Below are 56,659 nucleotides of genomic sequence, written 5' to 3' on the forward strand. Positions count from 1 at the left end.
CGGCGACGGCGTCGTCACCGGCTACGGCACCGTCGACGGCCGGCCGGTCTGCGTCTTCAGCCAGGACGTCACCGTCTTCGGCGGCAGCCTCGGCGAGGTCTACGGCGAGAAGATCGTCAAGGTCATGGACCTGGCGATCAAGACCGGCCGCCCGATCGTCGGCATCAACGAAGGCGGCGGCGCGCGCATCCAGGAAGGCGTCGTCTCGCTCGGCCTCTACGGCGAGATCTTCCGCCGCAACGTGCAGGCCTCCGGCGTCATCCCGCAGATCTCGCTGATCATGGGCGCGAACGCGGGCGGCCACGTCTACTCCCCCGCGCTCACCGACTTCGTCGTGATGGTCGACGAGACCTCGCAGATGTTCATCACCGGCCCGGACGTCGTCAAGACGGTCACCGGCGAAGACGTCAGCTTCGAGGAGCTCGGCGGCGGCCGCACGCACAACACGAAGTCCGGCGTCGCGCACTACCTCGGCAACGACGACGAAGACGCCATCGCCTACGTCAAGGAACTGCTCTCCTACCTGCCGCAGAACAACCTCTCCGACGCGCCGGTGTTCGAACCATCGGACGCGCCGGCCGGCTTCTTCGACGACGTCACCGACGCCGACCGTGAGCTCGACACGCTCATCCCCGACTCGCCGAACACCCCGTACGACATGCACGAGGTCATCAACCGCGTGGTCGACGACGGCGACTTCCTCGAGGTCCACGAACTGTTCGCGCCGAACATCATCGTCGGCTTCGGCCGCGTCGACGGGCAGAGCGTCGGCGTCGTCGCCAACCAGCCGACGCAGTTCGCGGGCTGCCTCGACATCGACGCGTCCGAGAAGGCCGCGCGGTTCGTCCGCACCTGCGACGCGTTCAACATCCCGGTGCTCACCTTCGTCGACGTCCCGGGTTTCCTCCCCGGCACCGACCAGGAGTGGAACGGCATCATCCGCCGCGGCGCGAAGCTGATCTTCGCCTACGCGGAGGCCACGGTCCCGCTGGTCACGATCATCACGCGCAAGGCGTACGGCGGCGCGTACGACGTCATGGGTTCCAAGCACCTCGGCGCCGACATCAACCTCGCGTGGCCGACAGCGCAGGTCGCGGTGATGGGTGCCCAGGGCGCGGCGAACATCGTCCACCGCAAGACCCTCGCCAACGCGGCCAACGAAGGTCGCGACGTGGACGCCCTTCGCGCCGAGCTGATCCAGGAGTACGAGGACACGCTGCTCAACCCGTACGCGGCGGCCGAGCGTGGGTACGTCGACTCGGTGATCGTCCCGGCGCACACCCGCGGGCACGTCGCGCGGGCGCTTTCGTTGCTGCGCAACAAGCGTGAGTCGCTGCCGCCCAAGAAGCACGGGAACATCCCGCTGTGAGCGACGCCGAGAAGCCGCTGCTGCGGGTGGTCCGCGGAAACCCGAGCGACGCCGAGCTGGCGGCGCTGACGGCGGTCGTCGCCGCGGCGTCGGCCGCGAAGGCGCCGGAGAAGCCGAAGCCGCGTACGTCGTGGTGGGGCGATCACGCTGCTTCGCTGCGTAAGCCGCTTCACCCCGGCGAAGGTGCTTGGCGCGCTTCGGGCTTCCCCGGCTGAGGCTTCAACTGACGGTGACCGCGGCGTCGTCCACGACGAAGGACGTCTGCAGCTGTGAGCCCTCGACACCGCTGAAGCTGAGCGTCACGGACTGACCCGCGTACGCGGACAGCGAGAAGCTCCGCTGCTGATACCCGCTGGCCGCGTTCGCGTTGCTGTACGTCGCCAACGTCGTGCTGCCGGCCTTCACCGTCAGCTTGTCGTACGCGGTCGTGCCCGTCTCGGCGGTGTCGACGTGCAGCCAGAACGAGAACGTGTACGCCGAACACCCGCTCGGCAGCGTCACGGTCTGGCTCAGCGTGTCCGTGTGCGCGGCGCCGTACCCGTCGAGCCACGCGCTCCACGTCCCGGTGCGCGCGGGCTCGTCGGTGCCGTGCTGGCCGATCACGCTGGCCGACGCCGTCCACGCCGTCGCGCCCGACTCGAAGCCCGGGTTCGCGAGCCGCTGTCCGGCGGTGCAGCCGCCCGGCGGCGGGGTGGTCGTGCCGTCGCCGGCGAGCCACGCCGTGGCGTTGAGGCCGAGTGCCGCGTTGTCGGCCGTCGAATCGGTCCAGCCGTTGTAGAGGGTGTTGCCGGACTGGCCGGTGCCGTCGTCGATCGTCGAGCTGTCACCCCAGATCGCCACCCGTCCCGAGCCGAACGCGCTGGTGACGAAGAAGGCGTTCGAGTTCCCCGGCGACGCCGTGCTCAGGTACGCGAGGCCCTTCACCGCGGGGTTGTCCGCCGGCTTGAGGGTGAAGGTCGTGCCGTTGGCGATCAGGCTGTGCTTCACCGTGCCGAAGGCGCCGTTGAGCACGGGGTTCGCCGGGTCGCTGATGGCCACCGGGTGGTCGCTGGTGATGTTCTTGAGGTCGACCGAGAACCCGAACGGATCGGTGTTGTCGACGCCGTTGTTCGTCAGCAGGTCGTTGATGATCTTCGGGGAGTCCCAGCCGTCGTTGTTGCGGTCGCTGCCCGTGTGGTCCGAGATGAGGAACAGGCCGCCGCCGTTCTGGACGAACTTCAGCACCGCGGTCTTTTCGGACGCGCTCAGCACGACGTTCGGCTCGGGCAGGACGAACTCGTCGAAGTTCTGGAGGTCGAGCGCGCCCCCGGTGCCGTAGGTGATGGTGTTGCCCGCGGGGAGCGTCTTCAGGCTGTACTGCCCGGTCTTCTGCAGCGCGACACCCCACGCCGAGAGCGCGCCGGTCCAGTCCGTTTCCTTCTGCGGTGCGGAGTTCTGCGCGGTCGGGTCGGGCTGGGACGTGCTGACGATCCAGTCGGCGTTGCCCGCCGTCTCGGCCTTCGAGTTGTCGAAGAGGACGCGGTGGACGGTCGCCGCGTGCGCCGGAACGGCGAGCAGGCCGGCGGCGAGCGTCGCGACGGCGAGGGGGATGAGACGCTTCATGGTGCTCCTCGGTGAAAAGGGGACCTGGGGCGACATCACTGTGACGAGCGAAATGAAGGTCCCCCCGACGACGAACGGGACCTGCCGGTGAACTTCCGGCAACGTACCTCCGCCACGGCCCGACGAAAGTCGGGTTCAGACCACGTCCAGGAACACCGTCGGCACTTCGTTCTCGCGCACGACCCGGCCGAGCAGCGCGGCCAGCCGGTCGCGGTCCGGGCCGCTCCAGCCCGCGGCCAGGTCGTCGACCCGCCGGCAGGTCGCCGCGTAGAAGTCCGCCGCGAGGTCGCGGCCCTCGTCGGTCAGCACGACCCGCACCGCGCGGCGGTCGTCCGGGTCGGGCTCGCGGCGGACGAGCCCGCGCCGGACCGCGCGGTCGACCAGGCCGGTCAGGCTGGACTTCTCGAGGCCGAGCGTCGCGCCGAGGTCGCCCATGCCGTACGGCCGGCCCATGAGCACGCACAGGAGCTGCCCCTGCGGCACGGTCAGCCCGTACTCGCGCGCCGACTCGGCGTAGACGGCGTTCACGAGGAACGACGCCCGCACGAGCCCGGCCACGACACCGAGGTCCTCCCCGTGTTTGCCCATCGCACCAGCCTACTTCGCAACGGCTTCCCGCACGGCGGGCACGATCTCCCCCGCCCAGCGCGCGGCGGACGTCTCGTCGGGCGTGCTGCCGCCCGGGCCGAAAAGGACGAACCCGGCGGCGCCGTGCTCCAACACCGCGCCGGTCAGCTCCTCGATCCACTGGTCCGGGGAGCCGCCGATCCAGCGTCCGTCGTCGGCGCGGGTGGCGCGCAACGGCGCTTCGGTGATCCGGCCGGGGAAGTTGTAGACGGTGACGACGTCGGCGGGATCGCGTCCGGCGTCGGCCGCGGCCTCGTCGATCACCGGGCGCGAGGTGCGGTAGCGCTCGCTGAGCCAGTCGGCGGCCTGGCCGGGCATCCACCCGTCGGCGACCCGCCCGGTGACAGCGAGCGACTTCGGCCCGACGGACCCGGTCCACACCGGCGGCATTTCCGCGGCGGCCGGCTCGAGGTCCGTGACCTGGTAGAACTCGCCGTCGAACGTGACGGGTTCGCCGCCTCCGCCGAGCAGCTTGACGAGCCGGATGCCTTCTTCGAAGGCGCGGACAGCCTGGCCGGGAGTCAGCTTGGTGAACCCGAGCCGCGCGATGTCGTCCCAGAGCCCGCCGACGCCCATCCCGAGCACGATCCGGCCGCCGGTGAGCGCGGAGAGGCTCGTGATGGTGCGCGCGAGCATCGACGCCGGGCGCGTCGGCAGGTTGGTGACGCTGACCAGGCCGGAAATCCGTTCGGTGCGCCCGAGCAGGACCCCGATCTCGGCGTACGCGTCGAGCCGGTCGGCGTGGTAGGGGTGATCGGAGACGGTGAGCAGGTCGAGCCCCGCGCGATCGACCTGGACGGCGAGGTCCAGGGTCTCGGGAACGGCGGCGACCGCCGTGGACACCCCGATGCCGAAGTGCGTCATGATTCCTCCAGAGATAGTTCGTGTTACGAACCGACTATACATAGTTCTTAGTACGAACTACTACGTTTTCGCCAGGTCGGCACGGTCTTTCGCAGCGTGCACGGACGGTCACCGGATTGACCGTGGACCGGGCCATGGTCAGCGCCGTATAGTCCACGTGGAATAAACGACATGGACTCATCCGGAGGGACCAACGATCATGGCCTCGGCCAAGCTGACCCCGCTCGGCATCGCCGTGCTGGAGCTGCTCCACGAGAAGCCCATGCACCCGTACGAGATGGCTCAGCTCATGCGCGAGCGGTACGTCGACACGCGGGTCAACGTGAAGGCGGGATCGCTCTACCACACCGTGGAACGCCTGCAGCGCAACGGTTTGATCGAGGTCGTGGAAACCCAGCGTGACGGCAGGCGGCCCGAACGGACCGTCTACGGCATGACCCAGGCGGGGCTGGACGAGTTCAACCAGCGCGGCCGGGAACTGCTGGGGGACCTCACGAAGGAGTTTCCCGCGTACCTGTCCGGGCTCGCCGTCATCGACGAGCTGGGCAAGGAAGCGTCCCTGCTCGAGCTCGGCCACCGCGTCACGCGGCTGCGCGCAGGCGTGGCCGCCGACCAGGCCGTCCTCGACCACCTCGCCGGGGACGGGACGCCGCCGATCTACTGGCTGGACTGGCAGTACCAGTGCGACCACCGCAAGTTCGAGCTCGCGTGGACCGAACGGCTCCTCGAAGACCTGACGTCCGGGCGGATCCCGTTCCAGGACAGCCACGCCAAACCGCGACTGAGCCTCATCACCAGGGAAGACGACGATGAACGCAAGACAAGCTAACCCGTGGGCCGCGCTGGGCGCGCTGTGCCTCGGCTTCTTCATGATCCTGCTCGACACGACGATCGTGTCGATCGCGATCCCGACCATGCTGACCAAGCTGAACGCCGGACTGAACTCGGTCGTCTGGGTGATCAGCGTCTACCTGCTGACCTACGCCGTGCCGATGCTGTTCACCAGCCGGCTCGGCGACCGCTTCGGCCCGAAGCGGGTGTTCCTCGCCGGGCTGGTCGTGTTCACCGGCGCGTCGCTGTGGTGCGGCCTGTCCGGCAACGTGGAGATGCTGATCGCGGCGCGGGCCGTGCAGGGGCTCGGTGCCGCGCTGATGACGCCGCAGACGCTGGCGTTCATCACGCACCTGTTCCCGCCGTCCAAGCGCGGCCCGGCGATGGGCATGTGGGGCGGCGTCGCCGGCCTGGCGACGATCACCGGCCCGCTGCTCGGCGGCGTGCTCGTCGACCACTTCGGCTGGGAGTGGATATTCTACGTCAACGTGCCGATCGGCGTGATCGCGATCGTCATGACGCTGCTGCTGGTGCCGGACTGGCAGCCGAAGAACTCGCACTCGTTCGACGTGCTCGGCATCCTGCTCTCGAGCGCGGCGTTGTTCTGCATCGTCTTCGGTGTCCAAAACGGACAGCAGTACGACTGGGGCACGGCGTTCGGCGGGATCACGGTGTTCGAGATCATCGGCGCCGGTGTGCTGCTGCTGGTCGGGTTCGTGGTGTGGCAGCGGGTCAACAAGCGTGAGCCGCTGCTGCCGCTGCAGGTGTTCGCCAACCGCAACTTCTCGGCGGGCACGCTCACGGCGACGACGGTCGGCTTCGCGATGACCGGCATGTTCCTGCCGCTGGTGATCTACATCCAGTCGGTGCTCGGGCTGACCCCGACGCTGGCGGGCCTGCTGACCGCCCCGATGTCGCTGCTGTCGGGCCTGGTGGCGCCGTTCGTCGGGAACCTGTCCGACAAGGTGAACGGCAAGTACCTGGTGATGTTCGGGCTGACCGCGCTGGCGGCCGGGCTGGGAATCGTCGCGCTGCAGGCTTCGCCGTCCAGCAGCCCGTGGAGCTTCATCCCGGCACTGCTGCTGTGCGGGCTCGGGATCGGCTGCATCTTCTCGCCGATGAGCAACATGACGATGGGTTCGGTGGAGCCCCGGCTGGCCGGGACGGCGTCGGGGATCTTCAACACCTCCCGCCAGGTCGGCGGCGTGCTCGGGTCCGCGGCGATCGGCGTGCTGCTGCAGGCCCGGGTGAGTTCGTCGATCGCTTCCGAAGCGACGACCGCGGCTTCGCAGCTGCCGGAGCAGTACCGGGCGCCGTTCGCGGAAGGGATCGCGAAGGCCGCGGCGAACACCGGCGAGTTCGGGTCGGCCGGTGGGCCGTCGCCCATTCCGGGATTGCCCGCCGAGATCGCCGCCCAGGCCGGGAAGCTGGCTTCGGGAGCGGTCCACAGTGGACTGACGGACGCCGCCCGCGAGACGATGCTGCTGCCGATGGTCGTCCTGCTGCTGGGCGTGATCTCGGCGTCGGTGATGCGGCGGGTCAAGCCGCGCCGGGAAGCCCCGGCGCCGGCGCCCGAGGCCGCCGCGGCCTGAAACCGTGCGAGCCTCCGGTGTCGGGTACCGGAGGCTCGCACGGACCGCGGGAGCGGTGGTTCTAGTGGCGTCGGTAGGACAGGCCGTACCCGTACGGGAACAACGCCTGCTGCCCGTCACCGACGTTGATCGGTTCCTGCGCGGAACTCTTCGGCCAGGTGAAGCTCAGCTTCCCGGTCGGGTTGTAGTCGCCGTACAGCACGTCCGCGACGCCGGCGCCCTCCGAACCCGGCAGCCAAGCCGCCACCAGCCCGTCGATCGACGGCAGCTGCGCCGAAATGTCCAACGGCCGCCCGGAAACCGTCACCACGACCAGCGGCACGCCCGAGGCCTTCAACTTGCCGATGAGGGCGACGTCTTCGGCGTCGAGGCCGAGTCCGTTCGGCCGGTCTCCCTGCCCTTCGGCGTACGGCGTTTCGCCCACCACGGCGACTGCGACCTTGAAGCTGGAGTCGATTCCGTCACCCGCACGGTCATAGGTCACCTCCGTGCCCTTCCCGGCATCGGAGCGGATGCCGTCGAGGATCGTCGTGCCGGGGATGACCCGCTCGCCGCTCTGGCCCTGCCAGGTCAGCGTCCAGCCACCCGCCTGGTTGCCCATGTCGTTCGCGTTCTTCCCGGCCACGAAGATCTTGTTGTTCCGCTTCGCGAGCGGCAGTACGTCGTGGGAGTTCTTCAGCAGCACCTGCGACTCGCGCACCGCCTGCCGCGCCACCGCGCGGTGGGCCGCACTGCCGAAGTCCTTCTGCAGCGAGCGATCCGTGTACGGGTGCTCGAACAGGCCCAGCTCGAACTTCTTCGTCAGGATGCGCCGGTTGGCGTCGTCGATGCGCGACATCGGGACGTGTCCGTTTTGGACTTCGGCGCGCAGCGTGTCGATGAACTTCTGGTAGTCGTAGGGGACCATCACCATGTCGATCCCGGCGTTGACGGCCTGGCTGACCTCGGCCGCGGTGAACCCGGGCTGGCCGTCGATCTGGTTGATGCCGTCCCAGTCCGAGATCACGTAGCCCGAGAAGTGCAGCTCGCCCTTCAGCAGGTCGGTGATCAGGAACTTGTTGCCGTGGTCCTTGACGCCGTTCCAGCTGTTGTAGCTGATCATCACCGAGCCGACGCCGTGGTCGACCGCGGCGCGGAACGGCGGCAGGTGGATGCGGCGCAGCTCGTCGAGGCTGATCTGCGTGTTGCCCTGGTCGACGCCGCCGGTCGTGCCGCCGTCGCCGATGAAGTGCTTGGCGGTGGCCATGATCGACGTCTTGTCGTCGAGGTTCCGGCCCTGCATGCCTTCGATGATCACGGAGTTCTCGACGGCGTTGCGCGGGATCTCGCCGAAGGACTCGTACGTGCGGCCCCAGCGGTCGTTGCGGGCCACGCACAGGCACGGCGCGAAGCCCCACTTCACGCCGGTCGCGGCGGCTTCGTCCGCGGTGACCGCGCCGATCTTCTCGACCAGCCGCGGGTCGTTCGCCGCGCCGAGGCCGATGTTGTGCGGGAAGATCGTCGCGCCGTAGACGTTGTTGTGGCCGTGCACGGTGTCGGCGCCGTAGACGATCGGGATGCCGAGGCCGGTCGACGTCGACGCCGCCTGGTAGGCGTCGATCATGTCCGCCCACCCGGTCGGCGTGTTCGGCGTCGGCGTCGAACCGCCGCCGGAGAGGATGGAGCCGAGCCGGGCGGTCGCGGACTGGGCGGGCGTCGCGGCCTGGCGCTCGGCCTCGGTCATCTGCCCGATCTTGTCGTCGAGGGTCATCCTCGACATCAGGTCCTTGACCCGCGAGGACACTGGAGCGTGCGGGTTCTTGTAGAGCGGTGTCACGGCCGCGGAAGCCGCCGGCGTCAACGCGGTACCGGACACGAGCAGAGCAGCGAAGACAGTGGCGCGCAGTGATCTCTTGGCGCGGAGGACCGACATTGTTCCCTCCGAAAACGATCAATCGACCTATATGTTGCGAGCCACAACAAACTAGCTCTCCCACAGCGTGGCGTCGGTCACAATTCGGTTACAGCGGTCGTCCGGGTACGTTCGCCGTGTGCAGTTCGTCCTCGCCTCCCAGTCCCCCGCCCGCCTCGCCCTCCTGCGCTCCGCGGGCCTCGACCCGGCCGTGTTCGTCTCCGGCGTCGACGAGGACGCCGTCGCCGCTTCGCTGACCGACCCGTCGCCGTCGGAGCTGGTCGCCGCCCTCGCTTCGGCCAAGGCCGAAGCGGTCGTCGACCAGGTCGCCGCGGCCCACCCGGACGCCGTGATCGTCGCCTGCGACTCGATGCTGAACATCGGCGGGCAGATGGTCGGCAAACCGGCGAATCCGGACATCGCGCGGCAGCGCTGGGCCGCGATGGCGGGGTCATCCGGTGAACTCCTCACCGGGCACGCGGTCGTCCGGCTCGACGGCGGAGCGCGGTCCAAGGAGACCAGTGGCTGGGAATCGACCACCGTCCGGTTCGGCACGCCCAGCCCCGAGGAGATCGACGCCTACGTCGCGACCGGCGAGCCGCTGCACGTGGCCGGCGGGTTCACGATCGACGGCCTGGGCAGCTGGTTCGTCGACGGCCTCGACGGCGGCCACACGAGCGTCATCGGCATCAGCCTGCCGCTGACGCGCCGGCTGCTCGCCGAGGTCGGCGTGAGTGTCGTGGATCTCTGGCGGCGTTCCGGATCCTGAGAAAGGCGCCACACGAACGGGCGCTCCGGAAGAGTCCTGCCATGCCTGGCGTTCCTTGCACGAGGCAAGACAGGAAACTTTCGAGCACCGGAGTAGCCCCGTGTCTTTCGTACGGACATACACCAAGCCGCGGGTGTTCGCGGCCGCGGTTCTCGGCTCGCTCGTCGTCGGCGCCCTCCTCGGCGTCGTCGCACGGCAGACCGAAGCCGGCTGGCTGACCGATCTCCTCGACCAGATCGGCACCATCTTCACCACGCTGCTGCAGATCGCGGTGATCCCGCTGGTCTTCACGGCGATCGTGGTCGGCATCAACAGCCTCCGGAAGCTCGGCGGCGGCCGCACCGCCGCGCGCCTCGGCGGCAAGACGGTGCTGTGGTTCGCGACCACGTCGTTCATCGCCTCGCTGATCGGCATCGCGATCGGCCGGATCTTCAACCCGGGTTCGGGTGGCCTCGGCGGCGTGACGGCGACCGCGAAGAACGCCACCAAGGCCGCGCAGAGCGTCGACCACTGGGGCTCGTGGAGCGCCTTCGTCAACGGGCTGCTGCCGGAGAACTTCGTGAAGGCGTTTGCCGACGGCGAAACGCTGCAGGTGCTGTTCCTCGCGCTGGTCATCGGCGCGGCCGCGTACAGCCTGGGTGACAAGGCGAAGCCGTTCGTGGACTTCACGACGAGCGTCTTCGAGATCATCCAACGGTACCTCGGCTGGATCGTCCGGCTGGCCCCGATCGGCATCGTCGGCCTGATCGGCGCGGCGGTGTCCAACTACGGCGACGCGCTGTTCCGGCCGCTGTTCTCCACCACGCTCGCGGTGTACGTCGGCTGCCTGCTCGTGCTGTTCGTCGTCTACCCGATCCTGCTGCAGTTCGTGGCGAAGGTCAGCCCGCTCAAGTTCTTCGCGAAGGCCGGCACGGCGATCCAGTTCGCGTTCGCTTCGCAGTCTTCGGCCGCGACGCTGCCGCTGACCCGCCAGTCCGCGGTGAACCTCGGCGTCCAGCCGGCGTACGCGGCCTTCGCGACGCCACTCGGCAGCGCGACCAAGATGGACGGCTGCGCGGCGGTCTTCCCGGCGATCGCGGCGATCTTCGTCGCCAACCTGGCCGGGGTGTCGCTCAACTTGTGGCAGTACGTCGGCATCGTGGTGGTCGCGGTGGTCGGCGCGCTGGCGACGGCGGGCACCACCGGCTGGCTGACGGCGTTCACGCTGACGACGTCGTTCATCGGCCTCGACGCCAAGCAGGTGGCGCTCGGCCTGGCGCTGATCTACTCGGTCAACCCGATCATGGACATGATGCGCACGGCGACGAACGTGGCCGGCCAGATCGTGGTCCCGACGATCGTGGCGCGCAGCGAAGGCCTCCTCGACGACGAGGTCCTCAACGCCCCGACCGACCGTCCCCTGACCACCGACGACGGCTCGGCGGCCCGCCACGCGGAACCCGCTCCCGCCTGACCCGCGAGTCCGATGAAGGCCGCCTCGAGTTCCTCGGGGCGGCCTTCACGGCGTTTCAGGCAGGGCAGGCGCGGAGGTCGGTGCGGGTGAGACGGATGTCCGGCCAGCCGCGCAGGTCCGACGGCGCCGTGTACCGGCGCGTGCAGCCCACCGACTTGCCGGTCAGGTCGTACACCTGGCCCAGCACCGGGGCCGCGTCGCACTTGGGGGTGCCCGACTCGACGCCCGGGCAGTCGTGGCGGACCACGATCACGTCCGGGCGGCCGTCGGCCGTGACGTCGTAGAGGGACAACGTCCCCGCGTCCGCGAAGTACGGCTTGCCCGGCGCCTGCCACACCCCGCCGCTCGCGACCAGCAGCTCGCCGTACGCCGCGGTGCCCTGGTCGCCGACGTCCCCGCGGACCAGGCAGGCCGGGGCCGAGCCGTCGATGCAGCGCAGCGAGTTCGGGTCCAGCCGCACACCCAGCTGGGCGATCGACAGCTCGAACACCGTGCCCGGCGCGGGCCCGACGCGCACGCGCGCCGAACCGCCGGACGCGTCGGTCAGCAGCACCACCGGCGTCCCGCCGACCGACACCGCGGCGAGCTGGCGGCACGGCCCGCCGCCGCAGGTGACCACGGCGGACACCGGGGCGGCCGCGGGTGCGGACGCGCCGGCGGGCGCCTCGGGCCGCGGCCGCAGCACGAACACCGCGCCGATCGCGCCGAAGGTCACCACCGCGGCCAGCACCGCGGTGAGCAGCGCCGACCGAGGCGTGCGCGCCGCCGAAGTCCGCATGAGACAGAGCGTAAGCCGCGTCGCGACTGTGTGTGGGCAGCGGCCCGGCGGGGTGTGGCTGAAATCCCCCGGCCGTGCACACGTCGGAGGCAACCTCGGATAGCGGAGCGTGTCCGTCTATGTTGTCCGGGTGACGAACCCGAACCTTCCTCCCGCCCTCTACCTTCCGACGGGCCCGGCCAGCGCCGAGACCGAAGGCGCGTCGATCGAGCTGCGCCGCACCCCGGACGGCCGCACCGCCCTGGTCGCGTTCACCGCGCTCGACCGGCTGATCGACTGCTGCGGCGAGCACCAGCCGTGGGTGCTGGTCAACACTGAGCACCTGCCGAAGGTCCACGCGGCGAACCCGTACGACGTCATCGTGCTCGACTCGCCGCTGCCCCAGGAGCTGCGCCACCACGTCTGAGCGTGGTTCAGCTCTCACTCAAGAGACTCCCGACGCCAGGTCCGTAGACTCCCCGGTACCGCGAGGGCGGTCAGCAATGCAGCTGTCGGGACGCAGGAGGTGCGGGGTGGCCGAGCAGGTCGGCGAATCCACCGGTGGTCCGGTGACCAAGATCCTGGTCGCCAACCGGGGCGAGATCGCGGTACGCGTGATCAGAGCCGCCAAGGACGCTGGCCTGGCCAGCGTGGCGGTGTACGCCGACCCGGACCGCGACGCACCGCACGTGCGCCTGGCCGACGAGGCCTTCGCGCTCGGCGGCACCACGGCTGCGGAGAGCTACCTGAACTCCGACAAGCTGCTCGACGCCGCCAAGCGCGCGGGCGCCGACTCGGTGCACCCGGGCTACGGCTTCCTCTCCGAGAACGCGGACTTCGCCCAGGCCGTCATCGACGCCGGGCTGACCTGGATCGGGCCGAGCCCGCAGGCCATCCGCGACCTCGGCGACAAGGTCACCGCCCGCCACATCGCGATGCGCGCGGGCGCGCCGCTGGTGCCGGGCACCAAGGAGCCCGTCAAGGACGCCGGCGAGATCATCGCGTTCGCCGACGAGCACGGCCTGCCGGTGGCCATCAAGGCCGCGTTCGGCGGCGGCGGCCGCGGCCTGAAGGTCGCGCGCACCCGCGAAGAGATCCCGGAGCTGTTCGAGTCGGCGACGCGGGAGGCGGTCGCCGCGTTCGGCCGCGGCGAGTGCTTCGTCGAGCGCTACCTGGACAAGCCGCGCCACGTCGAGGCGCAGGTGCTGGCCGACATGCACGGCACCGCGATCGTCGTCGGCACCCGCGACTGCTCGCTGCAGCGACGGCACCAGAAGCTCGTCGAGGAGGCGCCCGCGCCGTTCCTGAGCGACGAGCAGCGCAAGCGCATCCACGAGTCCGCGAAGGCGATCTGCAAAGAAGCCGGCTACTACGGCGCCGGCACCGTCGAGTACCTCGTCGCCACCGACGGCACGATCTCGTTCCTCGAGGTCAACACGCGCCTGCAGGTCGAGCACCCGGTGTCGGAGGAGACCACGGGCCTCGACCTCGTCCGCGAGATGTTCCGCATCGCGCGCGGCGAGAAGCTGCGGATCACCGAGGACCCCGAGCCGCGCGGCCACTCGATCGAGTTCCGCATCAACGGCGAGGACGCCGGCCGCGGCTTCCTGCCCGCGCCGGGCACCGTGACGAAGTTCGTCGCGCCGAGCGGCCCGGGCGTGCGCGTCGACTCCGGTGTCGAGTCCGGCAGCGTGATCGGCGGCCAGTTCGACTCGATGCTGGCGAAGCTGATCGTCACGGGGTCGGACCGGAACAACGCCCTCGAACGCAGCCGTCGCGCCCTGGCCGAGATGGTCGTCGAAGGCATGGCGACGGTGCTGCCGTTCGACCGCGTGATCGTCGACGACCCCGCGTTCATCGGCGACGAGACCGGTTTCAGCGTGCACACGCGCTGGATCGAGACCGAGTTCGACAACAAGATCGAGCCGTTCGTCGCGCCGGACGTCGAGACCCCCGAAGAGGAGCCCCGGCAGAACGTCGTCGTCGAGATCGGCGGGCGGCGGCTCGAGGTGTCGCTGCCGGGCGGGTTCGCACTCGAGGGCGGCGGCGGAGGCGGCACCGCCGTCAAGGCGAAGCCGCGCAAGCGGACCGGCGGCGGCAAGGCCGCGGTCAGCGGTGACGCCGTCACCGCGCCGATGCAGGGCACCATCGTCAAGGTCGCCGTCGAAGAGGGCCAGACGGTCGAAGCCGGCGAGCTGATCGTCGTCCTCGAGGCGATGAAGATGGAGAACCCGGTCACCGCCCACAAAGCGGGCACCGTGACCGGCCTTTCGGTCGAGGTCGGCGCCGCCGTGACGCAGGGCACGCAGCTTCTCGAGATCAAGTAGCGCAGTTCGTTACAGATGTCGTGGTGGGCCGCCCCCGGGGCGGCCTACCATCGACTACGTGACCGAAGTCCCGTCTCCGCAGCTGCGGATCAGCGACCAGAACCGCGAATCCGCGCTGACCGCGCTCGGTGAGCACATGAGCGCGGGGCGGATCGACATCGACGAGTACGGCGAGCGCTCGGCGCGGATCACCGCGGCGAAGACCCGCGGCGAGCTCGTCGAGATCTTCGCCGACCTGCCGGCCCCGCACCCGCGCTACGACGACGCCCCGCAGGCCGTCGCGCCGCCGCAGCCGGCCCCGGAAGCCGCCCCGGCACCACGGCCGCCGAGCCCACCGAACGGCTGGACCGGCGGGCAGCGGTTCGTCGCCGCGTTCCTCCCGCTGATCTGGATCGCGACCATCGCGCTGATCGCCACCGGCGTCGTGCACGGGACGCTCGTCCTCGTCCCGATCGGGCTGAGCATCTTCGGCCGGGCGATGTGGGGTCACGGCGGCGGCCACCACGACCACCGCGACCGGCACCTGCGCGAGCGGGAGCGCCGCCGCGAGCTGCGCGACTCCTACCGCGACCACCGGCGCGGCCTGGACCGCTGATCCGCCGTGAGCGACATGCTGCTGAGCGACGCCGAGCGCCAGGACGCCCTGGACGTCCTCGAAGAGCACGTCCGCACCGGACGTCTCGACATCGACGAGTACGGCACCCGCTCGGCCAAGGTCACCGCGGCCAAGCGGGTCAGCGAGCTCGTCCCGCTGTTCGACGACCTGCCATCGCCGCGGCCGAGCGCCCTGCTCAACGGCGCCACCGCGCCGCAGGTGCCGGTCATGTCCGGGGGGAGCCCGCTGGCGAACTTCCTGACCCGTGGTGCGGTCCCGATCGCGATCATCCTCGCGGTCGCGGTGCTCATCCTGTCCCGCGGCAGGCTGCTGATCATCTCGATCGCGCTGCCGATGGTGGTCGCGATGCTCGCGGGGCCCCGCCGCCGGCGCTGAGCCTGCGAGAATCACCTCGTGATGGGCGTGGTTCCGGGCGCACTGGACGCTCGAGGAGAACGGGTGGCGGGCCCGATCTTCACCGTCGTCGGCCTCGCCGGGCTCGCCGCGTGCGTGATCTGGGGACCCGGAGTCCGGGGCGCCACGCTGGTCGTCGTGGTGGCGGCGGCGATGTGGGTGCCGCTGCTGATCCCGCTGTTCCCGCACCGGCGGACGCACCCCTGGCTCGCCGCCGGCTACTACGCCGGGGTGCTCGCGGCCGCGACCGTGCTGGTGACGCGCGACGACACGTTCATGGGCTTCGCGTCCTTCGGCTACCCGCTCGCCTTCGTGCTCTTCCCGGCGCGCTGGGGGTTCTTCGCGGTGGCGGCGACGGCGACGCTGCCGCTGCTGGCCGCGAACGCGGATTCGCGCAGCCCGGCCTGGGTCCTGGTCCTGTCGATGGCCGGGCCGCTGCTGTACGCCGCGTGGTTCGTCGGCGCGGAGAGCGAGCAGCGGCGCAAGGCGAACGTCCGGCTGGAAGCCGCGCTCGAGGAGAACGCGGACCTGCACGCGCGGCTGGTGGCCCAGGCGCGGGAAGCCGGCGTGCTCGACGAGCGGCAGCGGATGGCCCGCGAAATCCACGACACGCTGGCCCAGGGCCTGACCGGGATCGTCACCCAGCTGGAGGCCGCCGAGGGCCCGGACCGGGAGCGGCGGCTGGACCGGGTTCGGTCGCTCGCCCGCGACAGCCTCGGCGAAGCACGTCGCGCGGTACAGGCTTTGCGGCCGGAGCCGCTCGCCGAAGCCCAGCTGCCGGAAGCGCTTTCCCGGCTGGCCCGGCGCGTCTCCGAGACGTCCGGGGTCGCGGTCCGGGTGGAGACGACCGGGGACGCCCGGCCCCTGCTGCCCGACCTGGAGGAGACGCTCTACCGCGTTGCCCAGGAGGCGCTGGCGAACGCGGAGAAGCACGCGAAGGCGTCGCGGATCGGGCTGACACTGTCCTATGCGGACGATCTGGTGCTGCTCGACGTCGTCGACGACGGCGTCGGCTTCGGCCCCGGCGACCAGGGCGACGGCACCGGGTTCGGGCTGGAGGCGATGCGGCAGCGCGTCCGGCGGGTGGCGGGGACGCTGGCGATCGAAAGCGCGCCGGGCAGCGGCACCGCCATCAGCGCCCAGGTTCCGGCCCTCTGAGATTGCTCCTTTCGCCGGGCAACCGGCTCCCCCTCCCGGACGTGGTGATCGTGCAGGTCGGGGGAAAAGGAGACAGCCATGAAGAAGACGTGGTTGCGGGCGGGGGCGATCGCCACCGCGGCGATCGCCGTCACCGCGCTGGGGGTTCCGGCGGACGCCGCGGCGATCCGCATCGCGTGGCAGCCGACGGTGCTGCCCCTGCCGCCCGGCGCGGGCGCGGGGACCCTGACCGGATCGGACGGGAAGGGCGAGTACACGGGCACGTTCCCGGTGAACGGCGTGACGCAGGTCGTCAGCTGGCGCAACGGGCAACCGATCGTGCGCGGCGTGCCGAGCGGGTACGACCGGGTCGAAGCCAACGACGAGAACTCGTCCGGCGTCGTGGCCGGCACGATCGACGTCGACGCGTCCATGATCAGCCGGACGTACACCCTGGACGCGTCCGGGTACCACATCAAGGACGTCCCGGCGGGCTACGACTCCGTGTTCGGCGTCGCGATCAACACCCGCGGCGACGTGCTGGGCGAGGCCTACAAGTTCGGGGCCGCCGGCGCTGTCGTCCTGTGGCGGGCCGACGGCAGCGCGCCGGTGGTCATCCCGGAGACGACGGACATCTCGTCCGCGCGCGACCTGGACGACGACGGCACGATCCTGGTGAACTCGGGCAGCGGCTCGGCCCTGTGGAAGGACGGCGTCCTCCGGAAGCTCTCGCCGAGCCCGTCGGGCTGGGCGGCCGGCTACGCGATCCGTGGCGGCGTCGTCGTCGGGTCGCGCTCGTGGGGCGGCGACCAGGCGGCCCGCTGGTCCACCCCGGACTCGACGGTGGGCCTGGAGGGCGGCGGGATCGCGCTGAGCATCAACAAGGCCGGCCTGACGGCGGGCCTGGTGCCGACCCCGTCGGGGCCGGTGATCTACGGCAACGGCGCGGTGTGGCGAGGTACGACCCCGGGCCAGGTCCGCGGCCCGAGCGGCTATTCGGTGTTCAAGACCCAGGTCGCGGCCGACGACGGCACGCTGGCGGGCTTCGCGTCGAACAACCCGCAGGACACGGCCGGGGTGCCGGTGATCTGGCGCCTGACGCCGTGAGCCGGCCTTGATCGCCGGGCCGGGGGCGGCGTGCTCCCGGCCTGGCTAGGCTGGGTGGAGTGGAACCGGTGGAGATCAACGCGGGCACGTACTACCTGCGCCAGCTGCGCGCCGACCGGCACATCGACGACCGGCCGCTGCTCATGGAGGCGTTCGCCGACCCGACGCACCGCAAGTACGTGCTGAACTACCGCTTGCGCACCCTCGACGAGGCCACGGAGTACGTCGCGCTGCGAGCGGCCCAGTGGGCGGGCGACGAGCGCTGCTCGTGGGCGATCGCCGAGCCGACGTCAGGCCGGCTGCTGGGCGAAGTGGGCCTGCGCGAGCTGGACCTCGCCTCGTCGTACGCGGAGGCAACGGTCTGGGTCCACCCCGCCGAGCGCGGCAAGGGCATCGCGACGACGGCGTTGAACGCGGCCCTGCGCTTCGGCTTCGGCGGTTTGGGCCTGACAGAGGTTTCGTACCGCTACGAGGAGAGCAACCAGGCATCGGCGATCGTGGCAGAGCGCTGCGGGTTCACATTGGTGGGCCCGGAGGCGGACCGAGCCCCGACCGGCGAGCGGTTGATCCGCTGGCACCGCACGAGCTGAACAGCGCCCACGACCCGAAAACATCCCCCGCCACTCCCAGGGGGGCGGCCCCGAGGCCAGTCTATCGGCGCCCCCGGACAAAACCCGGTCCGAAGGCGCTTGGCGGCGCTGCTTGTCCACAACTCGCGAGGGCTGGGGACAACCGCTCTCAGCTCACCGGCTCCACGATGCCCGCGCGGGCCTCCGGGGCCGCCGACCTCAGTGCGTCCGCCGCTTCGTCGCTCGGCTGGGACTGGGACTCCCTCTCCGCCTCCACCCGCGCGTTGTAGACCTCGATCTCCCGCTTCACCGTTTCGGGCGACCAGCCGAGGACTTCGCCCACCAGCGTCGCCACCTGCTCCGCGCAGTCCACCCCCCGGTGGGCGTACTCGATCGAGATGCGCGTCCGGCGCGCCAGGACGTCCTCGAGGTGCAGCGCCCCCTCGTGCGAAGCCGCATACACGACCTCGACGCCCAGGTAGTCCGGGGCGTGCTCGATCGGCTTCAGCAGCTCCGGGCGGCCGTTCGCGCACGCCAGGACCTCGTTGACCAGCGAGCCGTAGCGGTCCAGCAGGTGCCGGACCCGGTAGGGGTGCAGGCCGTGCTCGGCGGCCAGGTGGTCGGCCTGGTTGACCAGTGCGTGGTAGCCGTCCGCGCCGATCAGCGGGACCTTGTCCGTGATCGACGGCTGCGAACGGCCCGGCAGGTCCACCGCCGCCGCGTCGACGGCGTCCGCCGCCATCACCCGGTACGTCGTGTACTTGCCGCCCGCGATCGCGACCAGGCCCGGCGCCACCCGCGCCACCGCGTGCTCGCGTGAAAGCTTCGACGTCTCTTCGCTCTCCCCCGCCAGCAACGGCCGCAGGCCCGCGTACACGCCTTCGATGTCGTCGTGCGTCAGCGGCGTCGCCAGGACGCTGTTGACATGCTCCAGCAGGTAGTCGATGTCGTGCTTCGTCGCCGCCGGGTGCGCCAGGTCGAGGTTCCAGTCCGTGTCCGTCGTCCCGACGATCCAGTGGTTTCGCCACGGGATCACGAACAGCACCGACTTCTCGGTGCGCAGGATCATCCCCGACTCCGAGACGATCCGGTCGCGCGGCACGACGATGTGCACGCCCTTGCTGGCCCGCACGCGGAACCGCCCGCGGCCGCCGGACAGGCGCTGCAGCTCGTCGGTCCAGACGCCGGTGCAGTTGATCACCGCGGCCGCCGAGATCTCCGTTTCGCGGCCGTCCTCGACGTCGCGCACCCGCACGCCCGACACCCGGTCGGCCTCGCGCAGGAACCCGACGACCTGGGTCGACGTCCGCACGACCGCGCCGTAGTGCGCCGCCGTCCGGGCCACCGTCATGGTGTGGCGGGCGTCGTCGGACTGGGCGTCGTAGTAGCGGATCCCGCCGATCAGCGCGGACCGCTTGAGCGCCGGCACCATCCGCAGCGCTCCCGCGCGGGTGAGGTGCTTCTGGCCCGGGACGCTGCGGGCGCCGCCCATCGTGTCGTACATCAGCAGGCCGGCGGCGGTGTACGGCCGCTCCCACACGCGGCGCGTCAGCGGGTACAGGAAGCTGACCGGTTTGACGAGGTGCGGCGCGATGGTCGTCAGCATCAGCTCGCGCTCGCGAAGTGCTTCCCGGACCAGGCCGAATTCGAGCTGCTCCAGATAGCGCAGGCCGCCGTGGAAAAGCTTGCTCGACCGGCTCGAGGTCCCCGAAGCGAGGTCCCGGGCTTCGACGAGCGCGACGCGCAACCCGCGCGTCGCGGCATCGAGGGCCGTGCCCGCGCCGACCACGCCGCCGCCGATGATGACGACGTCGAACGTCTCGTTGCCGAGCCGTTGCCAGGTTTCTTCCCGCTTGGCCGGGCCCAGTCGAGCCGGGTTCGTCTCCGCTGCGTGCTGCGCACTGGCCACGTGACACTCCTCCTCGTGCTGGCGAGGCTTCCAGCATCGCACGACCTGGTGATCCTCCGCCCGTTCGCGGATGACACGTGTGGCGTAACCCTCCGCGATCTTGCTGTGCCGCTGTTTACCAATCCGCCGGCAGTCACGGCGGAAACCGGCACCTTTGGGTGAACCGGCGGCGGACCGTATCCGCCTGCTTTCGGTCGGATTGGTAAAAAGATTCGGCTGCCCGGTGCTTGGATCAGGCTTCTACGCCCGGGTAACGTCGCCCGGACGTGGGTCGGCAACGGTGCCGTGGCACGCCGTGATCGACCCTGCGCAGAGTGTCCAGTGTGGAGGTGCAACGGTGAGTGCTGGGGCAATAATCGTCTGGGAACTACTGGGAACGGCCGCGCTGATCCTGCTCGGCAACGGTGTGGTCGCGAACCACGTGCTCCGTAAGAACAACGGTCACCAAGCAGGCTTCCTGTTCATCAACTTCGGCTGGGCGTTCGCGGTCTTCACCGGCGCCAGCATCGCCGCGCCCACCGGCGCGCACCTCAACCCGGCGGTGACGCTCGGCCTGGCGATCTCGAACAAGGTCGGGTGGGACAAGGTCCCGTTCTACTTCATCGGCGAGATGGCGGGCGCCATCCTCGGCGCCGTGCTCTGCTGGGCCGCCTACAAGCTGCAGTTCGACGACCACCCCGAACCGGAAAACACCCTCGGCATCTTCTCCACGGCACCGCAGATCCCGAACAGGGTCTGGAACCTGGTCACCGAAATCATCGGCACCTTCGTGCTGGTCGCCTGGATCCTGCTCAGCCCGGTCGCGGCCAAGGCGACGCCGGACGGCGTGCCGACCTTCGGCAACTCCGCGCTCGGCTACGCGGGCGTCTCGTTCGTGGTCCTCGTGATCGGTACTTCGCTCGGCGGGCCGACGGGCTACGCCATCAACCCGGCGCGCGACCTCGGCCCGCGCATCGCGTACGCGTTCCTGCTGCCGATCAGGAACAAGGCCAACGCGAACTGGGGCTACTCGTGGATCCCCGTCGTCGGCCCGCTGGTCGGTGGCGCGCTCGCCGCGCTGCTCTACCTCGGCGTGCACAACCTGACCTGATCGCCCCACTACCGGATTCCTGGAGCACACATGACTTCGTACGTAGCCGCGATCGACCAGGGCACCACGTCGACCCGGTGCATGATCTTCAACCACGAGGGCCGCGTGGTCTCGGTCGACCAGCGCGAGCACGAGCAGATCTTCCCGAAGGCGGGCTGGGTCGAGCACAACGCCGAGGAGATCTGGGAGAACACGCGCCGGGTCGCCGCGGGCGCGCTGGCCAAGGCCGACCTGACGGCGAAGGACATCGCCGCGGTCGGCATCACCAACCAGCGCGAAACCGCGCTCGTCTGGGACAAGACGACCGGCAAGCCGGTGTACAACGCGATCGTCTGGCAGGACACCCGCACCGACCGGATCGTCACCGAACTCGGCAACCTCGGCGGCGGCCAGGAGCGCTACCGCGACAAGGTCGGCCTCCCGCTCGCGACGTACTTCTCGGGGCCGAAGATCAAGTGGATCCTCGACAACGTCGACGGCGCGCGCGAGAAGGCCGAAGCCGGTGACCTGATCTTCGGCAACATGGACACCTGGGTGCTGTGGAACATGACCGGCGGCCCCGACGGCGGCGTGCACGTCACCGACCCGACCAACGCGTCGCGCACCATGCTGATGGACCTCGACACCCTGCAGTGGGACGAGGGCATCGCCGGTGAGATGGGCATCCCCCTTTCGATGCTGCCGGAGATCCGTTCCTCGTCCGAGGAGTACGGCAAGGTCCGCGAGAAGGGCGCGCTGGCCGGCGTCCCGATCGCGGGCATCCTGGGCGACCAGCAGGCCGCGACGTTCGGGCAGGCCTGCCTTTCGCCCGGCGAGGCCAAGAACACCTACGGCACCGGCAACTTCATGCTGCTCAACACCGGCACCGAGAAGGTGATGTCGCAGAACGGGCTGCTCACCACGGTCTGCTACAAGATCGGCTCGAACGACACGATCTACGCGCTGGAAGGCTCCATCGCGGTGACCGGTTCGCTGGTGCAGTGGCTGCGCGACAACCTCGGCATGATCGCGACCGCGGCCGAGATCGAAGACCACGCGCGCAGCGTCGAGGACAACGGCGGCGCGTACTTCGTCCCGGCCTTCTCGGGTTTGTTCGCTCCTTACTGGCGATCCGACGCTCGCGGCGCGATCGTCGGGCTCACCCGGTTCGTCAACAAGGGCCACCTGGCGCGCGCGGTCCTGGAGGCGACGGCGTTCCAGTCCCGCGAGGTGATCGACGCGATGAACGCCGACTCGGGTGTCCCGCTGAAGTCGCTCAAGGTGGACGGCGGCATGGTCGTCAACGAGCTGCTGATGCAGTTCCAGGCCGACATCCTCGGCGTGCCGGTGATCCGTCCGGTGGTCAACGAGACGACGGCGCTGGGTGCCGCGTACGCCGCCGGCCTGGCGGTCGGGTTCTGGGCGTCCGAGGACGACATCCGCAACAACTGGGCCCAGGACAAGCAGTGGGACCCGGCCATGGACGACTCCCGCCGCGAGCGCGAGTACCGCAACTGGAAGAAGGCCGTGACGAAGACCTTCGACTGGGTCGACGACGAGGACTGACCGGCTGCGGGCCGGGGGCGCTGCACAGCGCCTCCGGCCCGCAGCCGGCGGCCCTTCGGCCCCCTCGCTCACCGAAGCGCCGCCCTCCCCTCCGGCTACCCCCTAGCCCCTAAACCCGCGCCGTCCCTCGCTCAGCTGTCCCACCCTTCCGGCTTCCCGGACTGCTCGTTGGGCGAAATCACCAAGAACGGCACCCCCTGGTCGTCCACCACCCGCACTTGCCGGCCGTACGGCGAGTCGAACGGCTGGTCCAGCACCTGGCCGCCCAGCTCGACCACCTTCGCCGCGCTCTCGTCCGCACTCGCCACCGAGAAGTACGTCGACCAGTTCGACGGCACCTCCGCGGGCACCGACTCCGGCAGGGCACCCAGGCCCCCGACCGGGCGGCCGTCGAGCAGCAGCACCGCGTACGTGAAGTCGTCGTTCGACAGGTCCTGGAACCCGTACCCGAACACCTGCTCGTAGAACGCCTTCGCCGCCGGGTAGTCGCGGCTCATGCACTCGTTCCACGCCAGCGTGCCCGGCGCCGCCGTGACCTGCGTGCCCAGGTGGTTGCCCGGTTCCCACAGCCCGAAGACCGCGCCCGCCGGGTCGGCCGCGACCGCCATCCGGCCTTCCTTCATCACTTCCATCACCGGCACGACGATCTGGCCGCCGGCCTCGGTGATCGCCGCGGCCGTCTTGTCCACGTCGGACACCGACAGGTACGTCGTCCACACCGGAGGCATCTCCTGTCCCGGTGGGATCTGCCCGATCCCGGCAACCGGGCGGCCGCTCAGCTCCGCCATGCCGTAGAAGCCGGTTTCCTCACCGCCCGTCTGCACGTCCCAGCCGAACAGGCCGCTGTAGAAGGCCACCGCCTTCGCCTGGTCGGGCACCATCAGGTCCACCCAGCTGGGCGTGCCTTCGGGCCACCGCTCGTCCCGGAACAACATCTCGACTCCCAACCCTCGTCCGCGCCGCCTGGGATGACGGCCGACACAGTCTGGCACCCACCACCGACAAAACCAGGGCCGAAGGACTCTCAGTGGCCGATGAGCTGGGCGTAGACGACGATGTTGTCGACGTAGTTGTGCGCGCTCCGGTCGAAAACTCCGCCGCAGGTGATCAGCCGCAGCTCGGGGCCGGCCGTGTCGTCGTAGACGCCTTCCTTCTCGAAGTCCTGCTTCGGCACCTGGTGCACCTTCGTCACCTGGAACAGCGCCGTGGTGCCGTCCTTGCGCGCGATCGAGACGCGGTCGCCGGCGGCCAGTTCCTTGAGCCGGTAGAAGATGCCCTTCTGGTGGTTGCCGTCGACGTGGCCGAGCACGACGGCCGGCCCGACCTCGCCCGGCGTCGGCGCGTAGGTGTACCAGCCCGCCTGCAACGGCGTGCTGACCGGCGGCACCTGGATCGTGTCGTCCGCGTTGACGCCCAGCGGGACCAGCGACGAGTGCGCGCCGATCTTCGGGATGTCGATCGAGACCGGATCGGACTTCGGCAGCGCGGCGACGGCGTCCTGGGCCCCGGCCGTGGGTGCCGGGTTCACCGCGACCGGCTGGGCGGGCGGCGGCTGCGCGGTCGACGGCTCGGGGCCGCCGCCGAGCGTCAGCGCCAGCACCACCAGCGCGGCCAGCAACGCCACGATCAGCGCGATCAGGTAACCCCGCCTGCTCATGATCCTCGTGGTCATGTGCTCCCCCTCGTGGCTTTCCTGCGGGTTTACACGTCTGGGCGGCCCGATCGGTTGGGCCGCCCAGACGCTACCCCCGCTCCCCCTCGCCGGATCAGCGCCGCCGCGCCCGCCGGGCCAGCACGAGACCGCTGCCGCCGACCGCGAGCACGCCCATGGCGGCCGCGGCCGCGAGCGGCCCGCCGGAGTCGTCGGCCGGCCCGTCCGTGCCGCCGGTCTGCGGCGCACCCGCCGGCACCTTGGTGACCTGCTTCGAGTCACCCAAGACGGTGAACTTGGCGCTGATCTCCGCGCCGCCGCAGAAGAACGACACCGGGTAGACGCCCGGCTTCGCCTGCTTCACGACCGCGGACGCGACGGCGGCCGGCGCGATCGCCGGGTCGTTCTGCGGGCCGGTGCGGCGCAGCGCGCCGATGGTGAGAACCGGTGAGGTCAAGCCGTGCGTGCTCTCCGCGTCGCAGCCGACGCGGAGCTCGACCTTCGTGCCCGGGCGGGCGATCTTCGGCATCACGCGGACGTAGGCCTTCGGGACGCCCACGTGCTCCGCGGGAGCTTCCGGCGTGGCGGTGGGCGTCGTGGCCGCGAGCGCCGCGCCGGGCGCGAGGACGAGGAAAGCCGCGGCGACACCCGCGACGACAACGGTCTTCTTCATTCTTTTCTCCCCTGTGGAATGATTCGGCAGTGCGATTTCACGGACACCGGTCGCAGTTCCCCCTGCCCCGGCTTCGTCCGTTCGCTTATGTCCCCAAGACGTCTCCACCTGCGAAGGGTTGCGCCCGCAGTGCACAAAAAAACCCGCCCCGGAGCGTGGCTCCGGGGCGGTTCGGCGTATTCGGGAATCAGCCGGCCATGCTGCCGTCGCCCGCTTTCGCGGCACCGGCGGGCACCTTCGAAACCTGCGGCGCGGGCACCGAGAACCGCGTGCTGTACGTCTGGTTGCCGCAGGTCACGGTCAGCGGGTACGTCCCGGCCTGGATGCCCGGCTTGAGCGCGGCGTCGGCGCTGATGTTCGCGTCGGTGCCCATGAACGGGCCCGGGGTGTAGTTGGAGAAGGTCAGCGCCGGGGAGGCGAACGCCGGTGAGCCGCCCTCGCACTTCGCCAGCGCGACGTTCGGCGCGTCGCGGACGTACTTGTCCACGAGCGTCTGGTTGATCGCGGTGTTGACGTTGAGCTGGACGCTGCCCTTGGCCGGTGCGGCGCTCGGCGTCGGACTGGGACTCTGCTGCTGCGCCTGCGCCGGACCCGCCAGCGTCGTCGCCCCGATCATCGCTGCCACAACGAAAACCACCGTCTTGCGCACCCTTCGCACCCTTCGCGTCCTTCAGCCGTACAACCGACAAGACGCGACGGGGCGCGACGGGTTGCCTACCGGATCAGTCCAGATCGTCGTGCCGCATCAACTGGCGCCCGGCCTCGGTGATCGAGCCCGACAGCGACGGGTACACCGAAAATGTCAGTGCCAGGTGGTCCACTGTGAGCTGGTTCTGGACGGCGAGCGCGATGGGAAGGATGAGCTCGCTCGCCTGCGGCGCCACGACGACGCCACCGACCACCACGCCGGTGGCGGGGCGGCAGAACAGCTTCACGAAGCCTCGGCGGAGGCCCTCCATCTTCGCGCGCGCGTTGGTGGCCAGGGGCAGCATGATGGTGCGCGCGGGCACCTCGCCGGAGTCGATCGCGTGCTGGCTGATGCCGACGGTCGCGATCTCCGGGTGGGTGAACACGTTGGCGGCGACGGTCTTGAGCTTGATCGGCGCGACGCCTTCGCCCAGCGCGTGCCACATCGCGATGCGGCCCTGCATGCTCGCCACCGAGGCCAGCATGAGCACGCCGGTGCAGTCGCCGGCGGCGTAGATCCCGGGAACGGAGGTGCGCGAAACGCGGTCGACGGTGATGAACCCGCCGGGGCCGGGCGAGATGCCGACCTTGTCGAGGCCGATGTCCTTGGTGTTCGGCACCGACCCGACGGTCATCAGCGCGTGGCTGGCTTCGATCACGCGGCCGTCGGCGAGGAAGATCTCGACGCCCTTTTCGGTGCGCTCGACGCGGTCGGCGCGCGCCTGCTTCGCGACGGTCGTGCCGCGCTGCGAGAAGACCTCCTCGAGCACGGCGGCGGCGTCGGCGTCCTCGTGCGGGAGGACGCGGTCGCGGCTGGAGACGACGGTGACCTTGACGCCCATCTCGGTGTAGGCGGACGCGAACTCGGCGCCGGTGACGCCCGAGCCGATCACGGCGAGGTGCTCGGGCAGCTCCTGCAGCTCGTAGAGCTGGCGCCAGTCGAGGATGCGCTCGCCGTCGGGCACCGCGCCGGGCAGGACACGCGGAGTGGCGCCGGTGGCGATCAGGACGACGTCGGCCGGCAGCTTCTCGGTGCCTTCGGACGTCGTCACGGCGACCTTGTGGGTCGCGAGGCCGGGCTCTTCGTCGCAAAAGCGGGCTTCGCCGATGACGACGCGGACGCCTTCGCGCTGGACGCGGGCGCGGATGTCGGCGGACTGGGCGAGCGCGAGGCCCTTGACTCGGCCGTGGACGGTCGGGAGGTCGATGCTGGTGTCGGCCAGGTCGGTGTTGATGCCGAGCTCGCCGAGGTCGTGCATCTTCGCCAGCGCGCCCGAGCTCGCGATGAACGTCTTCGACGGGACGCAGTCGTAGAGGACGCACGCGCCACCCAGGCCGTCCCGCTCGACGATCGTGACGTCGGCCCCGTGCTGGGCTGCGACCAGCGCGGCTTCGTAGCCGGCCGGGCCCCCGCCCATGATCACGATCCTGGTCACCTGGGTCCTCCTCGGAGTGCGTGCGTGCGGTGGTCTCACCGTACGCGGCGGAGGTGACCGGACACTGAAGTGGGCGAACACGGCGAGTGCGTCCACTCGGGTCAGGGCGGGGTCGCTACGCTGTCGGCGTGCCGTTGTATGCCGCGTACGGATCGAACATGGAGCCCGCCCAGATGCTGGAGCGCGCGCCGCACTCTCCGATGGCCGGCACCGGCTGGCTGGAGGGGTGGCGCCTGACCTTCGGCGGCGAGGACCTCGGCTGGGAAGGTGCCCTGGCGACGATCGTCGAGGACCCGGGTTCCCGGGTCTTCGTCGTGTTGTACGACGTGACGCCGCTGGACGAGGACGGGCTGGACCGCTGGGAAGGCGGCGAGCTGGGCATCCACTCGAAGATCCGCCTCCGCGTCCAGACGATGGACGGCTCGGTGCTGGCCTGGCTCTACGTCCTGGACGCCTACGAAGGCGGCTTGCCTTCCGCGCGTTACCTGGGCGTGCTGGCCGACGCCGCCGAGGCCGCCGGCGCCCCCGCCGACTACGTCGACGACCTCCGAACCCGCCCCTGCTCCGGCATCACCGGCTAACGAGTTCCGCCTCCAATCACGCGAGTTACGTCCCTAATCACGCGGGTGACGGGCTCGATCACGCGAGTTACGCCGCTCGCCGAGCGAAGCAGGTCTCCAGTTCGGCGAGCACCCGACTCGGGTCCCGGAGATCAGCCGCAGTCGCCCGGATCGTGACCCATCCCCGACCGGCCAGCCGCTGGTCGCGTTCGGCGTCCCGCTCATGCCGCTCCTCATGAGCCGCGAAGCCGTCGTACTCCAGCGCGATGCGCAGCGCCGGCCAGGCGATGTCGAGCACGTAAAACTTGCGGCCGTCGATGTCGGTGATCTCGAACTGTGCCTCCGGCACCGGGAATCCGGCCTCGACCACGACGAGCCGGAGGATGCTCTCCGGCGGCGATTCGGCCTTGCCGGTGGCCAGCGCCAAGAGCATCTGCGCCCTGTGGATACCTCGCTTGCTCCGACGGTCCAAAACCCGGTCGAGGACGTTGTCGCGAAGCCTCTGGCAGTGGTCGGTCGAGAGCCCGTACATGGCCTGTTCGAGCGCGGCGAACGCTGTTCGCTTATCGCCGTCGCAGAGGAAATCAGCGAGGGCGAGGTCGAGCGAGAACACCGTGAGCCCATCGAGTTCGACCACGTCGAACTCCGTGAATTCGGCTCGGTGGATGACCAACCCGGGCCTCGACTCCACCCGCCGGACGTAGGGCACCGTGAGGTGCACGACGGTGTCGTCGACCGCCGAAATTCCGTGCAAGGCAAGGGAAGTTGCGCCTGACAGAGCGGCGGGCGGACCCACCGCGATCAATGCGGCCTGGGCCCGTGTGGTGAGATTGAGCGCGTCGGCCGCGTGGATGACCACACCGCGCCACGGCTGGGCGAGCACGCCGGTCGCCAGCCCTTCGAGCACCGCTCGCCGCCCCAAGACCTTGTCGGCCTCGCGGCGCGAGACGGCTCCGTGTCGTCCTCCCCAAGTGATCACGTCAACGAGAATGAGGCCCTTCGCCGATCAGCGGAAGGCCTCATTCTCGAACTGTGGATAACTCGGTCAGCCTGTGGACAACCTGTGTGCGTAACTCCGAACTCGCGTGATTGAGGACGGAACTCGCGTGATTGGAGCCGGAACTCGTTAGGCGAGGGAGGTTAGGGCTGTGTGGACCAGGGTTCGGACTCCGCAGAGGAGGGCGCGTTCGTCGAGGACGAACGTGGGGCGGTGGATGTCGGCCTGGGGTTCCGGGGGGCCGGGCCAGACGCCCAGGCGGGCGAAGGCTCCCTGGACGTGCTCGAGGTACCAGCCGAAGTCCTCGCCGCCGGACGACTGTTCCGTGCCGGCCAGTGCGCCCTCGCCGAGGGCCGCCTCCGCGCCCGCGCGCATCAGGGCCGTCGAGTCGGCGTCGGAGACCACCGGGGGGACGCCGCGGCGGTAGTCGAGGGAGAAGCCGACGCCCAGGGGCGCCAGCAACGACTCCACCGAGGACGCCACCAGGGGCTCCAGGGCCGTCCAGACCTCGTGGTCGGCCGTGCGCAGGGTGCCGCGCAGGACGCCGTCCTGCGGGACCGCGTTCGCCGCCTGGCCCGCGTGGACCGCGCCCCAGACCAGGACCGTTCCGGACCGCGGGTCGACGCGCCGCGACAGCAGCGCCGGCAGGCCCGTGATCACCGAGCCCAGTGCGTGGACCAGGTCGGCCGTCAGGTGCGGCCGGGACGTGTGCCCGCCCGGCGACGTCAGCCGCAGCTCGATCAGGTCCGCCGCCGACGTCAGGGCGCCGACGCGCATCCCGACGCGGCCGACCTCGAGCCGCGGGTCCACGTGCAGGCCGTAGATCCGCTCGACGCCCTCCAGCGCGCCCGCCGCGATCATGTCCAGCGCGCCGCCGGGCATGACCTCCTCGGCGGGCTGGAAGATCAGCCGGACGCGGCCGGGCAGCTCCGGCGCACCCGCCAGGGCACGGGCCGCGCCGAGCAGGATCGCCGTGTGGGCGTCGTGGCCGCACATGTGCGCCGCGCCCTCGACGGTCGACGAGTAGGGCAGCCCGGTGTTCTCGACGAGCGGCAGCGCGTCCATGTCCGCCCGCAGCGCCACGCACCGCTCGCCGCTGCCGATGTCGCAGACGACGCCGGTGCCGCCGGGCAGCACCCACGGCTTGAGCCCGACGGACCGCAGCAGCGTGACGACCAGTTCCGTGGTCGCGAACTCGTGCCGCGACAGCTCCGGGTGCGCGTGGATGTGCCGACGCCAGGCGAGCACGTCGGTCGCGTTGGCGCGCAGCCAGTCGTCGAGCCAGAACGGGCCGCGGCCCGCACCAAGGTCCTCCACGGGAGCCATGCTTACGCCCGCTTCGGAAATGAGCGCCTCGGACCCCTCCATGGGGTTGATGATGCGCCCATGGGGGTCGCCTGGAACGTCCGGCCGTGAGTCCAGCACCGTCACGCCGCACCTCCTCCCGCAACACGGGTAACCCGGGCAGCGGCTGGGGTCACGCAACGTGCCGATCGATCTGTCGTACGCATTTGCAGACGATCGTGCACCATGCAGGCGGCAATGCGCGCCTCGGAAACGGCCGTCCTAGATGGCCGGTACCGGATCTGCGTTGAACGGCGTGCGGTAGTTCGGCAAAGCCGAACGCGTCAGGAGCTCTTGGCCTTCTTCGAGCGGATCCGCCTGCCCCAGATCACGATGGCGAGCAGCGCGACCGCGACCACGCCCGCGATCAGCTTGTTCTTGGTCTTCTGGCTGTTCGCCTTGTCCGTCTGGGCCGGGTCGAGGACCGGGCCGGGCGGCTGGGTCTGCACCGGGACCAGCGCGGCGGGCGCGTGCACCACCGCCACCGTCACGGCGTTCTGCACCCGCACCGGCTCGGCGAACGCCGGCGACGCGGTGAACAGCACCGCGCCCAGCACTCCGACCAGGACCAGACCCCGCAGCTTCGCCATGTCATCCCTTCGCCTCGACCAGGCATTCTCCCGCGGAACGCCCGGCGCGTCAGCCCCCACGCGGTGGACCGAACGCGTCGAGGATCCGCTGAGCACCGAGGGTAGCCGTCAGCTCACCGTCCCGCACCGCCCGTTCGACGTCCGGAACGACCGTTCGCACGTCCGGATGCGCCGCCAGGCGACTCAGCAGCTGTTCGCGAACCATCGCCCACGTCCAGTCGACCTGCTGCTGCCGACGGCGGGCGTCGAGCTCGCCGGACGCCGTGAGTGTTTCGCGGTGCTTTTCGATCGCGCCCCAGACCTCGTCCAGTCGCAGGTTGTGCAGGCCGCTGCAGGTCAGCACGGGTGGCGTCCACGACGCCTCCGGCCCGTAGATCATCCGCAACGCGCCGGACAGCTCGCGGGCCGCCCGCTTGGCGTCCCGTTCGTGGTCGCCGTCGGCCTTGTTGACGGCGATGACGTCGGCGAGCTCCAGCACGCCCTTCTTGATGCCCTGGAGCTGGTCGCCGGTGCGCGCGAGCGTCAGGAACAGGAAGCAGTCGACCATGTTCGCCACGGTCACCTCGGACTGCCCGACGCCGACCGTCTCGACCAGCACGGTGTCGTAGCCGGCGGCTTCCATCAGCACGATCGTCTCGCGGGTCGCCCGCGCGACGCCGCCGAGCGTCCCGGACGTCGGCGACGGCCGGATGAACGCCCGTTCGTCGACCGCCAGGCGCGCCATCCGGGTCTTGTCGCCGAGGATCGACCCGCCGGTGCGCGTCGACGACGGGTCGACGGCCAGCACGGCGACGCGGTGCCCGGCCGCGGTCAGGTCGGTGCCCAGCTGGTCGATGAATGTCGACTTGCCGACACCGGGGACGCCGGTGATGCCGACGCGCCGCGCACCGCCGGACGACGGCAGCAGCTCGACGAGCAGCTCCTGCGCCAGTGCCCGGTGGTCCTCCCGCTGCGACTCGACCAGCGTGATCGCCTTCGACAGCGTCCCGCGGTCGCCCGCCAGCACGCCCTTGGCGTAGGCGGTGACGTCGATCTTGCGCGGCAAGGGTCAGGACTCCTGCGCCGTCAGCTGGCCGAGCAGGTCGATGGCGGCGTCGGCGAGCACCGTGCCGGGCCCGAAGATCGCGGCCGCGCCGGCCTCGCGCAGCGCCGGGTAGTCCTGCGGCGGGATGACGCCGCCGACCACGACCATGATGTCCTCGCGGCCCAGCTCGGCGAGCTCGTGGCGCAGCGCGGGCACCAGCGAGAGGTGCCCGGCGGCCAACGACGAGACGCCGACGACGTGCACGTCCGCCTCGATCGCCTGCCGCGCGACCTCGGCCGGGGTGGAGAACAGCGGGCCGACGTCGACGTCGAAGCCGAGGTCGGCGAAGCCGGTGGCGATCACCTTCTGGCCGCGGTCGTGGCCGTCCTGGCCCATCTTCGCGACGAGGATCCGGGGTCGGCGCCCTTCCTCCGCGGCGAAGTCGTCGACCAGCTTGCGGGCCTTCTCGACGTTCTGCGTCTTCCCCACCTCCTCGCGGTACACCCCCGAGATGGTCCGGATCTGACCGGCGTGCCGGCCCCAGATCTTCTCCAGCGCGTCGGAGATCTCGCCGACCGTGGCCTTCGCGCGGGCCGCGTCGATGGCCAGCTCCAGGAGGTTGCCGTCGTTCTGGGCGCCTTCCGTGAGCCGCCGCAGCGCATCCTCGGTCGCCTGGGAGTCGCGCTCGGAACGCAGCCGCCGCAGCTTCTCCAGCTGCTGCGTCCGGACGCCCGCGTTGTCGACCTTGAGGACTTCGATGTCCTCATCGCTGGTGACCTGGTACTTGTTGACGCCGATCACCGGCTGCCGCCCGGAGTCGATGCGCGCCTGGGTGCGCGCGGCGGCTTCTTCGATGCGCAGCTTGGGGATGCCCGCGTCGATCGCCTTGGCCATGCCGCCGGCCTGCTCGACCTCGCTGATGTGGCCCCACGCCTTGCGCGCGAGGTCGTAGGTCAGCTTCTCGACGAAGGCGCTGCCGCCCCACGGGTCGATCACGCGCGTGGTGCCGGACTCCTGCTGCAGCAGCAGCTGCGTGTTGCGGGCGATCCGCGCCGAGAAGTCCGTCGGCAGGGCCAGGGCCTCGTCCAACGCGTTGGTGTGCAGCGACTGCGTGTGCCCCTGGGTCGCGGCCATCGCCTCGACGCAGGTGCGGACGACGTTGTTGTAGACGTCCTGCGCGGTCAGCGACCAACCGGACGTCTGGGAGTGCGTGCGCAGCGACAGCGACTTCGAAGACTTCGGATCGAAGCCCTTCACCAGCTTCGCCCACAGGAGACGCGCGGCGCGCAGCTTCGCGACCTCCATGAAGAAGTTCATGCCGATGGCCCAGAAGAACGACAGCCGCGGCGCGAACTTGTCGACGCCCAGCCCGGCGTCGACACCGGCGCGGATGTACTCGACGCCGTCGGCGAGCGTGTACGCCAGCTCGAGGTCGGCGGTCGCCCCGGCTTCCTGCATGTGGTAGCCGGAGATGGAGATCGAGTTGTACTTCGGCATGTGCTGCGAAGTGAAGGAGAAGATGTCGGAGATGATCCGCATCGACGGCTGCGGCGGGTAGATGTAGGTGTTGCGGACCATGAACTCCTTGAGGATGTCGTTCTGGATGGTCCCCGCGAGCTGCTCCGGCTTCACCCCCTGCTCCTCGGCCGCGACGACGTACAGCGCGAGCACCGGCAGCACCGCGCCGTTCATCGTCATGGACACCGACATCTTGTCGAGCGGGATGCCGTCGAAGAGCTGCCGCATGTCGTAGATCGAGTCGATCGCGACGCCCGCCATGCCGACGTCGCCGGAGACGCGCGGGTGGTCGGAGTCGTAGCCGCGGTGGGTGGCCAGGTCGAAGGCGACCGAAAGCCCCTTCTGGCCGGCGGCGAGGTTGCGCCGGTAGAAGGCGTTGGACTCCTCGGCGGTGGAGAACCCGGCGTACTGGCGGATGGTCCACGGCTGGTTGACGTACATCGTCGGGTACGGCCCGCGCAGGAACGGCGCGATGCCGGGGTAAGTGCCCAAGAAGTCCACATCGGACAGATCGTCGGCGGTGTAGACCGGCTTGACGCCGATGCCCTCGGGCGTTTCCCAGGCCAGGGCGTCCGGTCCCTTGCCGGTGGCCTCCTGCACCGCGCGCGCCCAGGCGTCGCGGTCGGCGGGCGACGGCGTGCCGAGGTCGAGACCGGCGAAGTTCGGGATGCTCATCGCGTGACTCCCAGCTTGGCGTGCAGGCCGTTGAGGACGTCGAGGGCGTCGCAGCCGGCGAAGACGTTTTCGTCGACGCCGTCGTACTTGCCCTTGCCCGCCAGTAGTACGTGTTCGGCTCCCAAAGCGGCCGCCACCTCGGCGGCCTGCTCGGCGTAGGCGTCGTCGGTGCCGCAGAGGCAGGCGATCCGCGCCCCGCTCGAGCGGAACGCGCCGGGCAGGTCGTCGGTCGCACCCGGGTTGACGGCTTCGATTCCGCCCGCCTGGAACAGGTTGGCGGCGAACCCGGCCCGCGCGGTGTGCGCGGCGACCGGCCCCAAAGTGGCGAGGAAGATCTTCGGCCGCTCGCCGTGCGAAGCGAGGTACGCGTCCGACGCGTCGCGAAGCGCCTCGAAGCCTTCGGCGTACCGGTGCCGCGGCAGCCCACTGTCCACAGGGGACTCGACCGGCGTCCTGGCCACCGATTTCTCGGCCAGGTTGGGAAACTCGCTGACGCCGGTGAGCGGGTCGCGCCGGGTGGCGATCCGCTTCGAGCGCTTCTCCCACGTCTCGGCGAGCCGCCCGGCCAGTGCGCCGGACGCGAGTTCGGCGACCAGGCCACCCGCGCCTTCGATGGCGGTGAACTCGGTCCAGGCGGCGTGCGCGAGATCGTCGGTCAGCTTCTCGACGTACCAGGAGCCGCCCGCCGGGTCGACCACGCCGGCCAGCTTGGACTCCTCCAGCAGCACCGCGTGGGTGTTGCGGGCGATCCGCGCGGAGAACGCGTCCGGACGGCCGATCGCGGCGTCGAACGGCAGCACGGTCACCGCGTCCGCGCCGCCGACGCCCGCGCCGAAGCACGCGACGGTCGTACGCAGCATGTTCACCCACGGGTCACGCCGGGTCAGCATCGACGGCGACGTCACGGCGTGCTGGCGCATCGGCGACGAGAAGCCGCACACCTCGGCGACGCGCGCCCACAGGCGGCGCGCCGCGCGCAGCTTCGCGATGGTGGAGAACTGGTCGGCGGTCGCGGCGAGCCGGAACTCGAGCTGGCCGGCCGCGGCTTCGACGTCGAGACCCGCGTCCGTCAGCGAACGCAGGTAGGTGACGCCGGCGGCGACGAGCGCGCCCAGCTCCTGCGCGTCCGACCCGCCGGCTTCGTGGAACGGCAGGCCGTCGGCGACGACCGTACGCACCTTCGGGTACTTCGCGGCGACACGCGCGGCGAGCGCGGCGGCCGGTTCGAGGTCGACGGCCGAGCCGCTGCGCGCGGCGAGCCCGATCGGGTCGGCGCCCAGTACCGCGGTGGCTTCGCTCGCCGGGATCTCGCGCTCGTCGAACAGCGCCAGCAACTCCGAAGCGGCGGCTTCGTACGCAGCACCCGCGTCCAGGACGACCGGCGCGAGGTCGACGTAGACCTCGTTGAGCGCGTCGGCGATCGACGCCGGCGGGACGGACAGCCAGATCGACGTCACGCCGCCTTCGAGGTCGGCGAGGATCGCGCGGTTGACCTCGCGGGCGTCGTCACCGGCGAAGCGGGCGCGGACGTCCCAGCCCGTGCTGACCTGGCCTTCCGCGCGGGACCCGCGCACGAACGGCGGCAGGCCCGGGAAGCCGGGTTCGCCCGGCGCGTCCTCGGCCGTGTACAGCGGCTGGATCTCGATGCCGTCGTAGGTCCGCGTGACGAGCTTGCTCTCCGGGGCGCCCGTGAAGTCCTCCGGCAGCTTGCCGCTCTTGCGCAGGACCCCGGCGACGAGCTCCTGCCACTGCTCGCGCGTCGCCTGCGGGAACTCGGCTGCCAGGTCGAGGTCGGAGATCGGCACTGACTCCGGACCGGCCACTTCAGTCATACCCAGTGATGGTAGAGGCACGGGCCGCGCCCGACCTGTGACTCTAGTCGCGCCCCTAGGCAGTCAGGGGTCGGCCGGGTACGACACAATCAGGGGGTGCCCCCCTCCAGCGAAGAGACACGACTGGTCGCCGGTCGCTACCGGCTGCGTTCGGTGCTCGGCTCCGGGTCGATGGGCACCGTCTGGTCGGCCTACGACGAGTTCCTGCACCGCCAGGTGGCCGTCAAGGAGATGAAGGTACCGCCGGGCATCCCGGCGTCGCAGGCGGACGAGCTGCGGGAGCGGACGCTGCGCGAGGCCCGCGCGATCGCCGTCCTGTCTCACCCGAACGTGATCATCCTGCACGACGTGGCCCGCGAGGACGACCAGCCGTTCGTGGTCATGGAGCTGCTGCCCTCGCGCAGCCTGGCGCACATCCTGCGCGACCACGGGCCGCTGACCGTCGAGCAGGCCGCCGCCGTCGGCATCGCCGTCGCCTCCGCGCTGGAGGCCGCGCACGCCGCCGGGATCACCCACCGCGACGTCAAGCCGGGCAACGTCCTGGTCGCCAGCGACGGCCGGATCAAGCTGACCGACTTCGGCATCGCCCGCAACGTCTCCGAGGCGACCATGACCCGCACCGGGATCATGCTCGGCTCCCCCGCCTACATCGCGCCGGAGGTCGCCTCCGGCGGCGCGGTCGTCCCGGCCGCCGACCTCTGGGGCCTCGGCGCGACGCTGTTCGCCGCGGTGGAGGGCGCCCCGCCGTACGACGCCGACGGCGACCCGCTGGAAACCGTCGGCAAGGTCGTCAACGGCAAGGTGCCCAAGCCGAAGGCCGGGCCGCTCGCCGATGTCATCACGGCGTTGATGAAGAAGGAGCCCGGCGACCGGATCACCCTGCGCGAGGTGCGGCACCGGCTCTACCCGCTGCAGACGAAGACGCCGCTCGACCTGTTCGGGCCGGACCTGTTCCGCACCCCGGACGGCAAGAAGACGTCCGCGCAGCCGGACGCGACCGACACCCAGGTGATCAAGACCGTCCTGCCCGAGAAGGCGGGGAAGAAGTCCGGGGAGTCGAGCAGCGAGCTCGCCACCGACCCGGGCCCGCTGCCGTTCCTGCGGCCGCCCACCCCGGCGCCGTCGCGTTCTCCTTCGCCGGAGCCGGCGACGGTGTTCGTGCCACCGCCGCCGCGGCCGTCCGGACGGCGCAGCGCGCGGGCAGGCGCCGTGCTCGTCGCCGTCGCGGTCCTGCTCTTCCTCCTGGCGGCGGGCGGCGGGTTCGCGCTGGCCAGGACGGTGGGCGGGCAGTCGCTGCTGCCGCCGGCCGCGGAGCCGGTGGCCAGGTCGAACGGGACCACCCAGGTGCCGCCGCCAACGCTGGTGCACCAGACCGGCAACGGCAGCTACGTGACCGGCGACGGCGGGCAGTACGACCTCGACGTGCCCGAGGGCTGGCAGAAGTTCACCGCCCCGCACAACACCAAGTTCGGGGTGAGCCTGGCCGTCCAGTACGTCTCGCCGGACGGGCGCCGGTCCCTGCGCCTGGAGCGGCTGGCGAAGTACTTCGGCCAGGCCGACAGCTTCGACGACTACATCGCCTGGCTGCGGCAGTCCTACCCGAGCAGCGTGCTCGTGATCTACCCGGCCACGACGGCGCCGGACCGCCAGAGCGCGACGCTGACCTACCGCCTGGCCGAGGGCGGCACGCTCCCCCAGAGCGACGGCGGCGGGGGCACCCGTGTCACGTTCGTGAAGCTGGTCCGGGCCGGCGCGAGCCTGTGGGTCCTGTCGGTCACCGTGCCCGCCGAGCAGGAGAGCGCGGGCCAGCAGGACGTCTTCGACCGCGTCGAGACCACGCTGCGGGTCACCGACTAGGGGGCCCGGTCCAGCACCTCGCGGGACACGTGCTCCTGCGCGAGGTGGCGCAGGCCGGTGAAGATCCGGTCGCCCAGCACGGTCGCGACCAGGCCCGCTTCGATGATCTTGTCGAACGACGTCAGTCCCGTCACGACCTCGACGTCCAGCTCCGCGACGCGCATCGCCAGCGCGAAGTACTCGTTCAGGCGCTCGGCGAGCTTTTCGTGCCCGAGCTCCTTCGCCGTGGCCAGCGCGGCAATCAGGTTGCCGACCGTGCGGTTGTCCGGGTCGTGCCACTTCCAGCCGTGGCGTTCGGCGAGGTCGCGCAGGAGACCGGTCGCCCACGCGGCGGCCTCCTCGGCCACCTGCGGCGGCGCGCCGGCCAGCTCCTGCTGGACCACGCCCATCGTTTCGTGCGGGGTCGCGTCGCCGTCGATCGCCGCGAGCACCGCGCCGACCGAGGCCAGCGGCAGGCCGCCGACCTCGGTCAGCGCCTTGATCAGCCGGAGCCGCTGGACGTGGGCCGCGGAATAGCGGGCCTGGTTGGGGCTCGTGCGCTCACCGGGCGGGAGCAGGCCTTCGCGCAGGTAGTACTTGACGGTCGCGACCGGCACGCCCGACCCGGCGCTCAGTTCGGCCATCCGCATGCGCATCTGCTCCGATCCCAGGGTCGGGTTCCGGGTCAACCCTGAAGACTTCTCAGTATGGATAGCTTAACTTCCCATAACGGAGAGCTTGACTATCCATTCTGGGAGGGAACCATGACCATCCTCGCCGATGTCCGGAGCAGAACGCGCGAGTGGCACCGCCCGTCCGCGCTCGCCGCCGCCACCCTGGGGGTGGTCGCGGTCCTGTGCGTCGCCGCGCTGCTGCTCGACCGGCGGACGCTCGCCGGCGCGCCGATCTGGGCCAAGCCGTTCAAGTTCGCCGTGTCCGGCGCGCTCTACTTCGCCACCTGGAGCTGGCTCGTTTCGCTGCTGCCGCGGTTCCGCCGCACGGCGGGCTGGCTGACGAACTTCCTGGTGCTGATCTTCGCCGCCGAGTACGTCCTGCTCGTGTTCCAGGCCGTCCGCGGCCGCGCGAGCCACTTCAACAACGCGACTCCGCTGGACGCCGGCATCTACAGCGTCATGGCCAAGATGATCATGGCGCTGTGGGTCGCGACGTTCGCGCTGACCGTGCTGGTGATGTTCACGAAGGTCGCGGACCGCGCGAGCTTCTGGGCCGTGCGCGCCGGCGCCGTCCTGTCGCTGGTGGGGATCTCGCTGGGCATCCTGATGACGAGCCCGACCGCGCAGCAGCTCGCGCAGTGGCAGACCGGCGGCAAGCCGGACATGATCGGCGCGCACACCGTCGGGCTCGCCGACGGCGGCCCCGGCCTGCCGATCCTCGGCTGGAGCACGGTCGCGGGCGACCTGCGGATCCCGCACTTCGTCGGGATGCACGCGCTGCAGGCACTGCCGCTGCTGGCCCTCGCGCTGGCGGCGCTGGCCCCGCGCTTCGCCCGGCTGCGTGACGACGTCGTCCGCGCGCGGCTCGTCCTGGTCGGCGCGGCCGGGTACGCGGGGCTGATCGCGCTGGTCACCTGGCAGGCGCTGCGGGCGCAGTCGATCGTGCACCCGGACGCGCTGACGCTGGGCGCGTTCGCCGTGCTCGTGGCCGGGGCCGGGCTGGGCTCGTGGGCCGCGGTGCGTGCCCGATGACGCTCTTCAGCCTGGCCTTCCCGCTCGCGGCGCCGTTCTGGGCGTTGCTGATCCTGGCGCCGAAGTGGCGGTGGACGTCGCGGATCATGGCGTCGCCGTGGGTGCCGCTGCTGCCGCTGGCCTGCTACTTCGCGCTCGAGCTGCCGCACTTCGGCGAGTGGGGCCGGGCGATGCTCTCGCCGGACCTGGCCGTGCTGCGGACGCTGCTGGCGACGCCGTGGGGCGCCGGGCTCGTCTGGGCGCACCTCATCGCGTTCGACCTGTTCATCGCGCGGTGGATGTACTTCGAGGCGCGGGCGCGGGAGATCTCGCCGTGGATCGTGAGCCCGATCCTGGTGCTGACGATCTTCCTGTCGCCGTTCGGGCTGGTGGTGTTCCTGGTGGTCCGGGCGGTCCGGATACGCTCCCTCGCATGAGTGAACACGAAGCCGCGAGCGCCATCGCCAAGCGCACCGGCGTGGACGCGCACGACATCGCGGTGGTCCTGGGGTCGGGCTGGCGCCCGGCGGCGGACGTCATCGGGGAGTGCGAGACGGAGATCCCGTTCGCCGAGCTGCCCGGCTTCACCACGCCCGGTGCGGTAGGCCACGGCGGCACCATCCGCTCGCTGCAGGTCGGCGACAAGAACGTCCTGGTGCTACTGGGGCGGACGCACTTCTACGAGGGCAAGGGCATCGACCCGGTGGTGCACAACGTGCGCACCGCCGCCGCGGCCGGCGTCCGGTCGGTGCTGCTGACGAACGCGGCGGGCGGGCTGCGCGAGGGTTTCCACGTCGGTCAGCCGGTGCTGATCTCCGATCACCTCAACCTGACGGCGCGCTCGCCGATCGTCGGCGCGAACTTCGTCGACCTGACCGACCTGTACTCGCCGCGGCTGCGCGGGATCGCCCGCGAGATCGACCCGTCGCTGGAGGAGGGCGTCTACGCGGGTCTGACCGGGCCGCACTTCGAGACGCCGGCCGAAATCCACATGCTGCGCACGCTGGGCGCGGACCTGGTCGGCATGTCGACGGTCCTGGAAGCCATCGCCGCCCGCGCGGCGGGCGTCGAGGTCTTCGGCCTGTCGCTGGTGACGAACCTGGCCGCCGGGATGACCGGCGAGCCGCTGAACCACCAGGAAGTCCTGGAAGCGGGCCGCGCGGCAGCCACGGAGATGGGCTCCCTGCTGCGGGAGCTGGTCACCCGCGCCTGACGAGTTCCGGCTTGGATCACGCGAGTTCCGGTTCGAATCACGTGCGTGCGTGATTCAAGCCGGAACTCGCGTGATTTCAGGCGAAAGCAGGGAGCTGGGCGGCGACGTCGGCCGGGGACGGCATGGCCGCCACTTCCGCCGCCAGGACCCGGGTCGCGTCGGCGACCGCGGTGTCCGTGAGCAGACGACGGGCTTGCGAAGCGACGGCGTCGGCAGTGACGTCGGCGGCCAGCAGGCGATCGCCCACGCCGGCCGCGACGACCGCGTCCGCGTTGCTGAACTGGTCCGCGCCCTGCGGCAGGAGCAGCTGCGGGAGGCCCGCGCCGAACGCGCCGAGCGTCGTGCCACTGCCGCCGTGGTGCACCACCAGGTCGACGTGCGGGAGCAGCGCCGCCTGCGGGACCCACGACTCGAGCCGGACGTTCGACGGGACCTCGCCGAGCGCCGCCGGGTCGACCGTCGGACCGGTGGCGACCAGGACGTCGACGTCCAAACCGGACAGACCCGCGATCGCCGCGCCCAGCACGCCCGCGTGGCCCATCGCCGTGCCGAGCGTCAGGTAGACCAGCGACCGCGACCGCTCCAGCACGCCGGACGGCAGCTCGCCCGGCTCGCTCCAGCCGACCGGCCGCAGCGGGACGCGCGTCGTGCGCGCCAGGAAACCGGGGTCCTGCACCGACTCCGGGCAGATGTCGACGAACGGGCCGCCGAACGCCAGGTCCGCACCGACCGTGATCCCCAGCGAAGACGCGTGCTCGCGGATCGCGTCGCGGATCTTCGTCACCATCGGGTCGTCGCTCGACACCCGGCCGAACCCGTGGGCCACCACGGGGAGCCCGGCCTTCAGCGCGGCGAACGCGCCGCCGGAGTTGCCGGCCTCGCTCACCACCAGGTCCGGCCGGAAGTGCTCGAACAGCGGCAGCAGGTCGGTGACGAACCGCTTCGGCATCAGCTCGCCGAAGACCTTCGCGACGATCGGCTCCAGCACCTCGCGCGGGATGTCGCCGGGTGGGCGGCGCGGGCCGGGCGGCCCCGACTCGGCGAACGCCTGGCCGAACGCGTCCTTGATGGCGAGCCCGGCGGCCGCCGTCTCCAGGCCGGCTTTCGTCAGCTGTGGCAGAAAGTCTTCGGATGTGGCGAAGACGACGTCGTGCCCGGCGTCGCGCGCGGCGACGGCCAGCGGGACGAGCGGGAACGTGTGACCGAAGGACCCCAGTGAGGTGAAGAGCAAGCGCACTCACCCGACCCTAGCCCGTAGGCTGGCGCGGTGACAGTGAATTCCACCCTGCGTGACGCCGCGTTCCGCTGGATCGCCGACGACCCCGACGACGACGCGCGGGCCGAGCTGCAGGACGTCCTCGCCCGCGCGATGGGCGGCGACGCCGGCGCCGCCGACGAACTGGCCGACCGGATGGCCGGGCCGCTGGAGTTCGGCACCGCCGGCCTGCGCGGTCCGGTGCGCGCCGGGCCGAACGGGATGAACGTCGCCGTCGTCACCCGCACCACGGCCGGGGTCGCGGAGTGGCTGAAGGCACATGGGCACGCGGACGCGCTGGTCGTCGTCGGCCGCGACGCGCGGCACGGCTCGGAAGCCTTCGCGACCGCGGCCGCCGAGGTGCTGGCCGCGGCCGGCTTCGCCGTCAAGGTCTTCCCGAAGCCGCTGCCGACGCCGGTGCTCGCGTTCGCCGTCGGACGGCTCGGCGCGGTGGCCGGGATCCAGATCACCGCGTCGCACAACCCCCCGGCGGACAACGGGTACAAGCTCTACGACGCGACCGGCGGCCAGATCGTGCCGCCGTCCGACGGCGAGATCGAGCGGGCCATCCAGGCCGCGCCCGCCGCGGTGAGCGTGCCGCGATCGCCCGGCGCCGAGGTCGTCGACCTGCTGGACCGCTACCTCGACGAGATCGCGACGCTGCCGATGGGCGCCGAGCGAGCGGTGCGCGTGGCCGCGACGGCGTTGCACGGCGTCGGCGCCGACACGCTGCACGCGGCGTTCGAGCGGGCCGGGTTCACCGACCTGCACCTGGTGGGCGACCAGGCCGCGCCGGACCCGGACTTCCCGACGGTGTCGTTCCCGAACCCGGAGGAGCCGGGCGCGACGGACCTGCTGCTGGCGCTGGCGTCCGATGTGGACGCCGACCTGGCGATCGCGCTCGACCCGGACGCCGACCGGTGCGCCCTGGGCGTGCGGGACCGCGACGGGAACTGGCGGATGCTGCGCGGCGACGAGACCGGCGCGCTGCTCGGCTCGTACGTCCTGTCCACAGTGGACCGCACGGTCCTGCCGGACCCGCTGGTCGCGACGACGATCGTCTCGTCGTCGATGCTCGGCGAGATCGCGAAGGCCGAGGGCGCCCGCTACGCCGAGACGCTGACCGGGTTCAAGTGGCTGGTCCGCGCGGGCGAAGGGCTCGTGTTCGCCTACGAAGAAGCGCTCGGCCTGTGCGTGAACCCGGGCTTCGTCCGGGACAAGGACGGCATCGCCGCCGCGACGCTCGCCGCCGGCTACACCGCGCGGCTCAAGGCCGACGGGCGCACGCCGCTGGACGTGCTCGACGAGCTGGCGCAGCGCCACGGCGTCCACCTCACCGACCAGGTTTCGCTGCGGGTCACCGACCTCGCCGTCCGCGGGCAGCTGATGGCGAAGGTGCGCGAGACGCCGCCGGCCGAGCTGGGCGGGATCGCCGTCACGCTCGAAGACCTGCTGCCGGCCGCCGACGTCCTGCGCCTGACCGGCGAAGGCGTGCGTGTCGTGGTGCGGCCGTCCGGCACCGAACCGAAGCTGAAGGCGTACCTGCAGGTCGTGGCGCCGGTGACGGGTTCGCTCGGCGAAGCGCGCGAGGCCGCGAACGCGCGGCTGACGGCGTTGCGGGAGAACGTCGAGGAGCTGCTGGCCTGATGCCGCGGCTGCTGATCGTGCACCACACGCCGTCGCCGTCGACGCAGGCGCTGTTCGAGGCGGTGCTGGCCGGCGCGACGCACCCGGACATCGAGGGCGTGGAGGTGGTCCGCCGGGCCGCGCTGGCGGCCACCGCTCCCGACGTCCTCGAAGCCGACGGCTACCTGCTGGGCACGCCGGCGAACCTGGGCAGCATGAGCGGGGCGCTGAAGCACTTCTTCGACACCGTCTACTACCCGTGCCTGGACGCGACGCGCGGCCGCCCGTTCGGGTACTGGATCCACGGGAACAGCGACACGTCCGGCACCGAGCGCCAGCTGCTCGCGATCACGACCGGTCTGGCCTGGGAAAAGGCGGCGGCGCCGGTGATCGTCACGGGCGAACCGGACAAGCGGGCCCTGGACGCGTGCACCGAGCTGGGCGGCACGCTGGCCGCGACGCTGATGTCCTGAACGCCCCGGGAAAACGATGTCCCGAAAAGTAAGGGGCCTGTCACCGGAAGCCCTGGGGGTCGACCTCCGGCAACAGGCCTAGGCCAAGGGATCGCCACGAGAGCGTTCGACCTTGGCAGCTGAAGCGTACTACAGACGGTGCGATCATGACGAGTCGGCGAGCACGACAGCCTCTCGTCTTGCGGTTCCGTACACCCCCAGGGTACGGAGAGCAAGACGAGAGGCGCGCCAACTGTAAACCACTGCATACGATAGCTGTCAACATGTGCGTACAGTGGTTCCCCGGCTAGAATTTTCACGGTGGAAACCTAGGGGGCGGGCATGACACGGGAACGCACTTTCGCGGAACGCCTGAGCGCCCTGATCGAGGCGGCTCGGGTGGACGGCCGCGCGCCGCACAGCTACCGGGAGATCTCGGCCGCCGTCGAGCGGGCCGGCGGGCCGGCGATGTCGCCCGCCTACCTCCAGCAGCTCGCCACGGGCAAGCGCGTCAACCCGAAGATCCACTACGTCGAGGCACTGGCGAAGCTGTTCGGCGTGCCCGTCACGTACTTCTTCGACGAAGAGGCCGCCGCTGCCCCGGCGGGGGAAGCGCAGCTGATGGCGATGCGGGCGCAGGAGCTCTCGCCGCAGGGCCGCCGTCAGGTGATGGACCTGCTCGAGCTGGTCGAGCGCTACGAACGGGCCGAACGCGAGGGGCGGAACCCCGAGGACGCCGCGCGATGAAGGAACGCGAGCTGCGCCGCCGGTGCCGCAAGCTGCTGAAGCAGCTCGACATCGGGCCGCCGCTGGACGTCGAGGTGCTGTGCGCACGGCTGGGTGACCAGCGGGGGAAGCCGATCCGGCTGATGCCCTACCCGCTGGAGGTGCCCGGGCCGTTCGGCTGCTGGATCGCCACGTCTTCGGCGGATTACATCTTCTACCAGGCCGAAACCACGAAATCCCACCAGGACCACATCATCCTGCACGAGCTCGGTCACATGCTGGCCGACCACCACCCGCACGGCGACGCCGAGCCGGCCGACTTCCTGCGCGGGCCCGCTCCGGATCTTGACCCGGATGCCGTACACCGCGCACTGCGGCGGACGTCCTACGATGACGCGCACGAGTGGGAAGCCGAGACCGTCGCGACCATCATCCTCGAGTGGGCGTCGGTCCTGAACTACACGATCCCGCGGCGCGCTGCGGACCGGGATCTCCGCCGGATCCAGGGGGCGCTCGGCGATCACCAAGGGTGGTTGTGAGCACGCTGTTCAGCCCTGTGAACCTGATCGCGATGGTGCTGTTCGCCGCTGCCCTGGCGTGGCGGATCTACCAGGTGCAGCGCGCGCCGACGGTGCCGAACTGGGCCGTCACGGCGTGCGTCGCCGGGTTCGCCGCGGCGTTCCTGCTGCAACAGGCGGCGGTGTCCGACGAGATCGACGCGGTCCTCGGCCGCGGCGCGGCGCGCGTCGCCAACAACGCGCTGCTGGCGTGCGGCGTCTGCGCGCTGGTGATCTTCTTCCTCGGCTCGGCGCTGGGACCGCGGCGCTACCGCCGGGTGGTGGTGGAACTGGTGCCGCTGGCCGCGGCGATCGCGCTGATGGTCGTCACGACGGCCTTGACGCCGGCGGAGCTGCGCGGGCAGGCGCTCGGGCCGTCGACCATCCACGACTCCGGGATCGCGGCGTTCTACCTCGGCGCCGGGCTGTACCTGATCTACGGGCTGGTCGCCTGCGCGGCGTGGATCGTGCGCTACCTGCGGGTGGCCGACCGGCACCTGCGGATCGGCCTGCGGCTGAGCGCGCTCGGCATGGCCTGCGCGGCCGTCGGCAGCATCTTCCGCGCGCTGTACATCGTCGTGGCGTGGGCGTTCGGGCCGGTCGTCAAGGTCCTGCTGCTCCTCGGCGTGCCCTTCGTGATCATCGGCGGGATGCTGTTCCTGCTGGGCGTCACCTACCCCGGCGTGCGGGCGCGCGTGTCGGCGTTGCGGCGGCGGCGCCAGCACCGCCGCGAGCACCACGCATTGGGTCCCTTGTGGACGGTCCTGGTCCAGGCGTTCCCCAGCATCGTGCTGCGGACACCGCCACGCCGTCGTGGCGAACGCCTGTCCCCGCGCAGCATCCACCGCGTGCACTACCGCCGGGTGATCGAGATCCGGGACGGCCTCGTGCAGCTCTCGCCGTACCTGGCCGCGGACTTCGGCGAGATCGTCGCGACCGACCCGCGCGCCGCAGCGGCCGCGTTGAAGGCGGCACTGGCGCGGCACGCGGCGGGCGAGGAGAGCGACGGCCACGCCAAGCAGGTCCTGCCGGCGCCGGCGGACGACATCGAATCGGACGTGCGGCCGCTGCTGGCGCTGTCGGCCGCGATGGAGGCGTGACGTGGACACGGTGATCACGGCCGGCCGGGTGCTGCCGCGCCCCTCGGCGCCGGTACCCGACGGTGCGGTGCTGGTGCGTGACGGCCTGATCGTGGCGGCCGGCCCGCGCGCGGAGGTCCTGCCGCTGGCCGCGCCGGACGCTGCCCGGCACGACTTCCCGACGGGGACCGCGCTGGCCGGGCTGTTCAACGTCCACGTCCACCTGGCTTTCGACGCCTCTCGAGAGATGCTGGCGCACTTCTCGGCCGGCTCTCTGCTGGAAGGCGCGCGTTCGCGGCTGTCGTCGATGCTGCGCAGCGGCGTGACGACGGTGCGGGACCTCGGCGACCGCGGGCACCTCGGCGCGGAGGTCCGCCGTTCGTTCGACGGGTCGGTCGCACCGCGGCTGCTCGTGTCGGGGCCGCCGATCACGGTGCCGGACGGGCACTGCCACTTCTTCGGCGGCGCGGTGTCGTCCGACGCCGAGATCCGCGCCCTGATCGACGAGAACGCGGCGGCGGGCGCGGACGTGATCAAGGTGATGGCCAGCGGCGGCCAGATCACCGAGGGTGGCGCGGACATGTGGGAATCCCAGTTCTCCGCGGAGCAGCTTTCGGTGGTGGTTTCGCACGCGGCGTCGCACGGGTTGCCGGTGGCGGCGCACGCGCACGGCGCGGACGCGATCGAGGCGGCGGTTTCGGCCGGGGTGTCGACGGTCGAGCACTGCAGCTTCCTGACCGGGCCGCGTACTTTCGACCGGCGCTCCGCGGTGGCTTCGCGGATGGCTTCGGCGGGGATTTCGGCGTGCTCGACGAGCAGCCGCAACTGGCGGGTGATCGTCGAGAAGCTGGGCGACGAAGCGGCCCAGGCGATGTACGGGCGGCTGCCGTGGCTGGAGGAGCACGGCGTCCGGCTGCTGTCGGGGACGGACGCGGGGTTGCCGGGCTCGGTGTTCGACGACCCGGTGGGCGCGCTGGAGCTGTACGAGTGGCTGGGGTTCTCGCGGCGCCGGATCTTGGAGATCGCCACGTGCGATTCCGCGGCGGGACTGGGTCTCGCCGACGTCACCGGACGGCTCGAACGCGGGCTGGCCGCGGATGTCCTCGTCGTCGAGGGTGACCCGCTGGCGTCGCTCTCCGCGTTGCGTAACCCCCTTTTGGTGCTGGCTCAGGGCCGCGCCGCCTAGTTTCCCGATCGGGAACGCCTGGTTTGGTGACACCGTTTTAAAACAGTGTTATTGTTGTTCCACGCCACCCCCAGAAGGATTCCCGATGCGTGATCGCCCTGGTCTCGCTGCCCACCGTCATGTACGGCGGCTACGCCCTCATGGGCGTCCTGCGCGACCGGAAACTCACCGAACACCAGCGTGCCATGTTCCGCGCCGGCCATGCGCACGCCGGCGTCCTGCTCGTCCTCGCCCTGGTCGCGCTGCAGATCGTCAGCCGGACGACCTTGCCGGACACGACCCGGTGGATCACGTGCTTCCTGCTGCTCTTCGGGATCCTCGCCCAGTCCGGCGGCTTCTTCCTGCACCTGCTCCCGAACCAGGGCAAGGTCGGCGGGCGCGTGACGTCCGCCGGTGCCGTGCTCCTCGCCGCTGCCACGCTGCTCACGGCCTATGGGGTCGCCTTCGCCTGAGCCCCGGTCGTTAAGCTGGGTGACGTGCCTGAATACCTGCCGACCGCGCCCTACAAGGGGACCCGGGACTTCCTGCCCGCCGAAATGTCCGTCCGCACGCAGGTGTTCGGTCATCTCTACGACGTCCTCGAGCGCCGCGGCTTCCTCCGCTACGACGGGCCGATCCTCGAGTCCGCCGAGATCTACGAGCGGAAATCGGGCCAGGAGCTCGCCGACAAGCAGCTGTACACCCTCACCGACAAGGGCGGGCGGCGGCTGGCGCTGCGCCCGGAGATGACGCCGTCGGTCGCGCGGATGATCGCCGGGAGCGCCAAGTCGCTGTCGTTCCCCGTCCGCTGGTACAGCCACCCGAACTGCCACCGGTACGAGGCGCCGCAGCGCGGCCGCGTCCGCGAGCACTGGCAGATCAACGCCGACATCTTCGGCTCGGACTCCGCCAACTGCGAGATCGAGATCTTCGAGCTCGTGCACGACATGATGGCCGCGCTCGGCGCGACGCCGGACATGTTCGTGCTGCGGGTCAACGACCGGAACCTGCTGACGTCGGCGCTCACCGACGTCGCCGGGGTCTCCGAAGACCACCTCTCCCAGGTGTTCGCGCTGGTCGACCGCTGGGAGAAGTACCCGCGCGAGAAGCTGGCCGAGAGCGCCGGCGAGATCGGGCTCTCCGACAAGCAGTTCGAGAAGCTGGCCGAGACGCTCGACATGGGCGAGGCGCTGCTCGACGAGCTGCCCGTCGAGGTGCGCGAGCAGTCGAACCTGGTGCGCGTCCTGAACAGCAGCGCGGGCAGCCTGGTGAAGTACGAGCCGATCATCGTGCGCGGGCTGGCGTACTACACGTCGACCGTGTTCGAGGTCTTCGACACCTCGCCGGAGAACCGCCGCGCCCTTTTCGGCGGCGGCCGCTACAGCGACCTCGCGTCGATGTTCACGCCGCAGCAGATCCCGGGCATCGGGTTCGGCATGGGTGACGTCACGCTGATCGACTTCCTCGACACGCACGGCCTGACCCCGGCCCCGCGCAGCGAGGTCGACGTCATGGTGATCCCGGTGACCGAGGACCTCTCGGACGCGGCGCGCTCGGTCGCGGCGTCGCTGCGCGCCGCGGGGCTCCGGACGTCGACCCCGATCGAGCACCGCAAGCTGGGCAAGGAGCTGACGCGCGCGGACAAGGCGGGCGCGGCCGCGGTGGTGATCGTCGGCCAGGACGACTGGGCGGCCGGCAACGTGACGGTCCGCAGCCTCGCCACGCGCGAGCAGAACCCGGTCGCGATCGCCGACGCCCCCGCCGCGGTCCAGGCCCTGCTGGCCTGACACCGATCTCGCGTGCTCGAAGACGGGACTCGCGTGATTGGAGCCGTAACTCGCGTGATCAGGCCCGTAACTCGCGAGTTCCGGCTTCAATCACGCGAGATCCGGGTTCTGTCACGCGAGTTCCGGCTTTGATCACGCGGGGTCGGCCCGGCGCAGGCGGAGGGTGAACGTTGCGCCCGCGCCGGGGCGGCCGGCCGCCGCGATCGTGCCGCCGTGGCCTGTCACCACCTCGCGGACCAGGGCCAAGCCCAGGCCGAACCGGCGGCCGTCGCCGTCGGAGCCGCGGGCGAAGCGCTCGAAGATGCGGTCCGCGTCGGCCGCCGGGAAGCCGACGCCCGTGTCGCGGATGCGCAGCTCCACGTGCCTTTCGTCCGGCACGCCCAGCCACACCTCGATCGAGCCGCCCGGCGGGGTGTGACCCAGTGCGTTGTCCAGCAACGCCGAAAGCACGCGCCGCAACGCCGTCGGGACGCCCTGGACGACGTATGGCCGCCGCTCCCGGGACACCGCGAGCCGGACCTGGCTCTCGCCCGCGCGCACCGTTTCCGCCGCGACGGCCTCTTCGGCGAGCACGCCCAGCTCCACCGCTTCGAACTCCGGCCGGTCGCACGCCCGCGCCGACAGCAGCAGGTCTTCGACGACTTCGCCGAGCTCCCGCGTGCCGCGCACCAGCTGGTCGAGGTCGTCCGCGTCGCGGCCGGACGCGCGCCGGGCCAGCAGCTGTGCCCGCGTGTGCAGCCGGGTCAGCGGGGCGCGCAGCTCGTGGGAGGCGTCCGCGACGAACGTCCGCTGCCGCCGCAGCGCGTCGGCCAGGGGCCGGATCGCCCGGCAGGCCAGCACGCGGCCGCACAGCACGGCCGCCAGCAGCGCGAGCACCTCGGCGACCAGCAGCCCGAACACCAGCGACGAGCGATCCTGGATCTGGTACCGCTCCTCGAAGAACGCCTCCGAGACGGCGCCGCCCCGGTTCTCGACCCGGATCGTGTACGTCATGCCGCCGAGCGAGCGCCGTTCCGTGTGGACGTCGCCGGGTGCCGGCACCGTGGCGGCCAGCGCCGCGATCGGCATCCCGGCCGGCGTCGGCCCGGCGGGCGCGTGCAACGCCGGCGTGAACAGCCAGACGCAGCCGGGCGGGGTCGCGGCCGGGCCGAGCTGGATCGTCCGGGCGAGCGTCCGGTCGGCGTCGGCGTGCTGACCGGACAACAGCATCCCGTAGGCGATCGCGCCGGCGACGGCGACCAGCAGCGACACCACGACGGCGATCTGCGCGGTGATCGCCCACCGCGCCCGCCGCAGCGCCGGCTCCTCCGGGTCGGGTCTCATACCGCGCCGAGCTGGTAGCCGAGGCCGTGCACGGTCCGGACGACGTCGCGGCCGAGCTTGCGCCGCAGGTAGTACACGTAAGTGTCCACAATGGACTCGCCGGTCGAGTCGGCGAAGACGTTCGTGCGCAGCGACGCCCGCGGGTGGATCGCCTTCGGCCGCTGCGCCAGCGTCCGCAGCAGCTCGAACTCCCGCCCGGACAGCGTGATCCGCTCGCCGCGCGGCAGCACGACCTCGTGCCGCCGCAGGTCGAGGGCGGCCGCGCCGAGCGGGAGGCACTCCGCGCCCTCGAGGTCACGGCGGCCGAGCGCGCGCAGCCGGGCCAGCAGCTCCTCGGCTTCGAACGGCTTGACGAGGTAGTCGTCGGCGCCGGCGTCGAGCCCGCCGACGCGGTCGGCCAGTTCACCCAGCGCCGAGAGCACCAGGACGCGCGTGGTCACCGCGCGCGCCCGCAGGCGGGCGAGCAGCTCGAGGCCGTCCAGCACCGGGAGGCGGCGGTCGATGATCATCACGTCGTACCGCCCGGTGAGCCCGAGGTGCAGGCCGCGCTGGCCGTCGTGCGCCGCGTCGGTTTCGTAGCCTTCGTCCGCGAGCAGCTCGGCGAGCATGCCCGCCAGTTCGCGGTCGTCCTCGACCAGCAGCACTCTCGGTTTCGTTGCCCCATCGTGCACGAATCCATACTGGCAGTGATTTTCCGAAATTGAACTATCAACTTTTCCCAATAGCCGGGACCGGTTCGGCCATCAGGAGCACCTCGGTGCTCCCCTTGCGGGTATCGCGCCGGTCGAGCCAGCTGAGTACCGGCGCCGTCATGACGGTCGTGACCAAAGCGACCAGTACCAGCACCGTGAACAACGCCGGCGAGACGATCCCCGCGGCGAGCCCGACGTTGAGCGCGATCAGCTGCATCAGCCCGCGGGCGTTGATGAGCGCGCCGACGCGCAACGCGACCGGCTGCGACTCCCCCACCAGCCGCGCCGCGCCCCAGCAGGCACCGAGCTTGCCGACGATCGCGACGACCACGCAGAGCACGGCGAACAGCAGCAGCTTCGGGTCGGCGAGCAGCGCGAACCGGGTGTTCAGGCCGGAGTAGGTGAAGAACAGCGGGAGGAACACGATCCGCCCGATCGGCATGATCTTCGCGAGCACGGCGTCCGCTGCGGGCACGCGGGGGAACACGATGCCGACGCAGAAGGCGCCGAACACCGCGTACAGCCCGACGACGTCGGTGAACCAAGCGGCCGCGAACAGCGTCAACGCCGTGATCAGCATCTTCTGGTCGGCGGAGATCCGTTCGCTGCCCATCGCCTTCGCGAGCACCCGGCGTCCGACGAGCACCAGCAGCAACGCGAACAGCAGGCCGCCGCCCACAGCCAGCGCGACCGGCCCGGCCGAGCCTGCGTGCATGCCCAGCACGACGGCCAGCAGGACCCACGCCAGGACGTCGTCGAGGGCGCCGCAGGCCAGCGCGAGCGAGCCGAACCGGGTGCCGCCGAGACCGCGTTCGGTGATGATCCGCGCCAGCATCGGGAACGCGGTGATGGCCAGCGCGACCCCGACGAACGCCGCCGACGTCGTGAGCGAGACGCCGTCCTTGGCGATGCCGGCCCAGCTCGTGCCGAACACGGCGACGCCGACACCGAGCACGAGCGGCACCACCGTGCCCGCGACCGAGATCGCGCCGACCGACTTCGCCGAGCCGCGGATGCTGCGGAGGCTGAACTCGTAGCCCGCGCCGAACATGTAGATGACCAGGCCGATCTGGCCGCCGACGTAGAGCAGCGGGCGGAGGCCGTCCGGGAACAGCGCCGCCTGCGCGCCCGGGAGGACCAGCCCCAGCAGCGACGGGCCGAGCAGCACCCCGGCGATCATCTCGCCGACCACCGGCGGCTGACCCAGCCGCACCGCGACCATGCAGACGAGCCGGCACACCACGAGGATGACCGCGACAGCGAGGAAGAAGATCGGCGCCGCTTCGGACGGGCTCATGCGTTTCCTCCGGCGAAGTAGGTCGAGCAGAGGGCTTGCTGGCGAGCGTCGAGGACCATGTACGTGCCGAAGACGAGCTGGGCGAAGCTGCGCCAGACGTCTTCCCAGCGGTCGCGGACCGCGAGCCACACCAAGGGCAAGCGCCTTCGGCGTGCGCCGCGGGGCGTGAGCAGCGCCGGGCCGCGGTTGGGGATCGAGCGCGTGTGCCCGGCCGTGGAAGCGAGGCTGAAGCGGCGCAGGACCTCGCGCGTCACGACGCGCATGGTCGGCGGGGCCAGGCCGCGGGCCGGGCAGGCGCGGTTCTGCGCGACGCCGAACGGGATGAAGTCGTCCTTTTCGGACTGTGTGGCGTAGCCCGGGTAGCTGAAGCACAGCACCGTCCCCGCCGGGATCGTCAGGTGCTCCAGCTCGATGTCCGCGGTGGAGATCCGGTGCGCGATGCCGAAGAGCGGGTACTCGCGCAGGCCGTCGTCGATGACCTGGTCCAGGTAGGCGTCGTCGTCCGGCTGCTCGACGAGCCGGTTCTGCACCTCCGGACGCTGGGCGATGATCATCAGCAGGTGGGCCATCGCCTCGGACATCTGGACCACGGCGGTGTTGAAGAACGTGCCCTGCAGGTAGTAGGCCTGCTCTTCCGGCGTCAGGGACTGCGGCAGCGGGTGCGGGACGTCGGCGAGGCGCCGCCGCAGGTACTTCGTCAGCCTGGCCCGGCGGCGCATGTTGCGCGGCCGCACGCACTTCAGTGCCGAAACGACGTCGTCGGCGTGTCCGACGATGAGGGCGCGCGCCTCGGGCGGACAGGGCTCCTCGAACACCAGCTCGTAGTACAGCTCGGCCCAGATCGGCATCATCTCGTCGCGGAACCGGACGAGCCCCGGACGCACGCCGTCCAGCACGCGCGCGGCCACGCGCCGCGCCAGCTCCTCGGAGTCCTTTTTGGACCGGACCAGGATGTGGCGGGTGCACTTGGCGACCTCGTCGTAACGCGGCCCGGCTTCGAGGTGCTCCTGGTGCACCTGCGGCCCGGGCGCGAGCCAGTACCAGAACAGGTCGGACAGCGCGGCGCCGCGGCTGCGGCCGTTCGCCGCCGGGTCGGCGTAGACGCGCCGGAAGTCCCGGGCGCCGACCTGCTCCCCCGGGATGGTCACCGTGTCCTGGCCGTTGACCAGCGAAAAGATCTTCATCCGCAACGCGACGACCCGGCTGGGCAGCCACGCCGGCGCGGTCGCTACCGCGGCGGCGGCGAGCGCTTTCCCGATCATCGCCGCACCTGGTCCGGAGTCAGCTCCGCCGGCCGCCGGCCGCCGCACATGGCCAGCGCCTGGTCGAAGTCGTCGCGCAGCAGCTCCAGGACCTGCGTGACGCCTTCGCGGCCACCCGCGGCGAGTCCCCACACGACCGGGCGCCCGACGCCGACCGCGTCCGCGCCGAGCGCGATTGCCTTGACGACGTCGGTGCCGCGGCGGATCCCGCCGTCGAGCAGCACCGGGATCGCCCCGCCGACCGCCGCCGCGATCTCGGGGAGCACGTCAATCGTCGCGGGCACGGTGTCGAGCTGGCGGCCGCCGTGGTTGGACACGACGATCCCGGCGACGCCGTGGTGCACCGCGAGCCGCGCGTCCTCGGGGTGCAGCACGCCCTTGATCAGCACCGGGAGCTTCGTCTTGCCCCGCAGCCACGCGATGTGGTCCCAGCTCAGCTCGGCCGACATGACGATGTCGCGAACATGACTGGCGTTGCCGCCGCTCCGGTTCTCCCCGATGTTGCGGAGGTTCTCCACGACCAGCCCCGACGGCAGGTCGTGGAAGCCGTTGCGGTCGTCGCGCTCGCGGCGGCCGAGCACCGGCGAGTCCACGGTCACGACGAACGCCTTCACACCGGCGTTTTCGGCGCGCCGGACGATCGCCTCGGTGAACTCCAGGTCCGGCTGCAGGTAGAGCTGGAACCACAGACCGGGATCGGGCGTCACCTCGCGGGCCGCCGCGGCGATGTCCTCGATCGCCGTGGTCGCGGCCATGCTGACGATCATGATCGTGCCCGCCCTCGCCGCCGCGCGGGCCGTGGCCAGCTCGCCGTCGGCGTGGGCCAGCCGGTGGAACGCCGTGGGCGCGACCAGGATCGGCATCGACGACGGCGTCCCGAGCAGCGTCAGGCTCAGGTCGCGCTTGTCGCTGCCGCGCAGGACCCGCGGGAGCAGCCGCAGCTTCTGGAACGCCGATTCGTTCTCCGCCACGGTGATCTCGTCCTGCGCGCCGCCGGCGAAGTAGTCGTAGTGCACCGGGTCGAGGCGCTGCCGGGCCGCCGCCTCGAACTCCGCGACCGTGCGCATCACAGCTCCCGCGTGAAGAACGCGGTCAGCGGCTCGACGTGCACCTCTTTGTCCCACTCGTTTTCGAGGTTCTCGGTCACGTGGTGGGTCGCGACCAGCTCGCCACGGCGGTAGTGCCGGACGATCGGGTGCAGGTAGTGGCCTTCGCCGCGGTCGTTCGCCCGGTCCTGGGCGGCGCGCGCGACGAAGTCGAACGGGTCGATCTTGTCGTGGTCGGGGCCGTAGTCGAGGGTGACGACGTAGGCGTCGTCCGGCGGGTTCGCGAGCACCCGGTCGACCGGCACCTCTTCGAGGTAGCGGGCCGTGTCGCCGTCCACGACGAGGACGTCGCCGAGGAAGCCGAACTGCTGGTACAGCGCGGAAGTCCGGTTGATCCGGGTGATCACGGCGTCGGTCAGGTCGTCCGGCTTGGCGGCCAGCTCGACGCTGGGCCACGGCGTGTCGTGGTGGCGCTCGTTCAGGACCTTGGCCAGCGCGCGGACGCCGTAGCGGAAGCCGTGGATGAACGCGCTGGTGGATTTCTTGAAGTCGCGGACCTGCGTGATCGTGCCGGCGAAGTAGAGGCCGGGCACGTTGACCGACTCCCAGTCCGGCGTCTGCGCGGGGAAGCGGTCGTCGATCGTGAGCTGGGGACGGCAGTCCTCGTCGAACAGCGACGCGTCGAACCTGAAGCCGGTGCAGCCGATGACGCGGTCGTAGCGGATCTCCTTGATGACCTCGTCGGCGCGGGCGAAGGCGAACTTGACGTGGTAGCCGTCGGCGTCCTTGCGGATCTCGCGGACGTCGCCGTCGAGGATCGCGTGCTGGAGCTTCAGCTGGTACATGTCGAGGATGCCCGCGTTGTAGGCGCGGAGGTGGCCGACGAAGTGGGTGCGCCAGGCGAGCTTCACCGGCCGCGGGCCGCCGACGTGCACGACGGCGGCGGTCTCGATGAGGTTGTCCGCGGTCTCGAAGGCGGAATTTCCCTTGCCCAACACGAGAACGCGCTGGTCGGTGAACTCGGCCGGATCCACTGAGACGTCCACGTACTGGTCGATCAGCTCGACGCCGGGGAACTGCGGGATGAACGGCTTCGTGACGCCGGAGGCCATGATCAGCCGTCTTGCCCGGAACTCGGTGTCACCCGCGGTGAGGACGAAGTCCTGCTGCTCGCGGCGGATGCGCGTCACCCGGGTGTCGTAGCGGACGTCAACCTGGTGCTTCTGGACGTAGTCGGCGAGGTAGCGAAGGAGGTCCTCGGCGTCCGGGAAGAGTTTCGCGCTGTAGTCGGTGAAGACGACCGGATCGTCGTCGCCGTCGGCGAGGATCGAGTTCCAGTCCATCCGCATGCGCAGCTCCGGGTCCGCGTACCCGGTGTGCTTCTTGTTGATGGAGATGAGGGTCCGGTGCCGCGGGAAGGTCTCGAAGAAGTGGCCGGGCGCGGAACCGGCCTCCAGCACCAGGTACCGGTGCCCGGCGCGGCCGAGGTGCTGCCCCAGCTGCACCCCCGCGGGCCCGGCCCCGACGACCAGGTAATCGAGCACTTCCTCCACAGCGACCTCCTGAGGCTCGGCACCGACCTTGATCGGCGCCGAGCCTGCTCCGGAGATCTCAGAAAAGGCTCAGAAGGAGTTGCTTACCTGCCGGCCGCGCGGGCCAGGCGTTCGGGGTAGCGCTCCCCCGCGATGGCGTCCGCCGGGGCGGCCGCTTCGATGGCCGCCAGGTCGTCCGCCGTCAGCTGCAGCGAAGCCGCCGCCACGTTCTCCTCGAGGTACTTGCGGCGCTTCGTGCCCGGGATCGGGACGACGTCCTCACCCTGCGCCTGCACCCACGCGAGCGCCAGCTGCCCCGCCGTGACGCCCTTCGCCTCGGCCAGCTCGCGCAGTGCGTCGACGATCGCCATGTTGCGCTCGAAGTTGTCCTCGGCGAACCTCGGCAGGCCGCGGCGCATGTCGTCCTCGGGCAGGTCCGCGACCGACTTCACCGTGCCCGTCAGGAAACCGCGGCCCAGCGGCGAGAACGGCACCACGCCGATGCCGAGCTCCCGGCACGTGTCCAGGATTTCGCCTTCGATGCCGCGGGTCCACAGCGACCATTCGCTCTGCAGCGCCGTCACCGGGTGCACCGCGTGCGCGGCGCGGATCGTCGCCGCGCTCGCCTCGGAAATCCCGGCGTACCGGATCTTCCCGGCTTCCACCAGCTCACCGAGCGCGCCCCAGGTCT

54 protein-coding genes (2 of these 54 running past the window's edge) are annotated in these 56,659 nt (G+C 70.9%); 28 read left to right on the top strand and 26 right to left on the bottom strand.

The window, feature by feature from the left end; translation table 11 throughout:
* Positions 1–1,369, top strand: the 3' portion of a protein-coding gene (locus OG738_RS06545) for an acyl-CoA carboxylase subunit beta (RefSeq protein ID WP_329052072.1). Its footprint begins 269 nt before the window's first position; the window shows 1,369 of its 1,638 coding nt (coding positions 270–1,638); the start codon falls outside the window, past its left edge; it ends in the stop codon at positions 1,367–1,369.
* A complete protein-coding gene (locus OG738_RS06550; protein ID WP_329052074.1) occupies positions 1,366–1,584 on the top strand; it encodes an acyl-CoA carboxylase subunit epsilon in 219 nt (72 codons plus the stop codon). The genes OG738_RS06545 and OG738_RS06550 overlap by 4 nt, the downstream gene beginning before the upstream one ends.
* 4 nt (positions 1,585–1,588) lie before the next feature.
* On the opposite strand, the gene OG738_RS06555 is transcribed toward OG738_RS06550, so the two are convergent.
* From OG738_RS06555 to OG738_RS06565, 3 genes are all read right to left on the bottom strand, one after another.
* Entirely contained in the window at positions 1,589–2,971 is a 1,383-nt protein-coding gene (locus OG738_RS06555; RefSeq protein WP_329052075.1) for a hypothetical protein, read from the bottom strand.
* A 135-nt stretch (positions 2,972–3,106) separates the two neighbouring features.
* Positions 3,107–3,559, bottom strand: a complete 453-nt coding sequence (locus OG738_RS06560; RefSeq protein WP_329052077.1) for a MarR family winged helix-turn-helix transcriptional regulator — start codon at positions 3,557–3,559, stop codon at positions 3,107–3,109.
* Between the two features lie 9 nt (positions 3,560–3,568).
* On the bottom strand, positions 3,569–4,462 hold the full coding sequence (locus OG738_RS06565; RefSeq protein ID WP_329052079.1) for an LLM class flavin-dependent oxidoreductase: 894 nt from the start codon (positions 4,460–4,462) through the stop codon (positions 3,569–3,571).
* Positions 4,463–4,661: 199 nt separating this feature from the next.
* Here OG738_RS06565 and OG738_RS06570 point away from each other — a divergent pair, with 199 nt between their 5' ends.
* Together OG738_RS06570 and OG738_RS06575 are read left to right on the top strand one after the other, a co-directional pair.
* Positions 4,662–5,291 carry a PadR family transcriptional regulator gene (locus OG738_RS06570; RefSeq protein ID WP_329052081.1) on the top strand — a complete coding sequence of 210 codons (630 nt, stop codon included), beginning with the start codon at positions 4,662–4,664 and terminating at the stop codon, positions 5,289–5,291.
* Positions 5,272–6,885, top strand: a complete 1,614-nt coding sequence (locus OG738_RS06575; protein ID WP_329052083.1) for a DHA2 family efflux MFS transporter permease subunit — start codon at positions 5,272–5,274, stop codon at positions 6,883–6,885. The genes OG738_RS06570 and OG738_RS06575 overlap by 20 nt, the downstream gene beginning before the upstream one ends.
* Positions 6,886–6,946: 61 nt before the next feature.
* On the opposite strand, the gene OG738_RS06580 is transcribed toward OG738_RS06575, so the two are convergent.
* Complete coding sequence (locus tag OG738_RS06580) at positions 6,947–8,797, bottom strand: glycoside hydrolase family 3 protein (RefSeq protein ID WP_329052085.1); 1,851 nt, start codon at positions 8,795–8,797, stop codon at positions 6,947–6,949.
* A 118-nt stretch (positions 8,798–8,915) separates the two neighbouring features.
* Between OG738_RS06580 and OG738_RS06585 the strand changes: the two genes are divergently transcribed.
* Both OG738_RS06585 and OG738_RS06590 read left to right on the top strand, forming a co-directional pair.
* Positions 8,916–9,545 (top strand): Maf family protein, encoded by a 630-nt coding sequence (locus OG738_RS06585; RefSeq protein ID WP_329052087.1) that lies wholly within the window; start codon positions 8,916–8,918, stop codon positions 9,543–9,545.
* Positions 9,546–9,645: 100 nt separating this feature from the next.
* The gene (locus tag OG738_RS06590; RefSeq protein WP_329052089.1) at positions 9,646–10,998 is read left to right on the top strand and encodes a dicarboxylate/amino acid:cation symporter; all 1,353 of its coding nucleotides are present in this window, start codon (positions 9,646–9,648) and stop codon (positions 10,996–10,998) included.
* A gap of 55 nt (positions 10,999–11,053) precedes the next feature.
* Here the strand turns inward: OG738_RS06590 and OG738_RS06595 are convergent, their stop codons facing one another.
* The gene (locus OG738_RS06595) at positions 11,054–11,776 is read right to left on the bottom strand and encodes a hypothetical protein (RefSeq protein WP_329052091.1); all 723 of its coding nucleotides are present in this window, start codon (positions 11,774–11,776) and stop codon (positions 11,054–11,056) included.
* 130 nt (positions 11,777–11,906) lie between these two features.
* Between OG738_RS06595 and OG738_RS06600 the strand changes: the two genes are divergently transcribed.
* The 7 genes from OG738_RS06600 (at position 11,907) to OG738_RS06630 (ending at position 17,925) form a co-directional block, all read left to right on the top strand.
* Complete coding sequence (locus OG738_RS06600; RefSeq protein ID WP_086673790.1) at positions 11,907–12,182, top strand: SAV_915 family protein; 276 nt, start codon at positions 11,907–11,909, stop codon at positions 12,180–12,182.
* A gap of 106 nt (positions 12,183–12,288) precedes the next feature.
* Positions 12,289–14,082: an acetyl/propionyl/methylcrotonyl-CoA carboxylase subunit alpha gene (locus OG738_RS06605; protein WP_329052092.1), complete on the top strand. Its 1,794-nt coding sequence runs from the start codon at positions 12,289–12,291 to the stop codon at positions 14,080–14,082.
* 58 nt (positions 14,083–14,140) lie between these two features.
* Positions 14,141–14,677, top strand: a complete 537-nt coding sequence (locus OG738_RS06610; RefSeq protein ID WP_329052093.1) for a DUF1707 SHOCT-like domain-containing protein — start codon at positions 14,141–14,143, stop codon at positions 14,675–14,677.
* A 6-nt stretch (positions 14,678–14,683) separates the two neighbouring features.
* Positions 14,684–15,073 (top strand): DUF1707 SHOCT-like domain-containing protein, encoded by a 390-nt coding sequence (locus OG738_RS06615; RefSeq protein WP_329052096.1) that lies wholly within the window; start codon positions 14,684–14,686, stop codon positions 15,071–15,073.
* Positions 15,074–15,136: 63 nt separating this feature from the next.
* Positions 15,137–16,249: a sensor histidine kinase gene (locus tag OG738_RS06620; protein ID WP_329052098.1), complete on the top strand. Its 1,113-nt coding sequence runs from the start codon at positions 15,137–15,139 to the stop codon at positions 16,247–16,249.
* 78 nt (positions 16,250–16,327) lie between these two features.
* The gene (locus OG738_RS06625; RefSeq protein WP_329052100.1) at positions 16,328–17,335 is read left to right on the top strand and encodes a hypothetical protein; all 1,008 of its coding nucleotides are present in this window, start codon (positions 16,328–16,330) and stop codon (positions 17,333–17,335) included.
* 59 nt (positions 17,336–17,394) lie between these two features.
* Positions 17,395–17,925: a GNAT family N-acetyltransferase gene (locus tag OG738_RS06630; RefSeq protein WP_329052102.1), complete on the top strand. Its 531-nt coding sequence runs from the start codon at positions 17,395–17,397 to the stop codon at positions 17,923–17,925.
* Between the two features lie 148 nt (positions 17,926–18,073).
* Here OG738_RS06630 and OG738_RS06635 read toward each other — a convergent pair whose 3' ends face one another.
* Complete coding sequence (locus tag OG738_RS06635) at positions 18,074–19,813, bottom strand: glycerol-3-phosphate dehydrogenase/oxidase (RefSeq protein WP_329052104.1); 1,740 nt, start codon at positions 19,811–19,813, stop codon at positions 18,074–18,076.
* Positions 19,814–20,150: 337 nt separating this feature from the next.
* Here OG738_RS06635 and OG738_RS06640 point away from each other — a divergent pair, with 337 nt between their 5' ends.
* The gene (locus OG738_RS06640; protein ID WP_329052106.1) at positions 20,151–20,903 is read left to right on the top strand and encodes an MIP/aquaporin family protein; all 753 of its coding nucleotides are present in this window, start codon (positions 20,151–20,153) and stop codon (positions 20,901–20,903) included.
* A gap of 30 nt (positions 20,904–20,933) precedes the next feature.
* Entirely contained in the window at positions 20,934–22,448 is a 1,515-nt protein-coding gene (glpK, locus tag OG738_RS06645; RefSeq protein ID WP_329052108.1) for a glycerol kinase GlpK, read from the top strand.
* 131 nt (positions 22,449–22,579) lie between these two features.
* Here glpK and OG738_RS06650 read toward each other — a convergent pair whose 3' ends face one another.
* The 5 genes from OG738_RS06650 to OG738_RS06670 all read right to left on the bottom strand — a co-directional run bounded on the left by OG738_RS06650 (position 22,580) and on the right by OG738_RS06670 (position 26,895).
* A complete protein-coding gene (locus tag OG738_RS06650) occupies positions 22,580–23,383 on the bottom strand; it encodes a VOC family protein (protein WP_329052110.1) in 804 nt (267 codons plus the stop codon).
* A gap of 89 nt (positions 23,384–23,472) precedes the next feature.
* Positions 23,473–24,120 (bottom strand): class F sortase, encoded by a 648-nt coding sequence (locus tag OG738_RS06655; RefSeq protein WP_329052111.1) that lies wholly within the window; start codon positions 24,118–24,120, stop codon positions 23,473–23,475.
* Positions 24,121–24,214: 94 nt separating this feature from the next.
* Complete coding sequence (locus OG738_RS06660) at positions 24,215–24,772, bottom strand: hypothetical protein (protein ID WP_329052113.1); 558 nt, start codon at positions 24,770–24,772, stop codon at positions 24,215–24,217.
* 187 nt (positions 24,773–24,959) lie between these two features.
* Positions 24,960–25,409 (bottom strand): hypothetical protein, encoded by a 450-nt coding sequence (locus OG738_RS06665; protein WP_329052115.1) that lies wholly within the window; start codon positions 25,407–25,409, stop codon positions 24,960–24,962.
* An 85-nt stretch (positions 25,410–25,494) separates the two neighbouring features.
* A complete protein-coding gene (locus OG738_RS06670) occupies positions 25,495–26,895 on the bottom strand; it encodes an NAD(P)H-quinone dehydrogenase (protein ID WP_329052116.1) in 1,401 nt (466 codons plus the stop codon).
* 128 nt (positions 26,896–27,023) lie between these two features.
* Between OG738_RS06670 and OG738_RS06675 the strand changes: the two genes are divergently transcribed.
* A complete protein-coding gene (locus OG738_RS06675) occupies positions 27,024–27,476 on the top strand; it encodes a gamma-glutamylcyclotransferase (protein WP_217709632.1) in 453 nt (150 codons plus the stop codon).
* A 67-nt stretch (positions 27,477–27,543) separates the two neighbouring features.
* On the opposite strand, the gene OG738_RS06680 is transcribed toward OG738_RS06675, so the two are convergent.
* The 6 genes from OG738_RS06680 to OG738_RS06705 all read right to left on the bottom strand — a co-directional run bounded on the left by OG738_RS06680 (position 27,544) and on the right by OG738_RS06705 (position 35,435).
* Complete coding sequence (locus tag OG738_RS06680; RefSeq protein WP_329056590.1) at positions 27,544–28,377, bottom strand: endonuclease domain-containing protein; 834 nt, start codon at positions 28,375–28,377, stop codon at positions 27,544–27,546.
* A gap of 204 nt (positions 28,378–28,581) precedes the next feature.
* On the bottom strand, positions 28,582–29,883 hold the full coding sequence (locus tag OG738_RS06685) for an amidohydrolase (protein ID WP_329052118.1): 1,302 nt from the start codon (positions 29,881–29,883) through the stop codon (positions 28,582–28,584).
* A gap of 197 nt (positions 29,884–30,080) precedes the next feature.
* Positions 30,081–30,386 carry a hypothetical protein gene (locus OG738_RS06690; RefSeq protein ID WP_329052119.1) on the bottom strand — a complete coding sequence of 102 codons (306 nt, stop codon included), beginning with the start codon at positions 30,384–30,386 and terminating at the stop codon, positions 30,081–30,083.
* 49 nt (positions 30,387–30,435) lie between these two features.
* The gene (meaB, locus tag OG738_RS06695) at positions 30,436–31,431 is read right to left on the bottom strand and encodes a methylmalonyl Co-A mutase-associated GTPase MeaB (protein WP_329052120.1); all 996 of its coding nucleotides are present in this window, start codon (positions 31,429–31,431) and stop codon (positions 30,436–30,438) included.
* A 3-nt stretch (positions 31,432–31,434) separates the two neighbouring features.
* Complete coding sequence (gene scpA / locus OG738_RS06700; protein WP_329052122.1) at positions 31,435–33,603, bottom strand: methylmalonyl-CoA mutase; 2,169 nt, start codon at positions 33,601–33,603, stop codon at positions 31,435–31,437.
* The gene (locus tag OG738_RS06705) at positions 33,600–35,435 is read right to left on the bottom strand and encodes a methylmalonyl-CoA mutase family protein (RefSeq protein ID WP_329052124.1); all 1,836 of its coding nucleotides are present in this window, start codon (positions 35,433–35,435) and stop codon (positions 33,600–33,602) included. The genes scpA and OG738_RS06705 overlap by 4 nt, the downstream gene beginning before the upstream one ends.
* Positions 35,436–35,558: 123 nt before the next feature.
* Between OG738_RS06705 and OG738_RS06710 the strand changes: the two genes are divergently transcribed.
* The gene (locus tag OG738_RS06710; RefSeq protein WP_442875932.1) at positions 35,559–37,292 is read left to right on the top strand and encodes a serine/threonine-protein kinase; all 1,734 of its coding nucleotides are present in this window, start codon (positions 35,559–35,561) and stop codon (positions 37,290–37,292) included.
* Here OG738_RS06710 and OG738_RS06715 read toward each other — a convergent pair.
* On the bottom strand, positions 37,289–37,921 hold the full coding sequence (locus OG738_RS06715; protein WP_329052127.1) for a MerR family transcriptional regulator: 633 nt from the start codon (positions 37,919–37,921) through the stop codon (positions 37,289–37,291). The two genes, OG738_RS06710 and OG738_RS06715, sit on opposite strands and share 4 nt — an antisense overlap.
* 114 nt (positions 37,922–38,035) lie before the next feature.
* On the opposite strand from OG738_RS06715, the gene OG738_RS06720 reads away from it, so the two are divergent.
* The 3 genes from OG738_RS06720 to OG738_RS06730 are packed head-to-tail and all read left to right on the top strand — an operon-like array spanning position 38,036 to position 40,169.
* Positions 38,036–38,977, top strand: a complete 942-nt coding sequence (locus OG738_RS06720) for a hypothetical protein (RefSeq protein ID WP_329052129.1) — start codon at positions 38,036–38,038, stop codon at positions 38,975–38,977.
* Complete coding sequence (locus OG738_RS06725) at positions 38,974–39,393, top strand: ABA4-like family protein (protein ID WP_329052131.1); 420 nt, start codon at positions 38,974–38,976, stop codon at positions 39,391–39,393. Before OG738_RS06720 ends, OG738_RS06725 begins: the two co-directional genes overlap by 4 nt.
* Entirely contained in the window at positions 39,390–40,169 is a 780-nt protein-coding gene (locus OG738_RS06730; protein WP_329052133.1) for a purine-nucleoside phosphorylase, read from the top strand. The genes OG738_RS06725 and OG738_RS06730 overlap by 4 nt, the downstream gene beginning before the upstream one ends.
* 76 nt (positions 40,170–40,245) lie before the next feature.
* On the opposite strand, the gene OG738_RS06735 is transcribed toward OG738_RS06730, so the two are convergent.
* Positions 40,246–41,406, bottom strand: coding sequence for a glycosyltransferase (locus OG738_RS06735; RefSeq protein ID WP_329052135.1), 1,161 nt, complete (start codon positions 41,404–41,406; stop codon positions 40,246–40,248).
* 30 nt (positions 41,407–41,436) lie between these two features.
* On the opposite strand from OG738_RS06735, the gene OG738_RS06740 reads away from it, so the two are divergent.
* The 8 genes from OG738_RS06740 (at position 41,437) to hisS (ending at position 48,816) form a co-directional block, all read left to right on the top strand.
* The gene (locus tag OG738_RS06740) at positions 41,437–43,071 is read left to right on the top strand and encodes a phospho-sugar mutase (RefSeq protein ID WP_329052137.1); all 1,635 of its coding nucleotides are present in this window, start codon (positions 41,437–41,439) and stop codon (positions 43,069–43,071) included.
* Positions 43,071–43,523: a flavodoxin family protein gene (locus OG738_RS06745; protein WP_329052138.1), complete on the top strand. Its 453-nt coding sequence runs from the start codon at positions 43,071–43,073 to the stop codon at positions 43,521–43,523. Before OG738_RS06740 ends, OG738_RS06745 begins: the two co-directional genes overlap by 1 nt.
* 321 nt (positions 43,524–43,844) lie before the next feature.
* A complete protein-coding gene (locus OG738_RS06750; RefSeq protein WP_329052140.1) occupies positions 43,845–44,249 on the top strand; it encodes an XRE family transcriptional regulator in 405 nt (134 codons plus the stop codon).
* Positions 44,246–44,767 carry a hypothetical protein gene (locus tag OG738_RS06755; protein ID WP_329052141.1) on the top strand — a complete coding sequence of 174 codons (522 nt, stop codon included), beginning with the start codon at positions 44,246–44,248 and terminating at the stop codon, positions 44,765–44,767. The genes OG738_RS06750 and OG738_RS06755 overlap by 4 nt, the downstream gene beginning before the upstream one ends.
* Positions 44,764–45,885, top strand: a complete 1,122-nt coding sequence (locus OG738_RS06760; protein ID WP_329052143.1) for an MAB_1171c family putative transporter — start codon at positions 44,764–44,766, stop codon at positions 45,883–45,885. Before OG738_RS06755 ends, OG738_RS06760 begins: the two co-directional genes overlap by 4 nt.
* 1 nt (position 45,886) lies before the next feature.
* Positions 45,887–47,050: an amidohydrolase family protein gene (locus OG738_RS06765; RefSeq protein WP_329052145.1), complete on the top strand. Its 1,164-nt coding sequence runs from the start codon at positions 45,887–45,889 to the stop codon at positions 47,048–47,050.
* A 119-nt stretch (positions 47,051–47,169) separates the two neighbouring features.
* The gene (locus OG738_RS06770) at positions 47,170–47,502 is read left to right on the top strand and encodes a hypothetical protein (protein ID WP_329056592.1); all 333 of its coding nucleotides are present in this window, start codon (positions 47,170–47,172) and stop codon (positions 47,500–47,502) included.
* A gap of 24 nt (positions 47,503–47,526) precedes the next feature.
* On the top strand, positions 47,527–48,816 hold the full coding sequence (hisS, locus tag OG738_RS06775) for a histidine--tRNA ligase (RefSeq protein WP_329052147.1): 1,290 nt from the start codon (positions 47,527–47,529) through the stop codon (positions 48,814–48,816).
* Positions 48,817–48,948: 132 nt separating this feature from the next.
* Here hisS and OG738_RS06780 read toward each other — a convergent pair whose 3' ends face one another.
* The 7 genes from OG738_RS06780 to OG738_RS06810 all read right to left on the bottom strand — a co-directional run.
* The gene (locus OG738_RS06780; protein WP_329052149.1) at positions 48,949–50,139 is read right to left on the bottom strand and encodes a sensor histidine kinase; all 1,191 of its coding nucleotides are present in this window, start codon (positions 50,137–50,139) and stop codon (positions 48,949–48,951) included.
* On the bottom strand, positions 50,136–50,783 hold the full coding sequence (locus OG738_RS06785; RefSeq protein ID WP_329052150.1) for a response regulator transcription factor: 648 nt from the start codon (positions 50,781–50,783) through the stop codon (positions 50,136–50,138). The genes OG738_RS06780 and OG738_RS06785 overlap by 4 nt, the downstream gene beginning before the upstream one ends.
* A gap of 64 nt (positions 50,784–50,847) precedes the next feature.
* Entirely contained in the window at positions 50,848–52,128 is a 1,281-nt protein-coding gene (locus tag OG738_RS06790) for a cation:proton antiporter (protein WP_329052152.1), read from the bottom strand.
* Positions 52,125–53,390 carry a cytochrome P450 gene (locus tag OG738_RS06795; RefSeq protein WP_329052154.1) on the bottom strand — a complete coding sequence of 422 codons (1,266 nt, stop codon included), beginning with the start codon at positions 53,388–53,390 and terminating at the stop codon, positions 52,125–52,127. The genes OG738_RS06790 and OG738_RS06795 overlap by 4 nt, the downstream gene beginning before the upstream one ends.
* A complete protein-coding gene (locus OG738_RS06800; RefSeq protein WP_329052156.1) occupies positions 53,387–54,457 on the bottom strand; it encodes an alpha-hydroxy acid oxidase in 1,071 nt (356 codons plus the stop codon). Before OG738_RS06800 ends, OG738_RS06795 begins: the two co-directional genes overlap by 4 nt.
* The gene (locus tag OG738_RS06805; protein ID WP_329052157.1) at positions 54,457–55,989 is read right to left on the bottom strand and encodes an NAD(P)-binding domain-containing protein; all 1,533 of its coding nucleotides are present in this window, start codon (positions 55,987–55,989) and stop codon (positions 54,457–54,459) included. Before OG738_RS06805 ends, OG738_RS06800 begins: the two co-directional genes overlap by 1 nt.
* Positions 55,990–56,072: 83 nt before the next feature.
* Positions 56,073–56,659 carry the 3' portion of an aldo/keto reductase gene (locus OG738_RS06810; protein WP_329056593.1) on the bottom strand. 337 nt of this gene lie beyond the right edge of the window, so 587 of the gene's 924 nt are visible here — the last part of the coding sequence; its start codon lies off the right edge, out of view; it ends in the stop codon at positions 56,073–56,075.

It is taken from the genome of Amycolatopsis sp. NBC_01488, assembly GCF_036227105.1.
GTDB lineage: Bacteria > Actinomycetota > Actinomycetes > Mycobacteriales > Pseudonocardiaceae > Amycolatopsis.

Excerpts from the sequence above, each read along its gene's own strand:
- OG738_RS06565 (WP_329052079.1), bottom strand. The coding sequence starts at position 4,462 with ATGACGCACTTCGGCATCGGGGTGTCCACGGCGGTCGCCGCCGTTCCC.
- glpK (WP_329052108.1), top strand. The coding sequence starts at position 20,934 with ATGACTTCGTACGTAGCCGCGATCGACCAGGGCACCACGTCGACCCGG.
- OG738_RS06655 (WP_329052111.1), bottom strand. The coding sequence starts at position 24,120 with ATGACCACGAGGATCATGAGCAGGCGGGGTTACCTGATCGCGCTGATC.
- OG738_RS06570 (WP_329052081.1), top strand. The coding sequence starts at position 4,662 with ATGGCCTCGGCCAAGCTGACCCCGCTCGGCATCGCCGTGCTGGAGCTG.
- OG738_RS06790 (WP_329052152.1), bottom strand. The coding sequence starts at position 52,128 with ATGAGCCCGTCCGAAGCGGCGCCGATCTTCTTCCTCGCTGTCGCGGTC.
- OG738_RS06595 (WP_329052091.1), bottom strand. The coding sequence starts at position 11,776 with ATGCGGACTTCGGCGGCGCGCACGCCTCGGTCGGCGCTGCTCACCGCG.
- OG738_RS06625 (WP_329052100.1), top strand. The coding sequence starts at position 16,328 with ATGAAGAAGACGTGGTTGCGGGCGGGGGCGATCGCCACCGCGGCGATC.
- OG738_RS06795 (WP_329052154.1), bottom strand. The coding sequence starts at position 53,390 with ATGATCGGGAAAGCGCTCGCCGCCGCCGCGGTAGCGACCGCGCCGGCG.
- OG738_RS06720 (WP_329052129.1), top strand. The coding sequence starts at position 38,036 with ATGACCATCCTCGCCGATGTCCGGAGCAGAACGCGCGAGTGGCACCGC.
- OG738_RS06690 (WP_329052119.1), bottom strand. The coding sequence starts at position 30,386 with ATGGCGAAGCTGCGGGGTCTGGTCCTGGTCGGAGTGCTGGGCGCGGTG.
- OG738_RS06660 (WP_329052113.1), bottom strand. The coding sequence starts at position 24,772 with ATGAAGAAGACCGTTGTCGTCGCGGGTGTCGCCGCGGCTTTCCTCGTC.
- OG738_RS06755 (WP_329052141.1), top strand. The coding sequence starts at position 44,246 with ATGAAGGAACGCGAGCTGCGCCGCCGGTGCCGCAAGCTGCTGAAGCAG.
- OG738_RS06560 (WP_329052077.1), bottom strand. The coding sequence starts at position 3,559 with ATGGGCAAACACGGGGAGGACCTCGGTGTCGTGGCCGGGCTCGTGCGG.
- OG738_RS06555 (WP_329052075.1), bottom strand. The coding sequence starts at position 2,971 with ATGAAGCGTCTCATCCCCCTCGCCGTCGCGACGCTCGCCGCCGGCCTG.
- scpA (WP_329052122.1), bottom strand. The coding sequence starts at position 33,603 with ATGAGCATCCCGAACTTCGCCGGTCTCGACCTCGGCACGCCGTCGCCC.
- OG738_RS06800 (WP_329052156.1), bottom strand. The coding sequence starts at position 54,457 with ATGCGCACGGTCGCGGAGTTCGAGGCGGCGGCCCGGCAGCGCCTCGAC.
- OG738_RS06770 (WP_329056592.1), top strand. The coding sequence starts at position 47,170 with ATGTACGGCGGCTACGCCCTCATGGGCGTCCTGCGCGACCGGAAACTC.
- OG738_RS06650 (WP_329052110.1), bottom strand. The coding sequence starts at position 23,383 with ATGTTGTTCCGGGACGAGCGGTGGCCCGAAGGCACGCCCAGCTGGGTG.
- OG738_RS06715 (WP_329052127.1), bottom strand. The coding sequence starts at position 37,921 with ATGCGGATGGCCGAACTGAGCGCCGGGTCGGGCGTGCCGGTCGCGACC.
- OG738_RS06575 (WP_329052083.1), top strand. The coding sequence starts at position 5,272 with ATGAACGCAAGACAAGCTAACCCGTGGGCCGCGCTGGGCGCGCTGTGC.
- OG738_RS06780 (WP_329052149.1), bottom strand. The coding sequence starts at position 50,139 with ATGAGACCCGACCCGGAGGAGCCGGCGCTGCGGCGGGCGCGGTGGGCG.
- OG738_RS06725 (WP_329052131.1), top strand. The coding sequence starts at position 38,974 with ATGACGCTCTTCAGCCTGGCCTTCCCGCTCGCGGCGCCGTTCTGGGCG.
- OG738_RS06745 (WP_329052138.1), top strand. The coding sequence starts at position 43,071 with ATGCCGCGGCTGCTGATCGTGCACCACACGCCGTCGCCGTCGACGCAG.
- OG738_RS06730 (WP_329052133.1), top strand. The coding sequence starts at position 39,390 with ATGAGTGAACACGAAGCCGCGAGCGCCATCGCCAAGCGCACCGGCGTG.
- OG738_RS06705 (WP_329052124.1), bottom strand. The coding sequence starts at position 35,435 with ATGACTGAAGTGGCCGGTCCGGAGTCAGTGCCGATCTCCGACCTCGAC.
- OG738_RS06580 (WP_329052085.1), bottom strand. The coding sequence starts at position 8,797 with ATGTCGGTCCTCCGCGCCAAGAGATCACTGCGCGCCACTGTCTTCGCT.
- OG738_RS06750 (WP_329052140.1), top strand. The coding sequence starts at position 43,845 with ATGACACGGGAACGCACTTTCGCGGAACGCCTGAGCGCCCTGATCGAG.